The organism is Paraburkholderia sp. BCC1884, from assembly GCF_900996225.1.
GTDB lineage: Bacteria > Pseudomonadota > Gammaproteobacteria > Burkholderiales > Burkholderiaceae > Paraburkholderia.
The window spans coordinates 1-57,671 of the sequence record NZ_CAAJGL010000112.1; the positions used below are offsets into that span (position 1 = coordinate 1).

Annotated in this window: 49 protein-coding genes and 2 tRNA genes (1 of these 51 running past the window's edge); 31 read left to right on the forward strand and 20 right to left on the reverse strand. The window is 62.7% G+C overall.

What is annotated here, in order from left to right:
• Positions 1 to 359: 359 nt before the first annotated feature.
• Positions 360 to 2,711 (forward strand): UvrD-helicase domain-containing protein, encoded by a 2,352-nt coding sequence (locus tag FQ705_RS25610; RefSeq protein WP_144145816.1) that lies wholly within the window; start codon positions 360 to 362, stop codon positions 2,709 to 2,711.
• Entirely contained in the window at positions 2,708 to 3,517 is an 810-nt protein-coding gene (locus FQ705_RS25615) for a 5'-methylthioadenosine/adenosylhomocysteine nucleosidase (protein WP_144145818.1), read from the forward strand. The genes FQ705_RS25610 and FQ705_RS25615 overlap by 4 nt, the downstream gene beginning before the upstream one ends.
• Here FQ705_RS25615 and FQ705_RS25620 read toward each other — a convergent pair.
• Together FQ705_RS25620 and FQ705_RS25625 are read right to left on the reverse strand one after the other, a co-directional pair.
• A complete protein-coding gene (locus FQ705_RS25620) occupies positions 3,514 to 5,493 on the reverse strand; it encodes a propionate--CoA ligase (protein WP_409934736.1) in 1,980 nt (659 codons plus the stop codon). The genes FQ705_RS25615 and FQ705_RS25620 overlap by 4 nt on opposite strands.
• A gap of 153 nt (positions 5,494 to 5,646) precedes the next feature.
• Positions 5,647 to 6,897, reverse strand: a complete 1,251-nt coding sequence (locus FQ705_RS25625; protein ID WP_144145822.1) for an MFS transporter — start codon at positions 6,895 to 6,897, stop codon at positions 5,647 to 5,649.
• Positions 6,898 to 7,327: 430 nt separating this feature from the next.
• Here FQ705_RS25625 and FQ705_RS25630 point away from each other — a divergent pair, with 430 nt between their 5' ends.
• Positions 7,328 to 8,998, forward strand: a complete 1,671-nt coding sequence (locus FQ705_RS25630) for a methyl-accepting chemotaxis protein (RefSeq protein ID WP_144145824.1) — start codon at positions 7,328 to 7,330, stop codon at positions 8,996 to 8,998.
• A gap of 219 nt (positions 8,999 to 9,217) precedes the next feature.
• Here the strand turns inward: FQ705_RS25630 and FQ705_RS25635 are convergent, their stop codons facing one another.
• From FQ705_RS25635 to FQ705_RS25650, 4 genes are read right to left on the reverse strand one after another with little or no spacing between them, the layout of a single operon-like run.
• On the reverse strand, positions 9,218 to 10,078 hold the full coding sequence (locus FQ705_RS25635; RefSeq protein ID WP_144146659.1) for an HlyD family secretion protein: 861 nt from the start codon (positions 10,076 to 10,078) through the stop codon (positions 9,218 to 9,220).
• Between the two features lie 13 nt (positions 10,079 to 10,091).
• Positions 10,092 to 10,292, reverse strand: coding sequence for a DUF1656 domain-containing protein (locus tag FQ705_RS25640; protein ID WP_144145826.1), 201 nt, complete (start codon positions 10,290 to 10,292; stop codon positions 10,092 to 10,094).
• On the reverse strand, positions 10,282 to 12,492 hold the full coding sequence (locus FQ705_RS25645) for an FUSC family protein (RefSeq protein WP_144145828.1): 2,211 nt from the start codon (positions 12,490 to 12,492) through the stop codon (positions 10,282 to 10,284). The genes FQ705_RS25640 and FQ705_RS25645 overlap by 11 nt, the downstream gene beginning before the upstream one ends.
• A gap of 11 nt (positions 12,493 to 12,503) precedes the next feature.
• Positions 12,504 to 14,201: an efflux transporter outer membrane subunit gene (locus FQ705_RS25650; protein ID WP_144145830.1), complete on the reverse strand. Its 1,698-nt coding sequence runs from the start codon at positions 14,199 to 14,201 to the stop codon at positions 12,504 to 12,506.
• A 154-nt stretch (positions 14,202 to 14,355) separates the two neighbouring features.
• Between FQ705_RS25650 and FQ705_RS25655 the strand changes: the two genes are divergently transcribed.
• Positions 14,356 to 15,294 carry a LysR family transcriptional regulator gene (locus FQ705_RS25655; protein ID WP_144145832.1) on the forward strand — a complete coding sequence of 313 codons (939 nt, stop codon included), beginning with the start codon at positions 14,356 to 14,358 and terminating at the stop codon, positions 15,292 to 15,294.
• Positions 15,295 to 15,501: 207 nt separating this feature from the next.
• Positions 15,502 to 15,660, forward strand: a complete 159-nt coding sequence (locus tag FQ705_RS34205) for a hypothetical protein (protein WP_186307997.1) — start codon at positions 15,502 to 15,504, stop codon at positions 15,658 to 15,660.
• A 39-nt stretch (positions 15,661 to 15,699) separates the two neighbouring features.
• Here FQ705_RS34205 and FQ705_RS25660 read toward each other — a convergent pair whose 3' ends face one another.
• From FQ705_RS25660 to wrbA, 5 genes are all read right to left on the reverse strand, one after another.
• Positions 15,700 to 16,428, reverse strand: a complete 729-nt coding sequence (locus FQ705_RS25660; protein WP_144145834.1) for an SOS response-associated peptidase — start codon at positions 16,426 to 16,428, stop codon at positions 15,700 to 15,702.
• 130 nt (positions 16,429 to 16,558) lie between these two features.
• A complete protein-coding gene (locus tag FQ705_RS25665) occupies positions 16,559 to 17,365 on the reverse strand; it encodes a metallophosphoesterase (RefSeq protein ID WP_144145836.1) in 807 nt (268 codons plus the stop codon).
• Positions 17,366 to 17,413: 48 nt separating this feature from the next.
• On the reverse strand, positions 17,414 to 18,832 hold the full coding sequence (locus FQ705_RS25670; RefSeq protein WP_144145838.1) for an FAD-binding oxidoreductase: 1,419 nt from the start codon (positions 18,830 to 18,832) through the stop codon (positions 17,414 to 17,416).
• 85 nt (positions 18,833 to 18,917) lie between these two features.
• Complete coding sequence (locus FQ705_RS25675; protein WP_144145840.1) at positions 18,918 to 19,388, reverse strand: DUF2069 domain-containing protein; 471 nt, start codon at positions 19,386 to 19,388, stop codon at positions 18,918 to 18,920.
• Entirely contained in the window at positions 19,385 to 19,987 is a 603-nt protein-coding gene (wrbA, locus tag FQ705_RS25680; RefSeq protein ID WP_144145842.1) for an NAD(P)H:quinone oxidoreductase, read from the reverse strand. The genes FQ705_RS25675 and wrbA overlap by 4 nt, the downstream gene beginning before the upstream one ends.
• A gap of 154 nt (positions 19,988 to 20,141) precedes the next feature.
• Between wrbA and FQ705_RS25685 the strand changes: the two genes are divergently transcribed.
• Positions 20,142 to 21,455 (forward strand): YihY family inner membrane protein, encoded by a 1,314-nt coding sequence (locus FQ705_RS25685; protein WP_186307999.1) that lies wholly within the window; start codon positions 20,142 to 20,144, stop codon positions 21,453 to 21,455.
• A 60-nt stretch (positions 21,456 to 21,515) separates the two neighbouring features.
• On the opposite strand, the gene FQ705_RS25690 is transcribed toward FQ705_RS25685, so the two are convergent.
• The 3 genes from FQ705_RS25690 to FQ705_RS25700 all read right to left on the reverse strand — a co-directional run bounded on the left by FQ705_RS25690 (position 21,516) and on the right by FQ705_RS25700 (position 24,301).
• On the reverse strand, positions 21,516 to 21,836 hold the full coding sequence (locus FQ705_RS25690; protein WP_144145844.1) for an Mpo1-like protein: 321 nt from the start codon (positions 21,834 to 21,836) through the stop codon (positions 21,516 to 21,518).
• Positions 21,837 to 22,046: 210 nt separating this feature from the next.
• Positions 22,047 to 22,880 carry an alpha/beta fold hydrolase gene (locus FQ705_RS25695; protein WP_144145846.1) on the reverse strand — a complete coding sequence of 278 codons (834 nt, stop codon included), beginning with the start codon at positions 22,878 to 22,880 and terminating at the stop codon, positions 22,047 to 22,049.
• Positions 22,877 to 24,301 (reverse strand): O-acetylhomoserine aminocarboxypropyltransferase, encoded by a 1,425-nt coding sequence (locus FQ705_RS25700; RefSeq protein WP_144145849.1) that lies wholly within the window; start codon positions 24,299 to 24,301, stop codon positions 22,877 to 22,879. The genes FQ705_RS25695 and FQ705_RS25700 overlap by 4 nt, the downstream gene beginning before the upstream one ends.
• A gap of 241 nt (positions 24,302 to 24,542) precedes the next feature.
• On the opposite strand from FQ705_RS25700, the gene FQ705_RS25705 reads away from it, so the two are divergent.
• The 4 genes from FQ705_RS25705 (at position 24,543) to FQ705_RS25720 (ending at position 29,908) form a co-directional block, all read left to right on the forward strand.
• Positions 24,543 to 25,001, forward strand: a complete 459-nt coding sequence (locus FQ705_RS25705) for a CBS domain-containing protein (RefSeq protein ID WP_144145851.1) — start codon at positions 24,543 to 24,545, stop codon at positions 24,999 to 25,001.
• 189 nt (positions 25,002 to 25,190) lie between these two features.
• Positions 25,191 to 27,128, forward strand: a complete 1,938-nt coding sequence (locus FQ705_RS25710; protein WP_144145852.1) for an MFS transporter — start codon at positions 25,191 to 25,193, stop codon at positions 27,126 to 27,128.
• Positions 27,129 to 27,257: 129 nt separating this feature from the next.
• Complete coding sequence (gene aroC, locus FQ705_RS25715) at positions 27,258 to 28,358, forward strand: chorismate synthase (protein ID WP_144145853.1); 1,101 nt, start codon at positions 27,258 to 27,260, stop codon at positions 28,356 to 28,358.
• 53 nt (positions 28,359 to 28,411) lie between these two features.
• The gene (locus FQ705_RS25720) at positions 28,412 to 29,908 is read left to right on the forward strand and encodes a tetratricopeptide repeat protein (RefSeq protein ID WP_144145854.1); all 1,497 of its coding nucleotides are present in this window, start codon (positions 28,412 to 28,414) and stop codon (positions 29,906 to 29,908) included.
• 71 nt (positions 29,909 to 29,979) lie between these two features.
• Here FQ705_RS25720 and FQ705_RS25725 read toward each other — a convergent pair whose 3' ends face one another.
• On the reverse strand, positions 29,980 to 31,653 hold the full coding sequence (locus FQ705_RS25725) for an electron transfer flavoprotein-ubiquinone oxidoreductase (protein WP_144145855.1): 1,674 nt from the start codon (positions 31,651 to 31,653) through the stop codon (positions 29,980 to 29,982).
• 187 nt (positions 31,654 to 31,840) lie between these two features.
• Between FQ705_RS25725 and FQ705_RS25730 the strand changes: the two genes are divergently transcribed.
• Together FQ705_RS25730 and FQ705_RS25735 are read left to right on the forward strand one after the other, a co-directional pair.
• Positions 31,841 to 32,617, forward strand: coding sequence for an SDR family oxidoreductase (locus tag FQ705_RS25730; protein WP_144145856.1), 777 nt, complete (start codon positions 31,841 to 31,843; stop codon positions 32,615 to 32,617).
• A gap of 172 nt (positions 32,618 to 32,789) precedes the next feature.
• The gene (locus FQ705_RS25735) at positions 32,790 to 33,221 is read left to right on the forward strand and encodes an acyl-CoA thioesterase (RefSeq protein WP_144145857.1); all 432 of its coding nucleotides are present in this window, start codon (positions 32,790 to 32,792) and stop codon (positions 33,219 to 33,221) included.
• Between the two features lie 81 nt (positions 33,222 to 33,302).
• Here FQ705_RS25735 and FQ705_RS25740 read toward each other — a convergent pair whose 3' ends face one another.
• Complete coding sequence (locus FQ705_RS25740; protein WP_144145858.1) at positions 33,303 to 33,848, reverse strand: LuxR C-terminal-related transcriptional regulator; 546 nt, start codon at positions 33,846 to 33,848, stop codon at positions 33,303 to 33,305.
• Positions 33,849 to 34,091: 243 nt separating this feature from the next.
• Between FQ705_RS25740 and FQ705_RS25745 the strand changes: the two genes are divergently transcribed.
• The 16 genes from FQ705_RS25745 (at position 34,092) to FQ705_RS25825 (ending at position 48,508) form a co-directional block, all read left to right on the forward strand.
• Positions 34,092 to 34,796: a CoA transferase subunit A gene (locus tag FQ705_RS25745; RefSeq protein WP_144145859.1), complete on the forward strand. Its 705-nt coding sequence runs from the start codon at positions 34,092 to 34,094 to the stop codon at positions 34,794 to 34,796.
• A gap of 2 nt (positions 34,797 to 34,798) precedes the next feature.
• The gene (locus FQ705_RS25750; protein ID WP_144145860.1) at positions 34,799 to 35,440 is read left to right on the forward strand and encodes a CoA transferase subunit B; all 642 of its coding nucleotides are present in this window, start codon (positions 34,799 to 34,801) and stop codon (positions 35,438 to 35,440) included.
• Positions 35,441 to 35,670: 230 nt separating this feature from the next.
• Complete coding sequence (locus tag FQ705_RS25755) at positions 35,671 to 36,579, forward strand: alpha/beta fold hydrolase (RefSeq protein ID WP_144145861.1); 909 nt, start codon at positions 35,671 to 35,673, stop codon at positions 36,577 to 36,579.
• 105 nt (positions 36,580 to 36,684) lie between these two features.
• Entirely contained in the window at positions 36,685 to 37,038 is a 354-nt protein-coding gene (locus FQ705_RS25760; protein WP_144145862.1) for a RidA family protein, read from the forward strand.
• Between the two features lie 63 nt (positions 37,039 to 37,101).
• The gene (locus FQ705_RS25765; protein WP_144145863.1) at positions 37,102 to 39,345 is read left to right on the forward strand and encodes a RelA/SpoT family protein; all 2,244 of its coding nucleotides are present in this window, start codon (positions 37,102 to 37,104) and stop codon (positions 39,343 to 39,345) included.
• A gap of 120 nt (positions 39,346 to 39,465) precedes the next feature.
• Positions 39,466 to 39,542, forward strand: a tRNA-Val gene (locus tag FQ705_RS25770).
• 251 nt (positions 39,543 to 39,793) lie between these two features.
• Positions 39,794 to 41,701 carry a threonine--tRNA ligase gene (gene thrS, locus FQ705_RS25780; protein ID WP_144145864.1) on the forward strand — a complete coding sequence of 636 codons (1,908 nt, stop codon included), beginning with the start codon at positions 39,794 to 39,796 and terminating at the stop codon, positions 41,699 to 41,701.
• Positions 41,702 to 41,750: 49 nt separating this feature from the next.
• A complete protein-coding gene (gene infC, locus FQ705_RS25785; protein ID WP_081935657.1) occupies positions 41,751 to 42,275 on the forward strand; it encodes a translation initiation factor IF-3 in 525 nt (174 codons plus the stop codon).
• A 248-nt stretch (positions 42,276 to 42,523) separates the two neighbouring features.
• Positions 42,524 to 42,721 carry a 50S ribosomal protein L35 gene (gene rpmI, locus FQ705_RS25790; protein ID WP_012433738.1) on the forward strand — a complete coding sequence of 66 codons (198 nt, stop codon included), beginning with the start codon at positions 42,524 to 42,526 and terminating at the stop codon, positions 42,719 to 42,721.
• A 29-nt stretch (positions 42,722 to 42,750) separates the two neighbouring features.
• The gene (gene rplT / locus FQ705_RS25795) at positions 42,751 to 43,110 is read left to right on the forward strand and encodes a 50S ribosomal protein L20 (protein ID WP_006052502.1); all 360 of its coding nucleotides are present in this window, start codon (positions 42,751 to 42,753) and stop codon (positions 43,108 to 43,110) included.
• A 158-nt stretch (positions 43,111 to 43,268) separates the two neighbouring features.
• Positions 43,269 to 44,282, forward strand: coding sequence for a phenylalanine--tRNA ligase subunit alpha (gene pheS / locus FQ705_RS25800; RefSeq protein WP_035546916.1), 1,014 nt, complete (start codon positions 43,269 to 43,271; stop codon positions 44,280 to 44,282).
• Positions 44,283 to 44,424: 142 nt separating this feature from the next.
• Complete coding sequence (pheT, locus tag FQ705_RS25805; RefSeq protein WP_144145865.1) at positions 44,425 to 46,860, forward strand: phenylalanine--tRNA ligase subunit beta; 2,436 nt, start codon at positions 44,425 to 44,427, stop codon at positions 46,858 to 46,860.
• A gap of 71 nt (positions 46,861 to 46,931) precedes the next feature.
• Entirely contained in the window at positions 46,932 to 47,342 is a 411-nt protein-coding gene (locus FQ705_RS25810; protein WP_075301562.1) for an integration host factor subunit alpha, read from the forward strand.
• Between the two features lie 47 nt (positions 47,343 to 47,389).
• The gene (locus FQ705_RS25815) at positions 47,390 to 47,809 is read left to right on the forward strand and encodes a MerR family transcriptional regulator (protein WP_144145866.1); all 420 of its coding nucleotides are present in this window, start codon (positions 47,390 to 47,392) and stop codon (positions 47,807 to 47,809) included.
• 63 nt (positions 47,810 to 47,872) lie between these two features.
• Positions 47,873 to 47,949, forward strand: a tRNA-Pro gene (locus FQ705_RS25820).
• A 307-nt stretch (positions 47,950 to 48,256) separates the two neighbouring features.
• Complete coding sequence (locus FQ705_RS25825) at positions 48,257 to 48,508, forward strand: hypothetical protein (protein ID WP_144145867.1); 252 nt, start codon at positions 48,257 to 48,259, stop codon at positions 48,506 to 48,508.
• A 171-nt stretch (positions 48,509 to 48,679) separates the two neighbouring features.
• On the opposite strand, the gene FQ705_RS25830 is transcribed toward FQ705_RS25825, so the two are convergent.
• A complete protein-coding gene (locus tag FQ705_RS25830; RefSeq protein ID WP_144145868.1) occupies positions 48,680 to 49,267 on the reverse strand; it encodes an acyltransferase family protein in 588 nt (195 codons plus the stop codon).
• A gap of 486 nt (positions 49,268 to 49,753) precedes the next feature.
• On the opposite strand from FQ705_RS25830, the gene katG reads away from it, so the two are divergent.
• Together katG and FQ705_RS25840 are read left to right on the forward strand one after the other, a co-directional pair.
• Positions 49,754 to 52,015 carry a catalase/peroxidase HPI gene (gene katG / locus FQ705_RS25835; protein ID WP_144145869.1) on the forward strand — a complete coding sequence of 754 codons (2,262 nt, stop codon included), beginning with the start codon at positions 49,754 to 49,756 and terminating at the stop codon, positions 52,013 to 52,015.
• A 297-nt stretch (positions 52,016 to 52,312) separates the two neighbouring features.
• On the forward strand, positions 52,313 to 53,008 hold the full coding sequence (locus FQ705_RS25840) for a YoaK family protein (RefSeq protein ID WP_260854616.1): 696 nt from the start codon (positions 52,313 to 52,315) through the stop codon (positions 53,006 to 53,008).
• Here FQ705_RS25840 and FQ705_RS25845 read toward each other — a convergent pair.
• Positions 53,001 to 53,906 (reverse strand): LysR family transcriptional regulator, encoded by a 906-nt coding sequence (locus FQ705_RS25845; protein WP_144145872.1) that lies wholly within the window; start codon positions 53,904 to 53,906, stop codon positions 53,001 to 53,003. The two genes, FQ705_RS25840 and FQ705_RS25845, sit on opposite strands and share 8 nt — an antisense overlap.
• A gap of 155 nt (positions 53,907 to 54,061) precedes the next feature.
• On the opposite strand from FQ705_RS25845, the gene dld reads away from it, so the two are divergent.
• Positions 54,062 to 55,801 carry a D-lactate dehydrogenase gene (gene dld / locus FQ705_RS25850; protein ID WP_144145874.1) on the forward strand — a complete coding sequence of 580 codons (1,740 nt, stop codon included), beginning with the start codon at positions 54,062 to 54,064 and terminating at the stop codon, positions 55,799 to 55,801.
• A gap of 7 nt (positions 55,802 to 55,808) precedes the next feature.
• Here the strand turns inward: dld and FQ705_RS25855 are convergent, their stop codons facing one another.
• A complete protein-coding gene (locus FQ705_RS25855; protein WP_144145876.1) occupies positions 55,809 to 57,389 on the reverse strand; it encodes an aspartate:alanine exchanger family transporter in 1,581 nt (526 codons plus the stop codon).
• A 181-nt stretch (positions 57,390 to 57,570) separates the two neighbouring features.
• Positions 57,571 to 57,671, reverse strand: the 3' end of a protein-coding gene (locus FQ705_RS25860) for an acyl-CoA dehydrogenase family protein (RefSeq protein ID WP_144145878.1). The gene runs 1,030 nt beyond the window's last position; 101 of the gene's 1,131 nt are visible here — the last part of the coding sequence; its start codon lies off the right edge, out of view; the stop codon is at positions 57,571 to 57,573.

The window sequence follows — 57,671 nt, forward strand, 5'->3', positions numbered from 1 at the left end:
ACTGCTACGACCTTTACATCGCCCATCATCACTTCCACACCATCGACATGAACATGACGGAATGACCGGATAAATGTGTTACCCATGTCCCGTTACGGGTGTTACCCATGTCCCGAGTCCATACACGGCGGCAAAGAAAGTGAGTGCCCCCCCGCACAGGGGGAACGCTAATAGACCACCATGACCTCAAGGAAAGGCCAAAAAACGCAAAAACCAAAGGCCAAAAACCGCAAAAACCAAAGACCAACCCCACCCCGCCAGGCAGACAAAAACCCCACCAACCGCCAGTCAGAAACACAAAAAAGCGCCGCCCCCGCCGGGGCATATAATGTCGCACGACCTGCCGCCCCTCCAGACAAATGCCCGACCTGCTAGCCAATCTCAACCCCGAACAACACGCCGCCGTCACGCTCCCCAACGAACCCGCGCTCATCCTCGCCGGCGCGGGTAGCGGCAAAACCCGCGTGCTCATCACACGCATCGCATGGCTCATCCAGCACGGTCTGGCCTCGCCCGCCACCGTGCTCGCCGTGACCTTCACGAATAAGGCCGCCCGCGAAATGATGTCGCGCCTTTCGGCGCTTCTCCCCATCGACACGCGCGGCATGTGGATCGGCACCTTCCACGGCCTCTGCAACCGCATGCTGCGCGCCCATCACCGCGATGCCGGCCTGCCGGCCACCTTCCAGATTCTCGACACCGCCGACCAGCTCTCCGCGATCAAGCGTCTCATGAAGGGCCTCAACGTCGACGACGAAAAGTACCCGGCGAAAAATCTCCAGTACTTCATCAACAACGCGAAGGAACAAGGCCTGCGCCCGAAAGACGTCGACGCCACCGACAACTTCAACCTCAAATTCGTCGAACTCTACGAGGCCTACGACCAGCAATGCCAGCGCGAAGGCGTGGTCGATTTCCCGGAACTGCTGCTGCGCTGCTATGAATTGCTCGCGCACAATCCGCCGCTGCGCGCCCACTATCAGGCGCGCTTCCGCCACATTCTGGTCGACGAGTTCCAGGACACCAACAAGCTGCAGTACGCGTGGCTCAAAATGCTGGCGGGCCAGACCAACTCGATCTTCGCGGTCGGCGACGACGATCAGTCGATCTACGCCTTCCGCGGCGCGAACGTCGGCAACATGCGCGACTTCGAACACGAGTTCAATGTCCGTCACCTGATCAAGCTCGAGCAGAACTATCGCTCGCACGGCCATATTCTCGATGCCGCCAATCAGCTGATCGCCAACAACTCGCGGCGGCTGGGCAAAAACCTGCGTACCGACGCGGGTCACGGCGAACCGGTGCGCGTGTACGAATCCGCCACCGATTCGCAGGAAGCCGGTTGGATCGTCGAGGAAATCAAGGCGCTCATCAGCACGGGCACCTCGCGCAGCGAAATCGCGATCCTGTATCGCAGCAATGCGCAGTCGCGCACGATCGAACACACGCTGGTCAATGCGGGCATCGCGTATCGTGTGTATGGCGGCTTGCGCTTTTTCGAGCGTCAGGAAGTCAAGCACGCGCTCGCCTATCTGCGCCTGATCGACAATCCGAACGACGACACCGCGTTCGCGCGCGTGGTCAATTTCCCAACGCGCGGCATCGGCGCGCGCTCCATCGAGCAACTCGCGGACGCGGCGCGTCTGTACAACTGCTCGATGGCTGCGGCGATTCCCTATGTCGCGGGCAAGGCGGGTTCGAGTCTCGCCGGCTTTGCGAACCTGGTCGGCAAGATGCGCGCGGAAACGCAGCAGATGAGCTTGCCGGAAACCGTCGAATACGTGGTTCGCGCGAGCGGTCTCTCCGAGTTCTACCAGAACGAACGTGAGGGCCAGGACCGGCTGGAGAACTTGCAGGAACTGGTCAACGCGGCCGCCGCATTCGTCAGCGAAGAGGGCTACGGCATGGACACGCCGGCGCGCTCGATTCCGCTGCGCCCGGGCGCGACCTCGGCGCCCGAACTGGCCGTCGAAACCGACGACCCGAACACTGTCGTGCTGGACGCACCGGGCATCGCCGATCCGGCGCAAAACCCCGACACGATGACGCCGCTCGCGGGCTTCCTGTCGCACGCGTCGCTGGAAGCGGGCGACAACCAGGCGCAAGCGGGCCAGGAAGCCGTGCAGCTGATGACGGTGCACGCGGCCAAGGGCCTCGAGTTCACCGCAGTGTTCATCACCGGTCTCGAAGAGGGGTTGTTCCCGCACGAGAACAGCGCGATGGAATCGGACGGGCTGGAAGAGGAGCGTCGTTTGATGTACGTGGCGATCACGCGGGCGAAAGAGCGCTTGTATCTGTCGTTTGCGCAAAGCCGCATGTTGCACGGCCAGACGCGCTACAACATCCGCTCGCGTTTCTTCGACGAATTGCCGCAGGAAACGCTCAAGTGGCTCACGCCGAAGGTCGAGGCGGGCGCGCGTTGGGGCGGCCGCTCGGACAACGCCGGTTATGGGCGCGACTGGTTCTCGCGGCCGGGTTACACGGGCCCCGCCTCGTCGACACCGGCGCAGTTGCCCGCCTTCGCGAACGAGCAGCGGGCTGCCGAGACCGGTTTCCGGGTCGGCCAGCAGGTGTTCCACACGAAGTTCGGCGAAGGCACGATCACCGCGCTCGAAGGCGGTGGCGTCGACGCCAAGGCGCAAGTCAAATTCAAGCGCCATGGCGAGAAGTGGCTGGCGCTCGCGGTAGCCAAATTGCAGGCGGTGGAATGAGCGCACCTGGCGACGATACGGTTCGCAGCGGCGCCCCGGTTTCGCATCGTCCGCTCGGCATTCTCGCGGCCTTGCCGCAGGAACTCGGCGACCTGATCGAAGCGATGCGCGCCGAGTCCGGTCTGCGCACGATCACGCACGGTCAGCGGGACTATCACCTGGGCACCTTCCACGGCGCGCCGTGCGTCGTCACACTGGCGCGCGTCGGCAAGGTCGCGGCGGCGGCCACGGTCAGCGCGTTGATCCATGCGTTCGATGTCGAAGCGGTGGTTTTCACCGGCGTCGCCGGCGGAGTGGGGCAGGAGGTGCGGGTCGGCGATATCGTCGTGGCGAGCGAGTTGCTGCAACACGATCTCGACGCGTCGCCGCTGTTCCCGCGCTTCGAAGTGCCGCTGCTGGGCGTGTCGCGTTTCTCCGCGAACGCATCGCTCGCCAGCCAACTAGCCGCAGCCTGTGAACGCTTTATCGCGGAAGAGGGCGCGGCGACGGCCGCGCGTTTCGGCACCCGCGAGCCGCGCGTGCATCGCGGCCTGATCATTAGCGGCGATCAGTTCGTGGCGAGCGCGGCAGGCGTCCAGGCCTTGCGCGATGCGTTGCCGGATGCGCTCGCGGTCGAGATGGAAGGCGCGGCGATTGCGCAGGTTTGCCACGAATACGGCGTGCCTTGCGCGGTCGTGCGCACCATTTCCGATACCGCCGACGACCACGCGCCAGCTTCGTTCGTGGCCTTTCTCACGGAGATCGCCGGCACGTATTCGAACGCGATTCTCACGCGCTTTCTGGCGGCGCGCGGTTCGGCGGCCTAGCTCTTTTTACTGCCGGTCTCCCCTAGCGCCTCGCGCACCTGCTGCAACGCCGCCGGATCTTCGATCGTCGGCAAATCGCCTGGCTCGCGACCCTCGGCAAGCGCCGCGATCGCGCGCCTCAGCAGCTTGCCGGAGCGCGTCTTCGGCAGCATCGACACCACCACCACGCGCGCCGGCCGGGCAATCGCGCCAAGTTGGCGATCGACCGTCGCCGTGAGTTCGGCTTCGAGCTTCGTGCGCTTCTTTCCGTCCGCGAAGGCTTGCGCGTCGCGCAGTACGACGAAGGCCATCGCCGCCTGACCTTTCAGCGCATCCGTCACGCCGACCACCGCCACCTCGGCGACGGCCGCGTGGCTCGACAACGCCTCCTCGATCTCGCGCGTGCCGAGCCGATGGCCCGCCACGTTGATCACGTCGTCGGTGCGGCCGAGGATCGTCACGTAACCGTCTTCGTCCTGAATGCCCCAGTCGAAGGTCGAATAGACCTGCTGGTTCGGAATGCTCGACCAGTACGTGCTGACGAAGCGCCTGTCGTCGCCCCACACGGTCGACATGCAGCCCGGCGGCAACGGATAGCCCAGCGTGAGCACACCTTTCTCGCCAGGCGTGCAAGGCTCGCCGGTGAGTTCGTTGCGCAAGCTCAGATCGAAGCCCGCCGACGGCACGCCCGGCGAGCCGAGTTTGGTGGGCAGCGCCTCGACGCCGCGCGGGATTGCCAGCATCGGCCAGCCGGTTTCGGTCTGCCAGTAGTTGTCGATCACCGGCTTGCCGAGCGCGTCGGCGATCCATGCGGCGGTCGGCTCGTCGAGCGGTTCGCCCGCCAGAAACAAGCTGCGCAGGCTCGACAGATCGGCTTGTTTAAGCAGTTTGGGGTCCTGTTTTTTCAGCACGCGCAGGGCGGTCGGCGCGGTGAACATCAGATTGATCCTGTGCTGTTCGACGAGCCGCCACCAGATGCCGCCGTCGGGGCGAATCGGCGTGCCTTCGTACATCACGGTCGTCAGGCCCGCGATCAGCGGGGCATAGATGATGTAGCTGTGGCCGACCACCCAGCCCACGTCCGATGCCGTGAACATCGTGTCGCCGGGCTGGCCCTGAAAAATGTGTTCCATCGATGCCGCCAGCGCCACCGCATAGCCGCCGACGTCGCGTTGCACGCCCTTGGGCTTGCCGGTGGTGCCCGACGTGTACAGCACGTAGGAAGGCTCGTTGGACTCCAGCCATTCGCACGGCACGTGGGCGTCGAAGAACTGTTCGCGCAGCGGTTCGTAGCTGACCAGATAGCTGGCGTTCAGACGTTCGGGCGCGAGTTGCCGATCGATCAGCAGCACGTGCGGCGTCTTGTGATTCGCGCGCGCCAACGCTTCGTCTACGAGCGGCGTGTAGTCGATCACCTTGCCGCCGCGCGCGCCGGCGTCGGCGGTGACGATCAGCACGGGTTTCGCGTCGTCGATGCGGGCCGCGAGATTAGGCGCCGCGAAGCCGCCGAACACCACCGAGTGAATCGCGCCGAGGCGCGCGCAGGCGAGCATCGCGAACAGCGCCTCGGGAATCATCGGCAGATAGAGCAGCACGACGTCGCCGCGCTTCACGCCGAGCGAGCGCATCACGGCGGCCATGCGGTTGATTTCCGCGTAGAGCTCGGCGTAGGTGTAGCGTCGCTCGATGCCGGTTTCCGTCGAGACATAGACCAGTGCGTTCTGCTGCGCGCGCGCGGCCAGGTGACGATCGACCGCGTTGTGACACAGGTTGGTGCGTCCGCCGACGAACCAGCGCGCGAACGGCGGATTCGAGCGATCCAGCACCGTGTCGAACGGCGTATGCCAGTGGATGCGCCGCGCCTCGTCGCGCCAGAAATCTTCAGGGTTCTCGATCGAACGGCGGTGGAAGTCGCGATAGCTTGTCATCTGCGGCGATCCTTCGGCTGCGTGAGGAGTCGGATGGCGGGCCGTGCGGCTGCAGGGTGGGCGGCGCACGAGCAGGGTAGGAATCGCACAAGCATAGAGCAGGCGCGGCCTCGCGGACAACGCGGGTTCACCATGAGCGCGGGCATTCGTCGCGTGGGTGTCCCGTCAAAGAAAAAAGGCGCCGTAGCGCCTTTTCTCAGTCGTGCCGAAACGATCCGATCGTCAGGCTTTCGCGCGCTTGCCTTCGACGTCCGGCAAGAACACCGTCAGCACGCCGATCAGCGGCAGGAACGAGCAGACCTTGTACACGTACGTGATGCTGGTCGCGTCGGCCAGTTGCCCGAGCACCGCCGCGCCGATCCCGCCCATGCCGAACGCGAAACCGAAGAAGAGTCCGGCCACCATCCCGACCTTGCCCGGAATCAGCTCCTGGGCGTACACGAGAATCGCCGAGAACGCCGAGGCGAGCACGATGCCGATCAGCACCGTCAGCACGCCGGTCCAGAACAGATTGGCGTACGGCAGCAGCAGCGTGAACGGCGCCACGCCGAGGATCGACACCCAGATCACGTACTTGCGGCCGATCCGGTCGCCGATCGGACCACCGATCACCGTACCCGCCGCCACCGCCGCGAGGAACACGAACAGATGGATCTGAGCGGTCTGCACCGGCAAGTGGAACTTGTCGATCAGGTAGAAGGTGAAGTAGCTGTTGATGCTCGCGAGGTAGAAGTACTTCGAGAACACCAGCAGCATCAGCACGCTCATCGCGAACATCACCTGGTTGCGTGAGAGCGTGGCGTGCGAGGTTTGCGCGCGGGCTTTCTTCACCGACGGATGCTGCTTGTACCAGCGGCCGATCTGCGTCAGCACGACGATCGCGACGAGCGCCGCCACCGAGAACCACGCAATGCTGCGCTGGCCATGCGGAATCACGATCAGTGCCGCGAGCAGCGGTCCGAGCGACGAGCCCGCGTTGCCGCCCACCTGGAACAGCGACTGCGCGAGACCGTGACGGCCGCCCGAGGCCATGCGCGCCACTCGCGACGATTCCGGATGAAACACCGACGAACCGCAGCCGACCAGCGCCGCTGCCACCAGCAGCACGCCGAAGCTCGGCGCGACCGACATCAGCAGCAGGCCGGCGAGCGTGAAGCCCATGCCGACGGGCAGCGAATACGGCTTCGGATGCTTGTCGGTGTAAGTGCCGACCAGCGGTTGCAGCAGCGACGCGGTGATCTGATAGGTCAACGTGATCAGGCCGATCTGCCCGAACGACAACGAGAAGTTGTCTTTCAGCATCGGGTAGATCGCCAGGATCAACGACTGGATCATGTCGTTGAGCAGGTGCGTGAAGCTGATCGCACCGAGCACGGAATACACCGTGCGCTGGACTTTGGCGGCCGGTTGCGCGGCGGCGGGGGTGCCGGCTGGCGCGCCGGCGAGGGCGCTTTTATCGAGGCTCGTTTCCATACGCTAGACAGGAGAGAAGAAAAACTGCGGGTGATGAGTCGAAATCGCCGTCGTGGCCGGACAGGCCCGTTGCTGCGACATTACGTCGCGCTTTTCGGCGTTTGTTAGCTATTTGTCGAAGTTTAAATTGGCTTGAGCGAATTGTAAGGACAAGTTTTGTCGCGAATCGGACACTTTCGGCATCGGTCACGATCGCGGCGCAGGCTTGGTAAGCATTTTCATAAAAGTGAGCCCGGAGATTTTTGGCCATGTATAAAAACCGTCGCGGGCGCGAAGCTTACAAAACGGCGCGTTCGAAGCCGGGTGACGGGCGGCCGGTCATTGAGCGAGAACGTTAAAGATCGCCGATGTTCAGGCCGTAAACACGCACGGATAAGTAGCAATGCCGGAACCGACCTTTCCGGCAGCTCTATAAGTGGGGACGGGGAATATGAAAGCAGTGTCGCTGGGCAAGCAGAAGGGGTTCGTGGCGCAGGCAGAGGCGACGGGCAAGCCGCCCGCGCGTGGCCAGAGTCGCCGCGCCGGGGTGGTGAGGTTCAAGGGTTTGTCGGTGAAGGCGATGTTGCGCCTCGCGTTCGCCGTGCTGCTGATCGGCACGCTGGCGATCGGCGTGTTTTCGCTGACACAGATCAGCCGCCTGAATGCGTCCACCCAATCCATCTACGATCAGGGCCACGTGGCCAGCCGCGCTGCCGAAGAAGCGCGCGGTCACATGCTGCGCGCGAGCCGCGCGCAGAAAATGCTGCTCACCGCGACCACCGCGAAAGAGCGCGACGAGCTCGGCACCGACATCGACACGGACTTGAACGGACTTGCCGTGGAACTCGGCACCTTGCAAAAGTACGTCGACACTTCCGACGCGAAGTCGGTCGGGCAGCAGAAGAAATTTGCCGCCGGCGTGGCGCTCTGGAGCGGCCATCTGCGCGACTTCGTGACGCTCGTCAAGGCGCAGCCGCTCGACCTGTCGCAGATGAACTGGCAGGTTGGCACGCAGGACGTGTCGTTGCTGGTCGAAACCGAAAAGCTCGAAAAGATCGTCGACGAACTCGTAGCGCAGCGCGGCACTGCGGCGAAGGCGACGATCGAGGCATCAGGGTTTATTTACCATTCGTCGTTCGTGATGATGGCGCTGATGACGATCGGTCTGATCGTGCTGGCGTTCGGCATCAGCGAATGGGTGGTGCGGCGGCTGGCGGGCCAGCTTGGCGGCGAACCGGCGTACGCCAAGGAAATTGCCAGCCGGATTGCGGCGGGCGATCTGTCGAATCCGATTGCGCTGGGCCGCAAGGACAGCTCGAGCATGCTGTATGCGCTGCACGACATGCAGAGCGGACTGGCGACGACGGTTGCCGACATTGCATCGAGCGCGGATGCGATTGCGACTGCGTCGGGACAGATTGCGATGGGCAATCTGGACCTGTCGCAGCGTACCGAACAGCAGGCGATGGCGCTCGAGCGGACCGCGAGCAGTATGGAACAGTTGACGTCCACGGTACGGCAGAACGCCGACAACGCGAAGCAGGCGAGCACGTTGGCCAACAACGCGTCGGAAATCGCGGAGAAGGGCGGGTCGGTGGTGGGCCGGGTGGTGGCGACGATGAACGACATCAATGAGAGTGCGCGCAGTATTGGCGACATCATTGGCGTGATCGAGGGGATTGCGTTTCAGACCAATATTCTCGCGTTGAACGCGGCGGTCGAGGCGGCGCGCGCGGGCGAAGAGGGGCGTGGATTCTCGGTGGTCGCGGCGGAGGTGCGCAATCTGGCGCAGCGCAGCGCGGCGGCGGCGAAGGAGATCAAAGGGTTGATCAGCACGTCGGTCGAGCGCGTGGGCAATGGCTCGGCGTTGGCGCAGAACGCCGGGCAGACCATGGATGAAGTCGTCAAAGCGGTGAAGCGGGTGACGGACATCATGGGGGAGATTTCGGCGGCGTCTTCGGAGCAGAGTGCTGGGATCGAGGAAGTGAACCTCGCGGTGACGCAGATGGATTCCGGGACGCAGCAGAATGCGGCGCTTGTGGAGCAGGCTACGGCGGCGGCTAGATCGTTGGATGATCAGGCGAGAGGGTTGAAGGCGATGGTGGGGAAGTTCAGGTTGTAGGGGTGGTTTTTTGCCTGCTCGGCGGCTTGGTTTTGGTTTTTTGGGTTGTTGGGTTGTTGGGTTGTTGGCCTTTCCTTGAGGTCACGGTGGTCTATTAGTGTTCCCCCTGTGCGGGGGGGCACCACCATGACTTCAAGGAAAGGCCAACAACCCAAAAAACCAACCCCCCCCCAATACGCCACCCCCAAAAAAAGCCGCCGCGCAGCCGGCAAAAAAACCTCACCCAGGCGTAACAACAACCGTACAAGTAATCCCCGCCGCCAGAACCACATCCTCCGGCACGGAATCAATCTTCACCCTGACCGGCACCCGCTGCGCCAACCGCACCCAGTTGAAAGTCGGATTCACATCCGCAAGCAACTCGCGACTCTCCGGATTGTCCCGATCGTAAATCCCTCGGGAAATACTCTCGACATGCCCCTGCAAGGTCCCACCGCTCATCAACCGGATCTGCGCCTTATCCCCAACACGCACATGAGGCAGCTTGGTCTCCTCAAAATACCCATACACCCAGAACGAATGGCTATCGACGATCGCCAGCTTGGCTGACCCAGCCGTCGCATAATCGCCGCGAAACACGCTCAGATTCGTCACGTAGCCATCCACCGGCGACACCACCCGCGTCCGCGCCAGATTCAGCTTCGCCGCATCGAGCGCAGCCAGCGCCTGCTGATACGAAGCCTCCGCAGCAGAAGCCGTATGCGTCGCATTCTCGCGACTCTCTTTCGACACCACCAGCGCATCCATATCCGCACGCCGCTGCGCATCGTCGCGCTTCATCTGCAATTCGGCCTTGCGTGCGGCCACCGCGGCTGCCGCCTGCTCGACCGCGATCTCATAGTGCGACGGATCGATCTGCATCAACAGATCGCCCTTCTTCACCAGTTGATTGTCCTTCACCGGCAGATCGACCACGGCGCCCGACACATCCGGCGCGACGTTGACGATCTCGGCGCGCACGCGCCCATCGCGGGTCCACGGTTCATCCATGTAGTGAACCCACAACACGCGACCAATCAGGATCGCGATAACAAAAATAATGGCTGTCGCAACGAAGCCAACGATATTTCGGATGGTCATGATTCGACTCTGATCAACGATAAACGGCGAGACCAAGCACGCCGCACACACACACGAGCAAGCTGGCCCGGAACAAGGACGGATGCCACACCACGCGATACAGGCCCGTATAGGCGATCACGCGGTCCAACAACCAGGTAAGCGCGGCGCCCGCAACGAACAGCAGCACGATGGCCGGCACGTAAGCATCGAAAACGGCGACATCACGTGGCATGACGAACTCCTTCTGACGCGTCGGCCCGTGCGCTCATCAACGGCTCAAGCGGCGATTGCGGATCGAGCAGCGCGGTACGAATGAAATGCAATTGACTCAGGATGCGTTGCAATTGATGACGCTCCTCACGCGGCGGCGTGAAGGCGGCGAGCATCTGTTGAACCGCGGCGATAGCGTCGGTGGTTGCGGCGAGCGCGCGGTCGAAGCGGTCCTCGCGCGGCCGCTCGAACAGCGCGGCCAGCGCGTCGCGCATCGCACGTAACGAGACGCGCCACGGCATCGACTTCGCATAACGTGCGTCGGCGGGCAGCGCGGCCACTTCACGGCGCAGATCGATCACCGCGTTGCCCACTTCGAGCACCGAGAACAGCCAGCGCAAGGTATCGCGCTTGAGTGCCGGCTCGTTCGGGGCGAGCGCGTTGATCTGGAACATCAGATCGCGCGCGCCGCTCTCGAAGCGCGAGCGCACCCGCCGCATGCCGGCGCGGCTCGCCAGCACCACCTGACGGCGCAGATCCACCAGCAGACGATTGCGCAGCCACGGCGTCGACGGCGGCAGCAAGACCGCAAACGCGACCGACGACACCAGCATCGACAGCACCAGTGCAAGCGCGTCGTTGATGGTGCCGCTCGGGTCGTAATGAATCACGTTGTCCGGGCCGGCGAGAAAACAGAAAAAGATGCAGTAGCCGACGCCGTAACCGGCCAGCGCGGGCCGCGTCGTCATGAACACGCCGAGCAGCAGGAACGGCGTAAGCACCGCGCACATCAACGGAAAACCGTCGACGTGCGGAAACACGCCATACACGGCGATCATGCCCATGACGGAGGCGACCAGCGTGCCGCCGGCCATCTGGAACGCGGTGCGCTTCGGATTCGGCGACGACGACGCCAGCGCGCACACGGCGGCCGCGTTCAGCGTCAAGGTCGAGCCGCTCGGCCACGCGGTCGCGATCCAGAACGCGCCGAGCACCATCATCACGACGGCGGCCCGCACGCCCGACACGCCGGCCGCGATCGCGTTGGTCTTGGGCTCGTAGCGCTCGATCCAGCGTTCGCGCTCATGAGTGTCGACCGCAAGCGATGCGTACGTGGCCGCATAGGCATGCAGATCGTCGATGAAGCGGTAGAGCAACTCCGCGCCGGTGTCGAAGTCGAGCAGCGGCGCGTCGGGATGCGCTTCCAGTTCGGCGCGTGTCGCGCGCACCCGCCTGGGCAACGCGCTTTTGTAGGCGTCGAGTTGCGCGGCGGCTTGCGCGGCATCGGCGGCGCTCAGCACGGGCTCGCCCGACTTCGCGAGCAGGGGGGCGATCTCCCTGAAATACGGTTCGAGCGCCTCGACGGCGACGGCCGCGCCGCTCACGCCCGTGTGACGCAACCGGTTCATCAATTGATGCAAGGCGTGAAAGCGCGTCGATGCAGTCATGAACTCACTGTTCAGGCGGGCGAGGCGGCCGCCACGCATGCGCGAATCCGGGCCCTCGAACACGGCCACGCTGCGCGCCGCTTCGAAACCGACGATGTCGGCGACGAAGCGCGCGTTCGTCGCCTCGATCTGCGCGCGGTCGTTATGCCCGGCGAGCGACGCGGACACATACTCGACGAACGCCGAAAAGCGCGCCCGCACGGTGCTGCGCATCTGCAAGCCTGCGAACTGCGGAAACACGAGTCCGCTCACCGCGCCGGCGCAGACGATGCCGACCACCACCTCGGCCACCCGTGTGAGCGCGCTGAGAAACGCGCCGTCGGGATGCTGCGAAGCGGGGATGCCGATCAATGCGGCGGTGTAGCCCGCGAGCACGAAACCGTAGGATTTGAAGTTGCGATTGCGCGCCGCGCCGGCCGTGCAGATGCCGACCCAGATCGCCGTGGTCACGATAAACAGTTCGGGTTGCTGGGAGAACAGGCCGATCAGCGCCAGCATCACGACGAGGCCGACCAGCGTGCCGCAAATCCGGTAGAAGCTTTTCGCGAAGACCATGCCGCTTTGCGGCTGCATGACGATGAACACGGTGGTCATCGCCGTGCGCGGTTGCGGCAAGTCGAGCTTCATCGCGATGCCGAGCGCGAGGAAACAGGCGGCCAGCGCCTTGAACAGGTAGACCCAGGTGAGGCCGTCGGTGCGCGCCCAGTCGGCGGCCGCCGCGTACCACGCGGCTAGCGAAGTGGGGCGCGGGGCAGGAGAGGAGGAGGCTGACATGGGCGGCTTCCTTACTCAGCCGCCGGCGCGTCGGCCGAAGGGCGCGCGGTGGCGGGCGCAGTGGCAGTGGGAGCATTGGCATTGGCGGACACAGCTGTAGTCGCAGTTGCAGCCGCTGTCGCTGTCGCCGTGGCACCCGCGTGGCTACCCATGCTCACCTGACCAGCCGGGTTCACCGTCTTCTCCGTCTCGGCGGGTTTGCCCACTGAGCCGCCCTTACCCTTGCCATGCGCCGGCAACGTTTCGTTCGCCTGTGGGCCGTTGGCCGGGTCGTCGAGACCGCCGCCGAGCGCGATGACCAACGACGCGTGCGCGCCGAGCCGTTCGGCCTGAATCTTCGCCACGCCTTCCTGCGCGCGCAGCAACTGGTTTTGCGCGACCAACACGTTCAGATAGTCGGTCAGCCCGCGCCGATAACCTTCGCGCGACAAATCGTAGTTCTTGCGAGCAGCGGCGACCGAACGGTCCGCATCGTCCGCCTGGGTGGCGAGCGAGCGAATGCGGATCACCTGATCGGAGATGTCCTTGAGCGCGCCGACGATCGACTGGTTGTAGCTCTCGACCGCCACGTCATAACCGGCCGATGCCGCGCCGAGTTGCGAGCGCAGACGTCCGCCGTCCAGGATCGGCAGCGACAGCGCCGGCCCGGCGCTCCAGCTATGCGACGGATTCTTCAGGAACTGGAACAGCGGCCCCATCGCCGCATAGCCGCCGATCGACGCCAGCAGGTTGATGTCCGGATAAAAGTCGGCCTTGGCGACGTCGATGCCGCGCGCCTGGGCAGCGACCGTCCAGCGCGCCGCGACCACGTCCGGCCGATGGCCGATCAGATCCGCCGGCAACGCGCCCGGCAGGCTGGCGGGTCCGGTATCGAGCGACAAACCCGGGCGCTGGATCGCATCGCCCGCGCCCGGACCCTTACCGGCCAGTGCGGCCAGCTGGTTGCGGCCCAACGCGATCTTTTCTTCGATTTCGTCGATCTGGCGTTCGTATTCCGGCATCGGCGTTTCGGCCTGGCTCACTTCGAGTTGCGTGCCGATGCCGCCTTTCAGACGCCGGTTGGCGAGATCGACGATCTGCTGTTGCTGCTGCAGGGTCGCCTTGGCGATGTCGAGCAGCGCGTAGTTCAGCGACATCTCGATGTACGTGCGCACCACGTTGCCCTGCAATTCGAGCTGGGCGGCGCGCGCATCGGCGGCGCTCGCGTGGGCGGCGTCGAGTGCGCGCTCGGCGGCGTTCCTGTCCTTGCCCCAGATATCGAGGTGATACGACAGGCCGAGCGTGCCGGTGTTGTTCCAGGACTGCTCGCCCGCAAGCGGTCCGGGCCCGTAGTAAACGTTATCGGCCCATTTCTGACGCTGGATCGACATGCTGCCGTTGACCTGCGGCGCGAGCGCCGAGCGTGCCACGCCTGCCATCGACATGGCTTCGCGCACGCGCGCCTGCGCGGCGGCGAGATTCGGATTGCCGGCCTGGGCGTCGTCGATCCACTGGTTGAGCTGCGGATCGTTATAGGCGCGCCACCAGTCGGCGACCGGCCATTGGGCGTCTGAATCGGCAGCGCGAATGGCGTTGCCCACGTCGAGCGTGGAGGGGGTGGTCTGGCGCGTCTGCGGCGCGACTCCACCGGTACTTGCACAGCCGGCGATTGTTAATAGGATCGTAAAAACCGCCCCTGCGGCGACCCCTCTTTGTACCGGAGACTGCACGATTCCTCCAAAATTGATCATAGAAGCATGGGCGTCATTATATTTTTTGATCGATTGGGGAATAACTGGTAAAGATGCAAGGCATTTTTACGCGATATGAGACAATCGCCTTTGCGAATCGTGTAACAATCGCTACCGATCACCAAGGGATGTCATGGATACGCTTCAAAACATGCGTGTATTCGTCCGCGTCGTCGAAGCGGGCAGTTTTACGGGTGCCGCGCAGCATCTGAATACGACTACGGCGTACGCGTCGCGTGCGGTGTCGGATCTGGAAGCGCATCTGCGCACGCGTCTTTTGAACCGCACGACGCGGCGCATTGCGCTGACCGAGGCGGGCGAGCGCTATCTGCAGCGTTGCGAGCAGATCCTCGCCTACGTGGATCAGGCGGAAGCCGAGGCGAGCGACGCCCACGCGCGCCCGTCCGGCAAGCTCAAGGTTCATGCGATGACGAGCTTCGGCCAGCACTATGTGGTGCCGGCCGTCGGCCGTTACCAGGAGCGCTATCCGGACGTGAATATCGAGCTGACGCTGGCGCAGCGCATGCCGGATCTGCTCGACGAAGGGTTCGACGTTTCACTCACGCTGGCCACCGGGCTGTCGGATTCGGCGCTGGTGTCGCAGCGGTTGGGCAGCGCGTTCAGCATTGCCTGCGCTTCGCCGGCTTATCTGGAGCGTCGCGGCGTGCCGCAAACCCCGGGCGACCTTGCGCAGCACACCTGTCTGCAAATGGTGACGCCGGTTTTTCCCATCGACAAATGGATCTTCGACGGCCCGAACGGCGAGGAAACGATCGCACTCGGCCCGACCACCTTCCAGGTGAATGTGGCCGAAGCGATGGCGGTGGCGGTGTCGAGCGGCATGGGCGTCGGGCTGATTCCGCTCTATTCGGCGATCAGCGGACTACGCAGTGGGAAACTGGTGTGGCTGTTGCCCGAATACACCTCGCAGGAGATGAATCTGTACGCGCTGTACCCCTCGCGGCAATATCTGGACGCCAAAATCCGCACGTGGGTCGAGTTTCTGCGCGACGAACTCCCTGCCACGCTTGCCCGCGATCACGAAGAGTTGCGTCAGTTCGCGCGAACCTGAGCGTTGCGTCGCCGTGTTTCACGGTTGATTGACGTTCGAGCGCAGGCCGGCGTGACAGGCTGTTACACAACTGCCGCGTCGCAACATTTCCTTACTTCTCGGCCGCAGTCGATTTGCTAACGTGTCGATCAGGCGCTGCGGGATGAACCGGACGCGCTGAGTTCGCCGCTGTTCGGCAAACCGCAATCACTGAAGGACGAGAGACTCATGGATACGCATCTGATGATCGGCGTGGCCGTCATGTTTGGACTGATCGGAATCGCCGCATCGCGCGACTTGCTGCGCCGCTTGCGCGAACAGCAGCCGCAACTGGTGCCGGTCAAGGTCGAACACCCGGATAGCCGGGCAGCACGGCAAGATCGCTGAGATTCGAGGTCTTTTCCTCTGCTGTAAAGGCGCTCGCCGTCAGTGCAGCGCTTCGATCAAACCCGGTTCATCGTTGAGCGTGCGGTCTACCTCCTGACTCACCCGGTGCCAGCGAAAGCGGCCGGCGGGCAGGCAGGCGCGCCGCGCCAGCTGTTCGAGTTCGTCGAGCGGCAGGGCCGGGTCCAGCCAGCGTCGTGCCGCCTCGGGTGCGAAGACCAGCGGGCGACGGTCGTGCACGTCGATCAGGCCCGCGTCCGCGGTGGCCGTCACGATCACCAATCCCATGCCTTCCGTTTGCGGCTCGCTGCCGCGCACGCTCGATAACGCCGCGAGGTACATCGGCGCGTCGCTCTTCAGGCGGACGAAGTAGGGCTGCCGCGGCGCTGTGTCTTTTGGCGCGCTATCCGTCGCACCGTTCGCCGGCTCGCCGGCCGACGCGCCGACCGCCCGCCACTCGAACCAGCCGTCCGCCGGCACCAGCACCCGTCCCGTTTCCCAAAGATCCTTGAAATAGCGCCCGCTCGGCGCGGCTTCGGCGCGCGCGTTGATGGTCTGCGGCAGGTGCTGCTCGCGGGCCCAGTCCGGGCAATAACCCCAGTGGATCGCATGCAGGGTCTGGTCGGGGTAGATCGCGAGCGGATGAGTGCCGGGCGCGAGGTTGTAACCCGGACGACGGTCGGCGGCGTCGAACAGCATGAGCGGGTCGGTGAGACCGAGGTGCTGGGCGTAGAGATGCGGATCACGGTACTGGCTGATTCGACCACACATGAGCGAACTCCGGAGACAGCCGGCGCGGGCGGCGGCGACCTCAACAGCGTAGTGCCTCCCGGTGCGCCTCGCCACCCCGATCGGCACCAGGTTGCGCGTCAGATCGACGAAACCAGATTTTTCGACGGCCTTAGATTTCGACGACCTTGTCCCACGCAAAAAGCGGATTTTCCAGCTGGCCGGTGCGCCGGTCGAGATAGCCGCGCGGATTGCAGACCACGCGCGTGCCGTTCACCGTGTAGTCGAAGGGCGTATGCGTGTGGCCATGAATCCACAATGCCACGGGCGCCCGCACCAGCTCGGGCAGATGATTGACGAAGCCCGCCGACACGCGATCTTCCGCATAACGCTGCGCCAGACTCAGCCGATGCGGCGCGTGATGCGTGACGACGATCGTTTTGCCGTCGAACGGTTTGGCGAGTTCCTGTTCGAGCCACGCGCGTGCGTGCCGATGCAGCGCGAGCGAATCGTCCGGCGTGAAATCGCGGCTGGCGTCGTGGGTGTCGTGCGGCCAGTTCATCTGGATCAAGCCGCGAAAGTCGAGCATGGCGCGGCGCGACGCGCCAATCGATTCGGCCAGCGTGTCCGGGTCGGCGCCGAATAAGGCGAAGTCGGTCCACAAGGTTGTGCCGAGCACGCGCCAGCGGCCCTCGGGGTCCACCAGCGTGGTGTTGTTCAGCAGGTGCACATTGTCGACCTGGGCCGCCGCGTCGTGCATGGCGGACTCGAGCGCGCCGAATTCGCCGTCGTAGTACTCGTGATTGCCTGGCACGTAGACTATCGGCACCGCGTCGTCGAAGGTCTGCGCGGCCCAGCGCGGTCCGGCCGCGTGATTGTGGATGTCGCCGGCCAGCACGATCAGATCGGCCTGCGCATGCGGGATCAACTCCGGCTCGTCATTCTCCAGATGCAGATCGGACAACACTCGAATCTTCACGGACACGACTCCTGCAAAGGGCCCCGCGCGGGGCGCAAACTTCAGACGCTAGCGTAGCACCTTGCCCGGATTCATCAGGCCCAGCGGGTCGAGCGCACGTTTGACGGCGCGCATCATCTGCACTTCGACGTCCTGCTTGTAGTGCATGGCTTCGTCGATCTTCAATTGCCCCAGGCCATGTTCCGCGCTGATGCTGCCGCGATGGCGATGCACGCTGTCGTACACGATCTGGTTGATCGGACTCTGGTACTGCTTGAGGAACGCCTTCGCATCGATACCTTCCGGCGCCTGCACGTTGTAGTGCAGATTGCCGTCGCCGAGATGGCCGAACGTCACCATGCGAACGCCCGGCACGGCCTGGGCGATCGCGGCGTCGGTTTCCTCGATGAAGTGGCCGATGCGCGAGATCGGCACCGCGATATCGTGCTTGATGTTCAGACCTTCCTCGGCCTGGGCGAGCGGAATATGCTCGCGCAGATTCCAGAACGCGCGCGATTGTGCGAGGTTTTCGGCCACCACGGCGTCCTGCACGAGGCCTTCTGCAAGCGCGGTTTCCATCAGACGCTCGAACAATCCGCGCGCGTGCTCCTCGCTTTCGCTGTCGGACAATTCCAGCAGTACGACTTGCGCGTGCGACCCGGCGAACGGATAGCGCATCTGTTCGAAATGCCGGCCGACCAGCCGCAGACAAAAGTCCGACATCAGTTCGAAGCCGGTTAGCAGCGGCCCGGCGACGCGTTGCGTCAGCGACAGGAAATCGAGCGCCGCATGCGGCGAGGCGAGCGCAGCCAGCGCCGTGACGCGCGCGGCCGGTTGCGGATGCAGCTTCAGCACGGCAGCGGTGATGATGCCGAGCGTACCTTCCGCGCCGATGAACAGATCGCGCAGATCGTAGCCGGTGTTGTCCTTGCGCAGTCCGCGCAGGCCGTCCCATAGCTCGCCTTGCGGCGTGACCACCTCCAGGCCGAGACACAGCTCGCGCGTGTTGCCATAGCGCAGCACGCCGGTGCCGCCGGCATTGGTGGCGAGATTGCCGCCGATCGTGCAACTGCCCTCAGCCGCGAGACTCAGGGGAAACAGGCGGTCGGCCTCGACGGCATGGCGCTGCACGTCGGCGAGGAGAACGCCGGCTTCGACCGTGATCGTGTTGTTGTGCGGATCGATGTCACGCACCCGATTCAGACGCCGCAAGCTGATGACCGCCTGCGCGCCGCTCGCGTCCGGCGTGGCGCCGCCGGCGAGTCCCGTGTTGCCGCCTTGCGGCACGAGAGCGATGCGATGTTCCGCCGCGAGTTTGACGAGCGCCGCGACTTCAGAGGAGGTGGCGGGGCAGAGCACTGCACAAGCCGCGCCGGTGTAGCGGCGCCGCCAGTCGGTGAGATACGGGGCGGTGTCGTGCGGATCGGTCAGCACGTGCGCCGTGCCGATGGCGTCGCGGCAGGCGCTGAGGAAGGCGGTTTGGGTCATGGTGGTCGGTCAGCTTGGTTCGGTCGGCTTGTTCGGGACGGACAGGGATGTCGAGGCTAAGGCCGGAGAGCTTGCGCGCATCGGCCTATGTTTCAGGCTGGTGCCGAGCCTGTTTGGCGGCGCGTTTCGCCGCGCGCTTGAACGGTGCGACATAGGCCAGCGTGCAGACGAAAAACACCAGGGCGAGCGCGGTTTCCAGCCAGCCCAGACGTGCGCTCAAACCGCGATCGCTCCAGCCGCGCACGATGCCTTCGGCAAAATACAGCAGGATCAGCATCGACGCCCACTGCAGCGTGTACAGCCGGTGCCGCCACACGCCGGGCAGGGCGAGCAGCAGCGGTACGGCTTTGAGCACGAGCGCCGAGCCGCCTGGGCGCAGCGGCGCGAGCCACCATTCCCACGCGACGCACAGAACGATCAGCGCGATCAGGGTTGCCGTGGCCCCGAGCGCGGCACCGGTTTTCCGCGGCACCGGGATAGCGCTTGTCGACGTGGATGGGACCGTTGCGTGGCCTACCTTCGAGCCGGCCGCCGGTTCACGCTGAGGCTCGTTCACGGCCTTTCGCTCAGGGACGCCGCCGTGCGCGCGACGCGTGCGCCTAGCGCGATGGCAAGCGTTTTTTCGTCGACGGAGATGCCCTGGTCGGCGCTGCCGGCGCGCGCGAAATGCGATGCGCCATAGGGCGTGCCGCCGGTTTGCGTGGTGCTCAATGCACTCTCCGTGTACGGAATGCCGACGATCAGCATGCCGTGATGCAGAAGCGGCAGCATCATGGAGAGCAACGTGGATTCCTGGCCACCATGCAGACTGCCGGTGGAGGTGAATACACAGGCGGGCTTGCCGGAGAGCGCGCCGGCCAGCCACTGCGGCGTGGTGCCGTCGAGAAAATATTTGAGCGAGGCAGCCATGTTGCCGAAGCGGGTGGGCGAACCGAGCGCGAGGCCCGCGCATTCTTCGAGATCGCGCAGTTCGACATAGGGCGGACCTTCTGCCGGAATATCCGGCTGGGTCGCTTCGCAGACGCTGGAAACCGGCGGCACGGTGCGCACGCGCGCCTGCATGCCGGGGACGCTGTCGACGCCGTGCGCGATCGCCAGCGCAAGCTCGCGCGTGGCGCCGTGACGGCTGTAATAGAGCACGAGAATGTCTTTCATAGGCCTCATCGGTGAACGGGTATTATAGGGGCTCGGTCCGCTGGAGAGGCCACTCATAGCCGTTCGGCCAGGTGTCGCCAAGGTGCCGGCCGAGGTCTCGGCACGCACGGGCGCACGGACCCGAAACAGAGGTACACGAAGCAAGGAGGCAGGTTTGTTGTCCAGGGTGCGTTTCGATCTCGACACGCTCAAACGGCTCGCGCAGTTCGCCGCACAGCGCAGCAGCGAAGAGCGCATTCCGCAGGTGGCCGGCAGTCTCACGTTCACCACCATGCTTGCGCTCGTGCCACTTGCCACGGTGGCTTTCGCTTTGTTTACCGCGTTCCCGATCTTCAGTTCATTCCAGGAGTCGCTGCAGTTTTTCCTCGCCGACCACCTGATGCCCGCGCAACTGAATAGCCAGATTTTCAAGTATCTGAATCAGTTCGCCTCGAAGGCCAAGGGGCTCACCACGATCGGCATGATCCTGCTGTTCGTCACGGCAGTGATGACGATGATGACCGTGGAGTCTGCCTTCAACGTGATCTGGCGAGTGCGCAAGGCGCGGCCGATCGCGCAGCGCATTCTGGTCTACTGGGCGATCATCACGCTCGGCCCGATTCTGATCGGCGTGAGTCTGTCGATATCGTCGTACCTGTTCACGCAATCCATGACCTTTACGGCGGCCCAGCGCATGACGCCGGTTATCGAGTGGGCGCTCACGGGCGCCGCACTGCCGCTGACGGCGCTCGCCTTTACGATTCTCTATGTGTATCTGCCGAACTGCCGTGTGGAATGGCGCGACGCGGTAATCGGCGGTGTGACCGCAGCGGTCGCCTTCGAATTGTCCAAGCGTGGTTTCGGCTATTACGTGCGCCGTATTCCGACCTATACCGCGGTGTATGGCGCCTTCGCCGCCGTGCCTTTGTTCCTCTTGTGGATGTACCTCTGCTGGTTCATCACGCTCGCGGGCGCGATGATCGCCTCCGCGTTGCCGGCGATCCGCATCGGGCAGTTTCACCGGCCCACCTTTGAAGGCAGCGATCTGTTCGACTCGCTCGAACTGCTCGCGCGGCTCTCGGAAGCGCGCGACGCGGGCACGCGCGGCTACACGGTGGCCGAGCTCTCGCGCATGCTCCGCCGCGACATGGACACCACGATCAGGCTGTTGCAAAGGCTCGAAGAGATCGAATGGATCACGAGCCTGCAGGAGGACGGCATGCGTCCGCACTTTCTGCTGCTGGCCAACCCCGCGCAGATTACGGTGGAACGTCTGTTCGACCTGTTCGTGATCGATCGTGCGGAGCTCGACTATCAGCTCGAACTCGACTCCACGCGCGTGGATGGCCAGATGCTGCTGGCGGCGCTGGAGAACGACAAGCTGAAAGTGACGCTCGCCGCATTGCTCACGGCCCGTGCGGCCGCGCGGGCGGCGCAGTCGGGTCAGGGCGAAGAGGGCACGCCGTCAATGCCGCAACAGGCCGCCTGAACCGGAGCTGAGCCTGAACCTGGGCATTGCGGCGCCTGCGCGGCGCTGCGACGGGCATGACTACAACGAAATCTTGCCGACGCAGATGTCCTTGAACATCACCCAGTCGCCCATCAGGCTATAAAGCGGATGCCGGAAGGTAGCCGGCCGGTTCTTCTCGAAGAAGAAATGCCCGACCCAGGCAAAGCCATACCCGCAGATCACGGCCGCCGGCAACCAGAGCCAGTCGCCGGTGGCGAGCGCCATGGCTAGGCAGCCGATCACGCCGAGCGAGCCCACGAAGTGCAGCCGCCGCGACACCGCGTTGCGATGCTCGCTCAGGTAATACGGATAGAACTCCGCGAAACTCGCGAAGTGATCGGTGTGCGCGGTTTGAGCCATCGCGGCCTCCGGATTTCTACGCTGCTCGATTCTGTGCCTGTCGCTCCCAGTCGTTTCGCCACGTGCCAGGATGCTCGACACGCGCTCGAAACCGGACAGGCGTGACCCATTGTGCGGCTATCGGACCCTCTGCGCAACCTGGCCGTTTGGCCGATGGCGCGGCGCGTTCGCCACGGTTATCGTGAGCGTTCGCATGGGCGTTGCAGCGATTTAACGAGTCGTGCGATGCGCTTTGGATGCGAAGCTGAAGAGGGCGTCCAGGGTAGCGTCGGGTTGCTCGGCCATCAATGCGTGACCGGCTTCCAGTATCACCGTGTCGACCGGCGTGCCCGCATGACTCAGGACATCGGCGAGTGCTTTGGCCGCTCGTGGCGGCGTCATCGCATCGCGTCGGCCGACGATCAGACGCGTCGCGCAGCGCACCTTGGCGGCGCGGGCCGGTCCTTCGGTGTAGGTATTGCAGGCGGTGAAATCGGTGTGGAACAGCTGTGGTTCGCCGCGTGCCGAAACGCGTTCCATCAGCCGCTGGTTCATGCCGTGCAACCAGAAGCCCGGGCCGGGACTGGACGGTTTGGCCGCAAGCGTCGAATGCGACCACTGGTTGACCATGCCGATCGCTTCGGGCTCGCGATGCAGGGCGGCGTCGAGCAAGGTTTCGGAGACGGCCATGGGCATCGCCGTGGCGAGTAGGGCGAGGTGAGTCGCCCGGTCCGGATAGCGACCGGCGAAGTCGAGCGCGATCAGCGAGCCCATGCTGTGGCCCGCCACGAACGCGCGTTGCACGCCGGCGGCATCGAGCAGCGCGGCGAGCCAGTCGGCCATCGCGCCTATCGTGGTGAGCGCCGGCCCGGCGCTGCGGCAGTGGCCGGGCAAGTCTACCGCCAGCACGCTGAAACCGTGATGCGCGAAGTAGCGCGTTTGCAGCGCCCAGACGCTGTGGTCGTGCTCGGCGCCATGAATGAATACGGCCGTCGGCAGGCTGGTGTCGAACGCTTTGCCGCCGGTGTATGCGTAGGCGGGTTTGCCTTGAACAGTGAGGATCATGCGGACTCCGGGCGCGGTTGGGTGGCGGCGTTCGCCGTACCGGAAGAGTCAGTGTCGACCGCTGCGGCGGATCGAGTGGAGTGAGACGATTGTGCGGATTGGGCAGACGAACCACTCGCCGCCGTGCCGGAACCACCAGCTTTCTGCGCGGCTTTCAGCGCGCGCTTGAGGTCGTCGATCAGATCGTCGGCGTCTTCGAGTCCGATCGACAAACGGATCGTGCCTTCGGCAATCCCGGCCGCGGCGAGTGCGGCGGCGTCCATGCGAAAGTGCGTGGTCGAGGCGGGATGGATCACGAGCGAACGCGCGTCGCCGACGTTCGCAAGGTGCGAGAACAGCGACAGCGCTTCGATAAAGCTGCGGCCGGCGGCGCGGTCGCCGCGCAGGTTGAAGCTGAACACGGCGCCTGCCCCGCGCGGCAGCAGGCGCTTTGCGAGCGCGTGGTCCGGGTGCGTCGGCAATTCGGGGTAGGCGACGCTTTCCACCGTGGGATGAGCGGCGAGAAACTCGACCACGCGGCGCGTATTGGCGACGTGCCGCTCCATGCGCAGCGGCAGGGTCTCGATGCCTTGCAGCAGTTGCCAGGCAGCCTGCGGATGCAGGCAGGCGCCGAAGTCGCGCAGACCCTCGCGCCGCGCGCGCAGCAGGAATGGCGCGACGGTGCTTTCCTCGGTAAACACCATGCCGTGAAAGCCGGCGTAAGGCTCGGTGAATTCCGGGAAGCGCCCGGAAGCTTCGAAGTCGAAGGTGCCGCCGTCCACCAGCACACCGCCGATCGTCGTGCCGTGTCCGCCGAGGAATTTGGTCGCCGAGTGATACACGAAGTCGGCGCCGTGCTCGAAAGGCTTGAGCAGATAGGGCGTGGTGAAAGTCGAGTCGACCAGCAGCGGCACGCGGTGCTCGTGCGCGATCTGCGCGACCGCGGCAATGTCCAGCACGTCGAGGCCCGGATTGCCGAGCGTTTCGCCGAACAGCAGGCGGGTGTTCGGGCGCAGCGCGGCGCGCCACGCGTCGAGGTCGCCCGGCTTGACGAAGGTCGTCTCGATGCCGAAGCGCCGCAACGTGTAGTGCAGCAGGTTATGCGAGCCGCCATACAGCGCACTGGAAGCGACGATATGCGAGCCCGCGCCCATCAGCGTGACGATGGCCAGATGCAGCGCGGCCTGGCCGCTGGCCGTGCCGATCGCCCCCGCGCCGTTTTCCAGCGCGGCGACGCGCTCTTCGAAGACGGCCACCGTCGGATTCGAAATGCGCGAATAGACGTGACCGGCGCGCTCCATGTTGAAGAGCGCAGCGGCGTGGTCGGCATCGCGGAACGAAAACGAAGTGGTCTGGTAAATCGGCGTGGCGCGCGCGCCGGTGGTGGGGTCGGGGGCGGCGCCGGCGTGCAGCGCAAGCGTGTCGAAACGGTTGGCGGACATCCTGGGCGGCGAGGCCACGAACGGCCTCGCGAAAGGTGAAAGTGGCGGCCATCCTATCATCGGGGTAAATCGCTTCAAGCGCGGTTTTCCCGATGCGGGTACGCTCGCTCATAAGGGTTCGAGCTTGCCAAGGCCCCGCTGCGCCTTGGTGGGCGGGCCGCTTTCCTTTTATGGGCCTTTCCGCTAGGATCGAAAATCATTCATGCATTACCAGCTCAGCGGGCATTTCGGGAGACAGATCATGCGAGTCAGCGACATTCTTAAAGTCAAAGGCAACACCCTTTTCACGGTCACACCGGATACCACGCTGCATGAAGCGGTCAATGCCATGGCCGAACACGACATCGGCTCGCTGGTGGTGATGGAATACGGCGACCTGGTCGGCATGCTGACTTTCCGCGAAATCATCCTGACCTTGAGCGAGAACGGCGGTAGCGTGGGCACCTCCACGATCCGCAAGGTAATGGACGATCATCCGCTCACCTGCACGCCCGAAACCGATGTCAACGAAGTGCGCCGCATGATGCTCGAACACCATGTCCGTTATCTGCCGGTGCTGGAAAGCCGCACGCTGATGGGCGTGATCTCGTTCTACGACGTCGCGAAGGCGGTGGTGGAAGAGCAAGGTTTCGAAAACCGCATGCTCAAGGCCTATATCCGCGACTGGCCGGAAGAGCAGGAGCCGCAGCAGGCGCGTTGATGCGCGGTAAGTCCGGGGTGTCGATGGCGGCGCCACGACCGGGCGCGCCACTCGAGGCGCTGCTGTGAACGCGGAGATGCGGTTAGAAAAGGCGCGCGCGAAAGCGTGCGCTTTTTTTGTGTCCGCGTGCGTGTCACCGCACTTCACACTACCTTCCCTGATGCTCTTTTGCCTCGTTCTCCCCACTTCATGAGCGATCGTCCGTTACCTGCTGCCCGCCGTCCCGCCCGCCAGCGCGAGGCGCACGAATCCCAGTTCCGCCTGCTTGGCCAGCGTCGTTTTGCGCCTTTTTTCTGGACCCAGTTCCTCGGTGCGATGAACGACAACGTCTTCAAGATCGGCTTTACGTCGCTCGTGACGTATCAGGCGGCGCGTTTTTCCGGCGTCGATCCGAATACCGCGGCATTTCTGATCGCGGCGATCTTTATCCTGCCGTTCGTGTTGCTGTCGGCCACCTCGGGCCAGATCGCCGACAAGTACGACAAGGCCATGCTCACACGCTTCGTGAAAAGCTTCGAGATTGCCGTGATGCTGGTCGGCGGCGCGGGATTCTGGCTGCATAGCGCGCCGCTGCTATATCTGTGTACGTTTCTGATGGGCGTCCATTCCACGGTGTTCGGGCCGGTCAAGTATTCGTACCTGCCGCAGCATCTGTCGACGTCGGAGCTGGTCGGTGGCAACGGCATGGTGGAAATGGGTACGTTCGTGGCGATTCTGGTGGGGACGATCATCGGCGGCGTGGGTGCGGGGTTCGTCGAACATGGCGCGGTGCTGCTGGCTTGCGCCTGCATCGCAATCGCGCTGATGGGGCGCGTCGTGTCGAGCTTCGTGCCGGATACCGCGGCGCCTCAGCCCGATTTACGCATCAACTGGAATCCCTTCAGCGAGACGTGGCGCAACCTGAAGCTGGCGCACGAAAACCGCACGGTGTTTCTGAGTCTGCTCGGCATCTCCTGGCTCTGGTTCGTCGGCGCAATCTTTCTGTCGTCGTTTTTCAGCTTCGCCAAGAACGTGCTATCCGCCGATCCGGACGTGGTGACCGTGCTGCTCGGCACCTTCTCGATCGGCATTGGACTCGGTTCGTTGATGTGCGAAAAGCTCTCGAAACGGCGCATCGAAATCGGTCTGGTGCCGCTCGGTTCGATCGGCATGAGCGTGTTCGCAATCGATCTGTTCTTTGCGAGCCACACGTTGCCGCATGCGGGACATCTGCTGAGCGTCGGCGAATTCCTGATGCGTGCCGCGCACTGGCGCGTGCTGGCCGATCTGTTCCTGCTCGCCATGTTCGGCGGTTTTTACAGCGTGCCGCTCTATGCCTTGATCCAGAGCCGCAGCCAGCCGAGTCACCGGGCGCGCATCATTGCCGCAAACAATATTCTGAATTCGCTGTTCATGATCGTTTCGTCGTTGATGGCGATGGCCCTGAGCGCGGCCGGCTTCGGCATTCCGGCGATTTTCCTCGTGACCGCGCTGCTCAACATCGTGGTGGCGACCTACATCTATTCGCTAGTACCGGAATTTTTGCTGCGGTTTGTGGCATGGGTGCTCGCCCACACGTTCTACCGGATTCGCCTCGTGCATGCCGAACGGATCCCGGAAGAAGGCGGCGCCTTGCTGGTGTGCAATCACGTGAGCTTCGTGGATGCGATCGTCATCATGGCTGAAAGCCCGCGCCCGATCCGCTTTGTGATGGATCATCAGATCTTCAGATCGCCGTTCGCCGGCTGGGTGTTCCGTCACGCGAAGGCGATTCCGATCGCGCCGGCGCATCAGGACGCCCAGTTGCTCGCGCAGGCCTACGAGCGCTGCGCACAGGCGCTGGCGGAGGGCGAACTGGTCTGTATCTTTCCGGAAGGCAAGCTTACGAAAACGGGCGAAATCAGTCCGTTCCGTCACGGCGTGACCGAGATCGTCAAACGTACGCCGGCACCGGTCATTCCGATGGCGCTGCGCGGGTTGTGGGGCAGTGTGTTTTCGCGCGCCGGGCAAACACATTGGCCTCGGCCGATCCGCAAAGGCGTGATGAGCCGGCTGACGCTCGCGGTGGGGGAGCCGATCGAGCCGGCGCTCGCCACGCCCGAGTTGCTGCAGCAACTCGTCACGGAGTTGCGTGGGGCGCGCAAGTAACCGCATCGCGGCATTGCCGCGCCGCACCGTCGTGGGCTTGTCCAGAAGTCATAGGCGAGGGTGCGGCACGCGTGTGGCGCGTTCGGGCTGGCATAATAGTGCTTCCCCGCATTTCTTTGGACGACGCTCATGTCCGGCAACACCCTCGGTACGCTTTTCACTGTCACGACCTTCGGCGAATCGCATGGCCCCGCTATCGGCTGCGTGATCGACGGCTGCCCGCCGGGCATGGCGCTCAGCGAGGCCGACATCCAGTTCGAACTCGACCGCCGCAAGCCGGGCACGTCGCGCCACGTCACGCAGCGTCAGGAAGAAGACAAGGTCGAGATTCTCTCGGGCGTGTTCGAAGGCCAGACCACCGGCGCACCGATCGCGCTGCTGATCCGCAACACGGACCAGCGCAGCAAGGACTACGGCAATATCGTCGACACCTTCCGCCCGGGTCACGCCGACTACACCTACTGGCAGAAATACGGGATTCGCGACTATCGCGGCGGCGGCCGTTCCTCGGCTCGTCTGACGGCGCCCACGGTGGCGGCGGGTGCGGTCGCGAAGAAGTGGCTGCGCGAGAAATTCGGCACCGAGATTCGCGGGTACATGGCCGCGCTGGGTGAAATCGACGTGCCCTTCGTCGACTGGGCGCAAGTGCGCGAAAACCCGTTCTTCGTGCCGAACGCCGAGATCGTGCCGCGCCTGGAAGACTACATGGACGCGCTGCGTAAAGAAGGCGACTCGATTGGCGCGCGCATCAACGTGGTGGCCTCGGGCGTGCCGGTTGGGCTGGGCGAGCCGCTGTTCGACCGGCTCGACGCCGATATCGCGCATGCCATGATGGGCATCAACGCGGTGAAGGGCGTCGAGATCGGCGCGGGCTTCGCCAGCGTCGCGCAACGTGGGTCCGTGCACGGTGACGAACTGACGCCGGAAGGTTTCGTCGGCAATCACGCGGGCGGCGTGCTCGGCGGTATTTCAACTGGCCAGGATATCACGGTGTCGATCGCGATCAAGCCGACATCGAGCATTCGCACGCCGCGTCGGTCGATCGATAAAGCGGGGCAACCGGCTGTCGTCGAAACGTTTGGACGCCACGACCCGTGCGTCGGCATTCGCGCTACGCCGATCGCCGAATCGATGCTCGCGCTGGTGCTGATCGACCACGCCTTGCGCAACCGCGCGCAATGCGGCGACGTCGCGGTCAGCACGCCGAAGATTGCGGCGAGCGCGCCTTAAGGGCGTGCGTCGGCGGTGGGTATCATCGCAATGCGCGCGGCGTGTCGCCACCTATGACTGATCTGAATGTCGAGGCTGCGGTCAGCCATCTCGCGAGCCTGCGCGCTCGCTCCATGGCGCCGGACGCATCGGCGGCCGACAGTCTCGCGTTGGGCCATGCGCTGCTGCAAAGCGGTCGCGACAAACATCGACAACGGGAGGCCCTGCACGCTCTCGTTCGCGCCTATCAGATCGATGCGTCCTGCGACCCCAGGTTGCTTCACACGATTGCGCAGACGGCGTTCATCCTGCGTGATTGGGCGCTGGTGGATTCCGCCACTTCTCTCTTGCTCTCGCAAAACCCTGAAGACGCCAACGCGTTGATCTGGCGTGCGGCCGCCATTCAGCAGCGCGACGACTTCGATGCCGCGGAACGCTTGTTGCGCGAAGCCGTGCGTGTGGTGCCGGGTAATCCCGTTGCGCTTCACAAGCTGGCTTTATGTATCAAGGAGCAGGCGCGCTTTACAGAGGCAGAAGCGTTGCTTCGTCAGGCGTTGGCGTTGGCGCCCGATAACGCGCATGCCGAGTTCGATCTGTCGGAGCTCGAAATCCGCTCGGGGCGTTTCGCCGAAGGCTGGGCCCACTATGAATCGCGCGTGATATTCGCCGACGACCTGAACAACGCCCAGCACGCGCTCGCGTCGATCAGTGCGCATTGGCAAGGCGAATCGCTGGCGGGCAAAACGCTGGTTGTGTATGGCGAACAGGGCAACGGCGACTGTCTGTGGGCGGTGCGCTTTCTGCCGCTCCTCGCCGAGCGGGCACGGCGTGAGGGCGGCCGCGTGATATTCGGCCACGACGGTCCGTTGCGGCATTTGTTCGAACGCATGCTGCCAGCTGATCTGCCGCTCGAAACCAGCCTTGAAACGCGTCCCGACTTTCACTGCGGCTTGATGAGTTTGCCGCTGCGACTCGGTATCGTCGACGCTGCCAGCTGGGGCTCGCCGTACTTGAACGCTGACCCCGCTCGTGTGAGGGCGTGGAGCGAACGCGTCACGGCGCACGCGATGGCCAAACGCAACGGCGACGGCACGACTGAGCGCGGCCGACGCAAAGTCGGCCTCGTATGGAACGGCAACCCCGAGCACATCCGCGACATGCGGCGTTCAGTGCCCACCGAACAGCTGGAACCGCTGTTGACCGTGCCCGGCGTGAGCTATTTCGCGTTGTCGCCGGGGCGCGCGGAGACGGTCGCCCAGTGGCGCGCCAAAGGGCTCGACGTGATCGATCTGACCCACCACTTCAAATCGGGATTCGACGACGTCGCCGCGTTACTGGCGAATCTGGATCTGGTGGTCACGATCGACAGCGGTCCCGCGCATCTGGCGGGCGCGCTCGGCGTGCCGACCTGTCTGATGATCGATCACGTATCCGCGTGGTTCTGGGGAGATGAGTCGCCGGTGACGCCCTGGTACGACTCGATCGAACTGATTCGGCAGCCGCGCGTCGGCGACTGGGCTCCGGTCGTGGCGAAAGTGCGGAGGAGGATTGAAGCAGTGGGACGTAATTGAGTTGCAGGCCTTCGCAACAACGCGATCCTCGAGAACAGGAACGCGCGCTGCGAAGGCCTTTCAAGACGAGCTTACATATTCGGATAGTTCGGGCCGCCGCCACCTTCGGGCGTCACCCACACGATGTTCTGCGTCGGGTCTTTGATATCGCACGTCTTGCAATGCACGCAGTTCTGCGCGTTGATTACGAGGCGTTCGCTGCCGTCGTCGTTCTTCACGAACTCGTACACCGCCGCGGGGCAGTAGCGCGCTTCCGGACCGGCATAGGTCTGCCAGTTCACGTTCACCGGCACTGACGGGTCTTTCAGCGTCAGGTGAGCCGGCTGGTTCTCTTCGTGATTCGTGTTCGAGATGAACACCGACGAGAGGCGGTCGAACGTCAGCTTGCCATCGGGCTTCGGATACGTAATCGGCTTGCACTGCGACGCCGGTTTGAGCATCTCGTGATCCGAATGCTGGTGATGCAGCGTCCACGGCACATTGCCGCCCAGCAGCTTCTGCTCGATACCGACCATCAGCGTGCCGAGGTACAGGCCCTTGCTCATCCACTGCTTGAAATTGCGCGCGCGATGCAGTTCGGTGTGCAGCCACGAGGTCTTGAACGACTCCGGATACGCGGTAAGTTCATCGCTGGTGCGGCCAGCCTGCACGGCTTCGAATGCCGCATCGGCGGCCAGCATGCCGGTCTTGATCGCCGCATGCGAGCCCTTGATCCGCGATGCGTTCAGGAAGCCCGCGTCGTCGCCGACCAGCGCGCCGCCCGGGAACACCAGCTTCGGCAGCGACATCAGGCCACCGGCGGTAATCGCGCGGGCGCCATACGACACGCGCTTGCCGCCTTCGAGCACCGCGCGGATCGCAGGATGGGTCTTGTAGCGCTGGAATTCCTCGAACGGCGACAGGTACGGGTTCGTATAGCCGAGGCCGACCACGAAACCCACCACCACCTGGTTGTTGTCCATGTGATAGAGGAACGAGCCGCCGTAGGTATCGTTCTCCAGCGGCCAGCCGGCGGTGTGCATCACCAGGCCCGGCTTGTGTTTCGACGGATCGATTTCCCACAGTTCCTTGATGCCGATACCGTAGACCTGCGGATCGGCGCCTTCGCGCAGCTTGAACCTGTCGTTGAGTTGGCGACCGAGATGCCCGCGTGCGCCTTCGCAGAACAGCGTGTATTTCGCGTGCAGTTCCATGCCGAGCTGGAAGTTCTCGGTCGGCGCGCCATCCTTGCCGATGCCGAGATTGCCGGTCGCGACGCCTTTGACCGAGCCGTCGTCGTTGTAGAGGATTTCAGCGGCCGGAAAGCCTGGGAAAATCTCGACGCCCAGCGCTTCGGCCTGCTGACCCAGCCAGCGCGTGACGTTGGCCAGCGAAATCACGTAATTGCCGTGGTTCTTGAAGTTATCCGGCAGCGCCCACGTCGGCACGCTTTTCGAGCCGGTTTCGGTCAGGAACAGGAATTTGTCTTCGGTCACCGCGACGTCGAGCGGCGCGCCTTCTTCCTTCCAGTCGGGAATCAGTTCGGTGATCGCGCGCGGATCCATCACCGCGCCCGAGAGGATATGCGCCCCGATCTCCGAGCCTTTTTCCAGCACGCACACGCCCAGCTCGACGCCTTTTCCGGCGGCCAGCTGCTTCAGGCGGATCGCTGCCGACAAGCCAGCCGGGCCGCCGCCGACGATCACGACGTCGTATTCCATCGACTCGCGCGGGCCGTACTGCTCAATGAGACTTGCGGGGGTCATTGATGCTCCTCTTACCGTTAGAATGCTTTTTTCGGGATCGTATTGTGGGCGAACGATTCCCGCACTGCAACCAAATGAACAGAGATTAGCACGATCGTTCTATTTCTGTGATACGGTATCGACCCTCGGCGACGGTCTTACCGCACCTGTCAACGCATCAGTAACAACAACCGAACAAGGAACGACAATGGGCCGTTCGATCAATCTGGAAGGCAAGGTCGCGCTGATCACCGGCGCCTCGAGCGGGTTGGGAAAGCGCTTTGCGCAAGTATTGTCGCAGGCGGGTGCCAAGGTCGTGCTGGCCAGCCGCCGCACTGAGCGACTGAAGGAGTTGCGCGCCGAGATCGAGGCATCCGGCGGCGCGGCGCACGTGGTCTCGCTCGACGTCACCGACTACCAGAGCATCAAGTCGGCCGTCGCCCATGCGGAAACGGAGGCCGGCACGATCGACATCCTCGTGAACAACTCCGGCGTGTCGACCACGCAGAAACTCTCGGAAGTCACGCCGGCCGATTTCGAATACGTGTTCGACACCAACACGCGCGGCGCTTTCTTTGTCGCGCAGGAAGTCGCCAAGCGCATGATCATGCGCGGCAACAACGCGCAGAAGCCGTCGTACCGCATCATCAATATCGCGTCGATGGCGGGTTTGCGTGTGCTGCCGCAGATCGGCCTGTATTCGATGAGCAAGGCCGCCGTCGTCCACATGACCAAGGCGATGGCGCTGGAGTGGGGCAAGCACGGCATCAACGTGAACGCGATCTGTCCGGGTTATATCGATACCGAGATCAATCACCATCACTGGTCGACCGAGCAGGGGCAGAAGCTGGTGTCGATGATGCCGCGTCATCGTGTGGGCAAGCCGGAAGATCTGGACGGTCTGCTGCTGTTGCTGGCGGCGGACGAGTCGCAATTCATCAACGGCTCGGTGATCGCCGCCGACGACGGCTTCGGCCTCGCCTGATCGAGCCGCCGCGCGTGCCCGATTAGCGCACCGAAGAAGAATCTGTTTTACGCGCCGGCGCCTTCTGTCAAAAGAACGCCGGCGTTATCTTGTCGGCAGTCTTTCGAGCCGGTCCAGGCGCCGGTTCGTAACCGATTCAACCCAGTCAGAAAGCCAGTAGAGCGGAAGTAAGATGAGCGATTTTCACGCAGTTTTCGAGATGTCCATGCCGATCCGTTGGGGTGACATGGACGCGTTCGGCCATGTGAACAACACGGTCTATTTCCGCTACATGGAACAGGTGCGGATTTCCTGGTTCGAAGAACTGGGACTGGCCGGCAGCAATGCCGATGGACAAGGGCCGGTGATCGTCAACGCGTCGATGGAATTTCTCAAGCAACTGCACTATCCCGGCGACGTGATCGGCCGGATGACGGTGGCCACGCCTGGCCGTAGCAGTTTCGACACCGGTTTCGAACTCGTGCGCGCCGACGACCCCGACACCGTCTACGCCCGCGGCGCGGCGCGCTGCGTGTGGATCGACTACGCGGCCGGCAAGTCGGTGCCGGTGCCGGATTTGCTGCGTGAGACGATCGAGCGCGCTGCCCTGGTTAAAGCGGCTTAACGTCGATCCTGCCTCGCAGCCTCGCAGCCTCGCAGCCTCAGCATTCGGCTCGCGGCTCGCGGCACCCGGTTCGTGCCGTCTTCAATGCCCGAGCAGCCGCTGCAATAACTCGGTCGCATTCCCCGTATCGTATTTACGCATCAGCCGCGCCCGGTAGACATCGACCGTGCGTGGGCTGATATCCAGCACGCGTCCAATCTGCTTGCTGGTTTTACCCGTCACCAGCTGCGCGGCGATTTCCCGCTCGCGTGGCGTCAATTCGACTGCTACACGGCGCGTCGCGCTCAGATCCTCGAACGTCCAGACGCCCGCTGCATGCGGGTCGGCGCGTTGCTGCGCACGGCCCGTGACGTGGCACCAGAATAATTCCCCGTTAGCCCGCTTCATGATCCGGTCGTCGGCGTAACTGCCTTGCGCGGTCATGATCGGAGGAATCCGCGCGCCGATCCGCTCGAATTCCTCCGTCGACGGATACAGCACCTGAAACGACTGCCCGAGTAGCGCCTCGCGCGAGCAGCCGAAGATCGATGCAAGCTCGTCATTGCAATCTTCGATGATCCGCTCGCGTGACAGCACGAGCCCGATCGGAGCGAGGTGAAAGGCGGTTTGGTAATCCAGTGCGGGCATGGGTTGGAGGCAAGTACTTATGTATTTTTGCGTATTGTGCCGTATGCCGTGCGCAGCGTACTCTTTCGGGCACATGAGAACGCGGCGAAGCGGTCCGCGGCGGGTGTCGGCACGGCGCGCAGGTAAAGCCGGGCGCACGGCCCGCCGGGGATGACTAGAATGGCGTGTCGGGCTCGCGCCCGCAGAACGCCATACAGCTGCAACGATCCGGATCCGGATTTCCATAAAGGAAGGGACATACTGATGAACAAGGTCTATCCAGGCGCCGCCGAGGCGCTGAAAGACATCGTCAAGGACGGGCAGACGTTTGCCGTCGGCGGCTTCGGGCTGTGCGGCATTCCCGAGGCGCTGATCGCGGCGCTGCGCGATTCGAAGGTGCAGGGCATCACCTGCATCAGCAACAACGCGGGTGTCGACGGTTTCGGCCTCGGTCTGCTGCTGGAAACGCGCCAGGTCAAGAAGATGATCTCGTCGTACGTGGGCGAGAACAAGGAGTTCGAGCGCCAGTATCTGGCCGGCGAACTCGAACTCGAATTCACGCCGCAAGGCACGCTGGCTGAAAAGCTGCGCGCGGGCGGCTCGGGCATTCCGGCTTTTTTCACGAACACGGGCTACGGCACGCTGATCGCCGAGGGCAAGGAAACCCGTCAATTCGGCGAAAACCATTACGTGCTCGAACATTCCCTCACGGCCGACGTCGCGCTCGTCAAGGCATGGAAGGCCGACAAGTCGGGCAACCTGATCTACCGCCGCACGGCGCGCAACTTCAACCCGATGTGCGCGATGGCCGGCAAGATCACCGTCGTGGAAGTCGAAGAAATCGTCGAAGTGGGTGAACTCGACCCGGATGCGATCCACACGCCTGGTATTTTCGTGCAGCGCATCGTGCTGAATGCGAATCCGGAAAAACGCATTGAACAACGCATCGTCCGCGCGAAAGGAGATTGATCATGGCATGGACTCGTGACGAAATGGCCGCGCGCGCGGCGAAGGAATTGCAGGACGGTTTCTACGTGAACCTCGGTATCGGCCTGCCGACGCTGGTGGCCAATCACGTGCCGGCGGGCGTCGAAGTGTGGCTGCAGTCGGAAAACGGCCTGCTCGGCATCGGCCCGTCGCCGACCGAAGAGGAAGTGGATGCCGACCTCATCAATGCCGGCAAGCAGACGGTGACCACGTTGCCGGGTTCGTCGATTTTCTCGTCGGCGGACTCGTTTGCGATGATTCGCGGCGGCCACATCAACCTGGCGATTCTGGGCGCGATGCAGATCAGCAAGAAGGGCGATCTGGCCAACTGGATGATCCCGGGCAAGATGATCAAGGGCATGGGCGGCGCGATGGATCTGGTCGCGGGCGTCAAGCGCGTGGTCGTGCTGATGGAGCACGTCGCGAAGGGCGATCAGCACAAGATTCTCGAAGAATGCACGTTGCCGCTCACGGGCGTGGGCGTCGTCGATCAGATCATCACCGATCTCGGCGTGATCGAAGTGACGGCAGACGGCCTGAAGCTGACTGAGCTGGCGCCGGGCGTTTCCGTCGAGGAAATCAAGGCGAAGACGGGCGCGCCGCTCGATGTGAGCGCGGTGAGCTGAGTTCGATCTGCAGCAAGGCAGGTTCCCGAACGGGCGAGGCGTGAGTCTCGCCCGTTTTCTTTTACCAGACGCTTCTGTTGCGTGCGTTCTCAAACCGCCTTAGACCGTCCTAGGCCATCTGGCCGACTCTTGCCGTGCGGCAAAGCGGTTTACAATCGTTTGAAGATTGGACGCCTCTCTATCCCTGCCGTGCCCAGGCCGAACCCGCAGCGCTTTTGCAAGGAACCCAGATGACCGCAACCACGTCCACCGCCGGGCTGCCCGCGCCACGTCAACGTTACGTGCAGTGCGCGAGCCCCGCGGGTCTGCACCGCGTCGCTTACACCGAGTGGGGCGATCCGGCCAATCCGCGCGTGCTGCTCTGCGTACATGGCCTGACGCGTTCCGGGCGTGACTTCGGCCGGCTCGCGGCGGAATTTGCCGGTACTTATCGCGTCGTCTGTCCGGATGTAGTGGGGCGGGGCTTGTCTTCGTGGCTTGCCAACCCCAACTTCTATGGCGTGCCGCAATACGTCGCCGACATGGTCACGCTGATCGCGCGTCTGAACGTCGAAACGGTCGACTGGTTCGGTACGTCCATGGGCGGCCTGATCGGGCTCGCATTCGCCGGTTTGCCCGGCACGCCGATCCGCAAGCTGCTGCTCAACGACGTCGGCCCGCATCTGGAGCCGGCGGCGGTACAGCGCATCGGCGATTATCTCGGCAAGCCGGCCGAGTTCGATACCTTGCGTGAAGGGATCAACTACGCGGCCATGCTGGCTCGAACGTTCGGCCCGCTCACCACGGACGAATGGCGCGAAATCAATACGCCCTTGCTTCACGAACAGAACGGCAAGTGGGTGTTCCGGTACGACCCGCGTATCGCGCAGCCGTTTGCCGCGACCACCGAGGAAGCCACGAAACTCGGCGAAGCCACGCTGTGGCATTCGCTGGCCACGTTTCAGGGGCCGGTGCTGGTGGTGCGCGGCGAACAGTCCGATCTGCTTTCGCGCGAGACCGTCGCGAAGATGATGGAGGCAGGGCAGGCCGTGTCGAGTGCGGAAATTGCCGGTGTGGGACATGCGCCGGCGTTCCTGTCGGCGGATCAGATCGAGTTGGCGCGGCAGTTCTTTATCAGGCCGGCCGCCGACGCGTCATAATATGCAGTTCCGCGCGGCAGGCCTCGGGTATTCCCAGAATATCGCTGACAGAGCGCCACGCGGAACGCATCTCGAATCAATTTTCAACTCATCTCAGGATTTTCCATGGCAGTCATTCGTCATCACGTCGGCAAGCGTCTCTCGGAAACCGCTGTGCACAATGGCACGGTGTACCTCGCGGGGCAGATCGCGGAAGACGCGGATCAGGACATCGCGGGTCAAACGCGCGAAGTGCTCGGCCACATCGACCGTCTGCTGGCTGAAGTGAACAGCGACAAGGCGCACTTGCTGTCCGTGCAGATCTACATCTCGGACATGGTGCATTTCGCCGGCATGAACGCGGTTTGGGACGAGTGGGTGGCGCAGGGCGACACACCGCCGCGCGCGACCGTCGAGGCCAAGCTGGCGAACCCGAAGTGCCTGGTCGAAATCGTCGTGGTCGCGGCACAGCGCAGCTGAGTCGCCAACCGCATTGGTCGTTGAACTTCCCTTGATTCGTCTGGCCCGGTGGGCCGTCGCACCATGAATACCGAAATCGTTACGAGCACGCCGAGCCCCATCCCTTCCTTCGACGAAGCGATGGCGTTCGTGCGCAAGCATGCGGGCGAGGTGCGGCTGTCATCGGGTGAGTTGCTGGCGGATCACGCGTTGGGCACGGCGTCGATCATGCTCACGCTCAATGTCGATCCTCCGGCGGTGCTGGCGGCGGCACTGTTTGCGCTGACGCCGCATCTGCAGGACCCGGAGCGCGTGATCGCCGACAACTTCGGGGAAGAAGTCGCGCAACTCGTGGGCGACGTGCGCAAGCTGCTGCGCCTCGGCACGGTGAGCTTGCGCGCCGCGCAGAATGCAATACCCGAAGCTGGACGTGACGCACAGGCCGCGCGTCGCGCGCAGGTCGAAGCGCTGCGCAAGATGCTGCTCGCGTTCGCGCAGGATATTCGCGTAGTGTTGATCCGGCTCGCGTCGCGACTGCAATCCATGCGGTATTACGCGGCGCAGAAGATCACGCCGTCGCCGGATGTGGCGCGCGAGACGCTCGATATTTACGCGCCGCTCGCCAACCGCCTGGGCATCTGGCAATTGAAGTGGGAACTCGAAGATCTCGCGTTGCGCTTTGAAGAGCCGGTCACCTACAAGCGCATTGCCAGGCTGCTCGACGAGAAACGTGTCGAACGCGAAAGCTATGTCGCGCAGGCGATCGAACGTCTGCAACGGGAGCTGGCCGCAGCGAATATTCGCGCTGAGGTGAGCGGCCGGCCGAAACACATCTACAGCATCTGGCGCAAGATGCAGGGCAAGGAGCTGGACTTTGCCGAGTTGTACGACGTGCGGGCGTTTCGCGTGATCGTGCCGGACATCAAGGATTGCTACACCGTGCTTGGGATCGTGCACAACCTGTGGCAACCGGTGCCCCGGGAGTTCGACGATTACATTTCGCGGCCCAAGCCGAATGGCTACAAGTCGCTGCACACCGTCGTGATCGGCGACGACGGCCGCGCTTTCGAAGTACAGATCCGTACGCAGGAGATGCATCAGTTCGCCGAATACGGCGTGGCCGCGCACTGGCGTTATAAGGAAGCGGGTGCGCGCGGTTACGGTGGCCAGTTCGCCGCGAACGAGAAGTACGACGAGAAGATCGCGTGGCTGCGTCAGTTGCTCGCGTGGAAAGACGAAGTCACCGAAGGCGAGCACGGCGAAAAGCGTGCGGCCCAGCCGTGGGAGCAATTGCGTCAGGCCACGCTCGACGACGACCACATCTACGTGCTGACGCCGCAGGCGCGCGTGATTCCGTTGCCGCACGGCGCCACGCCCGTCGATTTCGCGTATCACCTGCATAGCGAGTTGGGCCACCGCTGCCGCGGTGCGCGTGTGGATGGCGCGATGGTGCCGCTCAACACGCAGTTGCAAAACGGGCAGACGGTCGAGATCGTCGCGGTGAAGGAGGGCGGTCCGTCGCGCGACTGGCTCAATCCGCAGTTGGGTTATTTGCAGAGTCCGCGTGCGCGGCAGAAAGTGCGCGCATGGTTCAACGCCGTGGAAGTGCAGGAGCACATTGCCAACGGCCGTGCGATGGTCGAAAAGACCTTGCAGCGTGAGGGCAAGACCTCGGTCAATCTGGATCAGCTTGCCGCGAAGCTGGGCTTCAGGACGACCGACGATCTGTTCTCGGTAGTGGGCAAGGAAGAGTTCAGCTTGCGGCTCGTCGAACAGGCTTTGCACGATGCGCCGCCGCCGGAGCCCGTGGTCGAAGCGCCGGAGCAGTTCGAAAAGCGCAGTAGCGGCGCGAGCGTGGCGCGCGGCGCGTCGACGGGTGTGCTGGTGGTGGGCGTCGACGCATTGCTCACGCAGCTCGCGCGCTGCTGCCGGCCGGCGCCGCCTGACGATATCAGCGGGTTCGTCACGCGCGGCAAAGGCATGTCGATTCACCGCAGCGATTGCCCGACGTTCGTGCGCATGGCCGAGCGCGCGCCGGAGCGCGTGTTGCAAACGGCGTGGTCGGCGGATGTGATGAGCGGTCGCGGTCAATCGGTTTATCCGGTCGACCTGAGTATCGAAGCAACCGACCGGCAAGGTCTGCTGCGCGATATCTCCGAAGTTTTTGCGCGCGAGAAAATGAACGTGATCGGCGTGAAGACGCAGTCGCGTCGCAACACCGCGTTCATGCAATTTACCGTCGAGGTGTCGAGCGCGGCGCAGATTCAGCGTGCGTGTACGGTGCTCGGTGAGGTGGTGGGTGTGGTGCGCGCTTCGCGCAAGAGTTGAGGCGCGGGTGGTGTCGTGTTTGTTGTCGCGGGTGTTGCCGCGTACGTCGGTAGAAATTTAAAGCCGGTGCATAAAAGTACTTGCCAAGCAGTGTGGCGCTCCATATAATCTCGTTTCTTCAGGCTCGTAGCTCAGCTGGTTAGAGCACCACCTTGACATGGTGGGGGTCGTTGGTTCGAGTCCAATCGAGCCTACCAACGAAAGAGAAATTCCGGTTCTGCCGGGGTTTCGCAAACTGCAGTAAGCGCCTTTGGCGCAAAAGGCGAATACGGTTATGACACCGCGAACGTTGACCGAGATTACTTCGGAGCGACGCTAGTCGAGGACCACTTTCGCCAATGTAGTTTGCAGGAAATGTGAATGCGGCCCCTCGAAAGCGGGGCCGCATTTTTTTTGGCTTGTTTGATGGTTGTATGTGCCGCCGCCGGTCGGCACCACGGAGAACGCAATGGTTTCGATACGTCTGCCCGATGGATCTGTTCGACAGTACGAGCATCCGGTGACCGTCGCCGAAGTGGCCGCCTCGATCGGCCCCGGTCTCGCGAAGGCCGCGCTCGGCGGCAAGATCGACGGCGAGCTCGTCGATACGTCTGCGCTGATCGACCATGACGTGGCGCTTGCCATCGTCACGGAGAAAGACGCGGACGGCCTCGATATCATCCGTCACTCCACGGCGCATTTGCTCGCGTACGCGGTGAAGGATCTGTTCCCGGAAGCGCAGGTCACGATCGGTCCGGTGATCGACAACGGCTTCTACTACGACTTCGCGTACAGCCGTCCTTTCACGCCGGAAGATCTGGAAAAGATCGAAAAGCGCATGCAGGAAATCGCGAAGAAAGACGAACCGGTTTCACGCCGCGTCGTGTCGCGCGAAGAGGCGGTGGATTACTTCAGGAGCATCGGCGAAAAGTACAAGGCCGAGATCATCGAATCGATTCCGTCAAGCGACGATATCAAGCTGTACTCGCATGGTGGTTTCACCGATCTGTGCCGCGGCCCGCACGTGCCGTCCACGGGCAAGCTGAAAGTCTTCAAGCTGATGAAGGTGGCTGGCGCCTACTGGCGTGGCGATTCGAAGAACGAACAGTTGCAGCGCATTTACGGTACGGCCTGGATCAAGAAAGAGGACCAGGAAGCGTATCTGCACATGCTCGAAGAAGCGGAGAAGCGTGATCACCGCAAGCTCGGCAAGCAACTCGACCTGTTCCACATGCAGGACGAATCGCCGGGCATGGTGTTCTGGCATCCGCGCGGCTGGACGCTATGGCAGCAGGTCGAGCAGTACATGCGCCGTCGCGTGAACGACGCCGGTTACCTCGAAATCAAGACGCCGATGATCATGGACCGTTCGCTGTGGGAAGCGTCGGGCCACTGGCAGAACTATCGTGAAAACATGTTCACGACGGAATCGGAAAAGCGCGACTACGCGATCAAGCCGATGAACTGCCCGGGTCATGTGCAGGTGTTCAATCACGGTCTGCGTTCGTATCGCGATCTGCCGTTGCGTTACGCCGAATTCGGCTCGTGCCACCGCAATGAATCGTCGGGTGCGTTGCATGGTCTGATGCGCGTGCGTGGTTTCGTGCAGGACGACGCGCACATTTTCTGTACCGAAGACCAGTTCATCAGCGAATCGATCGCGTTCAACACGCTGGCGATGAGCGTCTACAAGGACTTCGGTTTCGACAACGTCGAGATCAAGCTGTCGCTGCGCCCGGATGCGCGCGCCGGCACGGACGAAACGTGGGATCGCGCCGAGCAAGGTCTGCGTGAAGCGCTGACGGCGTGCGGCGTAACGTGGGAAGAGCTGCCGGGCGAGGGCGCTTTCTATGGTCCGAAGGTCGAATATCACATCAAGGACGCGCTCGGCCGCTCGTGGCAGTGCGGCACGTTGCAACTCGATATGGTGCTTCCGGAGCGCCTTGGCGCCGAGTATGTCGCCGAGGATAACAGCCGTCGCCGGCCGATCATGTTGCACCGGGCAATCGTCGGATCAATGGAGCGATTCCTCGGTATTCTGATCGAGCACCATGCTGGTGCAATGCCGTCCTGGCTCGCTCCGATGCAGGTTGTCGTGATGAATATCGCGGAAAGTCAGACCGAATATGCGCGGTCCCTAGCCCAATCGTTGCAAAAACAAGGGGTTAGAGTAGAAGCCGATTTGCGCAACGAGAAGATTAGCTATAAAATACGTGAGCACACGCTGGAAAAGGTGCCGTACCTGCTTGTTGTCGGCGACAAAGAGCGTGAAGCCCAAACGGTAGCCGTGCGTGCCCGTGGCGGTGTCGATCTAGGCGTGATGCCTCTCGATACCTTCATTGAGCGTCTGCGCCATGATGTGCAGTCGTTCAACTGAGCCACTTGGCAGCCCGGCTCGTTTTTTTAAATTTTAGAGGAAACGTAACATCGCTACTGATAAGTCTGCGCACCGCATCAACGGTGAAATTACAGCACCCGAGGTGCGTCTGGTCGGCGTCGAAAACGAACCGCTCGGCATTGTGAAACTCGCTGATGCGTTCCGCATGTCGGAACAGCAGGACGTGGATCTGGTCGAAATCGCTCCGCAAGCGGTTCCGCCGGTTTGCCGCTTGATGGACTACGGCAAGTTCAAGTACTCGGAAGCGAAGAAGCAACACGAGGCCAAGCTCAAGCAGAAAATCGTCCAGGTCAAGGAAGTCAAATTCCGACCGGGTACTGATGACGGCGACTACAACGTCAAGCTGCGCAATCTCATTCGCTTTCTCGACGACGGCGACAAGACGAAAATCACGTTACGTTTCCGTGGCCGCGAAATGGCTCACCAGGAAATCGGTATGCGCGTGCTTGAGCGCCTGCGCACGGACCTTGACGAAGTCGGTCAGGTCGAGCAGATGCCCAAAATGGAAGGGCGCCAGATGATCATGGTGATCGCTCCGAAGAAAAAGAAGTAAGAAACTGGAGCAGCGGCGTGCCGTGTGGCGCGCGCTCTGGTGGTGAAGGTTTGAAACGATGCTGGGCCGGGTGTCCGGTGCGGCATCGGCAGGTTTCGGAACGGCGCGCATGCAAATGCGCGTCGATTCCTGAAAAGCGACCGCCGGCACGTTGGGCGGTCTGCATACCAAGTGGAATGGGTTTCGAAGGGCGGGTAATGGCCATCTGGCCGACCGCACACCCATATCCATCTAATAATGGAGTTGTCATGCCGAAGATGAAGACCAAGAAGAGTGCTGCAAAGCGCTTCGTGGTGCGTCCGGGCGGTACCGTCAAGCGCGGTCAAGCCTTCAAGCGCCACATTCTTACCAAGAAAACCACCAAGAACAAACGCCATTTGCGCGGTTCGACGGCAGTTCATGATGCAGATATGAACTCCGTGCGCGCAATGTTGCCGTTCGCTTAACCCTTAACCGAAACTCATAGGAGCAAGACATGCCTCGAGTAAAACGTGGGGTTACCGCACGGGCCCGTCACAAGAAGATCATCAAGCTGGCCAAGGGTTACCGCGGCCGTCGCAATAACGTCTATCGCATCGCCAAGCAGGCGGTCATGCGCGCAGGCCAATACGCCTATCGCGATCGCCGCAACAAGAAGCGTGTGTTCCGTGCATTGTGGATCACGCGTATCAACGCGGCGGTGCGTCAGCACGACATGACGTACAGCGTGTTCATCAACGGCCTGAAGAAGGCTTCGATCGAACTCGACCGCAAGGTGCTGGCCGACATGGCTGTGTTCGACAAGGCTGCTTTTGCTGCGATCGTTCAGCAGGTGAAAGCCGCCGTTGCAGCCTGATTGCGCTTCTGGCAATTAACACTGCGTGGTTCGTTGTAGCGAACATCCGGTAGTCGCGGTGACGCTGCAGCAAAAACGGGGCTCCTCACCGAGCCCCGTTTTTGTTGGTAGAACCAGTTTTGCTTCGATTGAACACTGACGTTGAAATGATGGGATCAATGGATCTGGACCAGATTGTCGCCGACGCGCAAAAAGCCTTCGCAGAAGCCTCCGACGTCACCACCCTCGAGAACGAGAAAGCCCGCTTTCTTGGTAAATCGGGTGCGCTGACCGAGCTGTTGAAGGGCCTTGGCAAACTCGATCCCGAAACGCGCAAGACCGAAGGCGCACGGATCAACCTCGTCAAGCAACAAGTGGAAGCCGCGTTGACGGCGCGCCGTCAGGCATTGGCCGACGCGTTGCTGAATCAGCGCCTCGCCGCTGAAGCCATCGACGTCACGTTGCCCGGTCGCGGCACCGGCGCCGGCAGCCTGCACCCGGTGATGCGTACGTGGGAGCGCGTCGAACAGATTTTCCGGTCGATTGGATTCGACGTGGCCGACGGCCCCGAAATCGAAACCGACTGGTACAACTTCACCTCGCTGAACAGCCCGGAAAACCATCCGGCGCGTTCCATGCAGGACACCTTCTACGTCGACGGCAAAGATGCCGACGGCCGCCAACTGCTGCTGCGCACCCACACCAGCCCGATGCAGGTGCGCTACGCGCGTACCAACACGCCGCCTATCAAGGTAATCGTGCCGGGCCGCACGTACCGCGTGGACAGCGACGCGACGCATTCGCCGATGTTCAACCAGGTCGAAGGCCTGTGGATCGACGAGAACATCAGCTTCGCGGACCTGAAGGGCGTCTACACCGACTTCCTCAAGAAATTCTTCGAGCGCGACGACATTCTCGTGCGCTTCCGTCCGTCGTATTTTCCGTTCACCGAACCGTCGGCTGAGATCGACATGCTGTTCGAAACGGGCAAGAACGCCGGCAAGTGGCTCGAAATTTCTGGCTCCGGCCAGGTTCACCCCACGGTGATCCGCAACATGGGCCTCGACCCCGAGCGTTACATCGGCTTCGCCTTCGGCAGCGGCCTCGAGCGGCTCACGATGTTGCGTTACGGCGTGCAAGACCTGCGTCTGTTCTTCGAAAACGACCTGCGTTTCCTGCGTCAATTCGCCTGAACCGGCGCGGTCGAACGCGACAAGCCTCAAGTGCGGCACTGCGTGCAGTGCCGCCTGCAGCGTCCCCGGTAGTGCGCACAGTTGCATCGAACGCAAGCACCGCCGGACGTGGACCTAACCTGATCAGAACGTACACAGAACCATGCAATTCCCGGAATCCTGGCTGAGAACCTTTGTCGATCCGCAACTGACGACCGATCAACTGTCGCACGCGTTGACGATGGCGGGTCTCGAAGTCGAAGACCTGCGGCCGGTCGCGCCGCCGACCTCGAAGATCGTCGTCGGCCAGGTGCTGGAAGTCGTCAAGCACCCGGACGCGGACAAGCTCAACGTGTGTCAGGTCGACGCCGGCACGGGCACGACGCTGAACATCGTGTGCGGTGCGCCCAACGTGGCGCCGGGCATCAAGGTGCCCGTCGCGCTGGTGGGCGCGGAACTGCCGCCGGCTGAAGAGGGCGGCACGCCGTTCGCGATCAGGCTCTCGAAGCTACGTGGCGTGGAAAGCCAGGGCATGTTGTGCTCGGCACGCGAACTCAAGCTCTCGGAAGATCATAGCGGCCTGATGATCCTGCCGGAAGATACGCCGATCGGCCAGGACATTCGCGAGACGTTGAATCTCGACGACACCGTTTTCGAAATCAAGCTGACGCCGAACAAGGCTGACTGCCTCTCGGTGTTCGGGGTGGCGCGCGAGACGTCGGCGATCACGGGCGCGCCGCTGCGTCCGCTCGAGATCAAGCCGGTCGAAGTGAAGCTCACTGAAACGTTGCCCGTGAAAATTTCGGCGCCTGATCTGTGCGGCCGTTTCTCGGGCCGCGTGATTCGCGGCGTGAACGCACGCGCGAAGTCGCCGCAATGGATGGTTGAGCGTCTGGAGCGCTCGGGTCAGCGCAGCATCTCGGCACTGGTCGATATCTCGAACTATGTGATGCTCGAACTCGGCCGGCCGTCGCACGTGTTCGATCTGGACAAGATCCACGGCGGCATGGACGTGCGCTGGGGCCGCAAGGGCGAAACGCTCAAGCTGCTGAACGGCAACACCGTCGAGCTCGATGAAACCGTTGGCGTGATCGCGGACGAGCAGCACATCGAAAGCCTCGCGGGCATCATGGGCGGCGACAGCACCGCCGTCACGCTCGACACCACCAACATCTATCTGGAAGCCGCGTTCTGGTGGCCGGATAGCATTCGTGGCCGCTCGCGCAAGTACAACTTCTCGACCGATGCCGGCCATCGCTTTGAACGTGGCGTCGACTACGCGACGACCGTCGATCACATCGAACGCATCACACGGCTGATTCTCGACATCTGCGGCGGCGAAGCTGGCCCGGTCGACGATCAGATCGTCAACGTGCCCAGGCGCGAGCCGGTGACCATGCGCGTGTCGCGAGCGAACCGCATCATCGGTGTGAAGATCAGTGCTGATGAAATCGCGCAGATCTTCACGCGTCTCGGTCTCACGTTCGAACGTGGCGAAGACACGTTCTCGGTGACGCCGCCGTCGTACCGTTTCGACATCGAAATCGAAGAAGACCTGATCGAAGAAGTCGCGCGCATCTACGGCTTCGAAAAGATCCCGGCACGCCCGCCGGTCGCCACGAGCGAGATGCTGGCGACCAACGAAACGCAGCGTTCGATTCACGTGATTCGCCACGCGCTCGCCGCGCGCGATTACGCGGAGACGGTCAACTTCAGTTTCGTCGACGCGGCGTGGGAGCAGGATTTCGCCGGCAACGACAAGCCGGTACGTCTGCTGAATCCGATCGCAAGCCAGTTGTCGGTCATGCGCACTACGCTGTTCGGCAGCCTGATCGAAGTGCTGCGCACGAACCTGAATCGCCGCGCAGCGGATCGTGTGCGCGTGTTCGAAGCGGGTCGCGTGTTCCTGCATGATCCGTCGATCAAGGCCGGCGAATTGACGGTCGAAGGTTTCGCGCAGCCGAAGATGCTGGGTGGCCTCGCTTACGGTCCGGTACAGGACGAGCAGTGGGGCGCTTCCACCCGCGCGGTCGATTATTTCGACGTGAAAGGCGATCTCGAAGCGGTGCTCGCGCCGGCCGTGGCACGTTTCGTGAAAGCGGAGCATCCGGCGTTGCATCCGGGACGCAGCGCGCGCATCGAACTGAATGGCCGTGCAGTGGGCTGGATTGGCGAATTGCATCCGCGCTGGATGCAGAAATATGATTTGCCGCATGCGCCGATTCTGTTTGAAATCGAAGCAGAAGCATTAATGCAGCGTGTATTGCCGATTCCGTCGGAAGTATCTAAATTCCCGCCGGTACGGCGCGATATTGCGCTTGTCGTCGATCAGAAAATCGAGGTTCAGGCACTGCTGGACGAGCTGCAGAAGGCCCAGTCCGAGCCGGCTTGCAAGACCGTTCAGAAGGTTGCGCTTTTCGACGAATTCCGTCCAAAATCAAACACTTCCGGTGGCCTGGCCACTCACGAGAAAAGCCTTGCGTTCCGTGTGACCTTGCAAGATACTGGCGGGACCCTTCAGGATGAAACGGTCGATCTGGCCATTCAAACTCTGGTGGAACGTCTGGCTCGAGTATATGGCGCACGGTTGCGCGGATAACCCGCATTTAACAATTGCACGGCTGTTTCCGCATCCTTTGTTTTTTGCTTGGCGCGCCATTTGATAGATATATGAATGAAATGAACTCGAGTGATTTCGAAGCCCTTCTTACGGCGCAACGCAGCGCCATGATTCGCGATATTCCGACATCACCCGCCGTCGTTTCCACTGAAACGCCGACGCTCACCAAAGCGGAACTTGCCGAGTTGCTGTTCGACAATGTCGGGCTCAACAAGCGGGAAGCGAAAGACATGGTCGAAGCGTTTTTCGAGGTGATCCGCGACGCGTTGGAGAGCGGCGACAGCGTGAAGTTGTCGGGGTTCGGCAACTTCCAGTTGCGCGACAAACCCCAGCGTCCCGGCAGAAACCCGAAAACCGGCGAGGCGATTCCGATCGCCGCGCGCCGCGTGGTGACGTTCCATGCAAGTCAAAAGCTGAAGGCGCTCGTTGAGAACGGCGCTGAAGCGAGCTTCGCGCGCTGATTGACTGGCGCGTTCCTGCGCAACCCAACAAGACGGCCTAACTGACGATGACAGCGACGATCGAAAAAGTCGTCTTGCCTCCGATTCCGGCGAAGCGCTACTTCACGATTGGTGAGGTCAGCGAACTATGCGGTGTGAAGCCGCATGTGCTGCGCTATTGGGAACAGGAATTCACGCAGTTGAGGCCGGTCAAGCGGCGCGGCAATCGTCGCTACTACCAGCACCACGAGGTGCTGCTGATCCGGCGGATTCGGGAGTTGCTGTACGAGCAGGGCTTCACGATCAACGGCGCACGCAATCGGCTCGATTCGCACGGTGGCGGCGCGCATGGAGCGTCGGGCGAGCCGGTTGAAGAAGGCGAGGGCACTGCAGCACTCACATCGGCGGAGACGGCAAACACCGCGTCGGTAGACGTCGAACAATTGCGCACGGAATTGCTGAACGTGATCGATTTGTTGGGCCACTAGACTGTTTTGTTCGCGCAGAGCGGTTCTAATCGAATGAAGTGTCTGTTATAATTTTGCACTGTTCGGGGCGTAGCGCAGCCTGGTAGCGCACACGCCTGGGGGGCGTGTGGTCGGAGGTTCAAATCCTCTCGCCCCGACCAAAGAAATCAAGGCCTTACAAGCAATGCTTGTAAGGCCTTTTTCGTTTTCTCCTGCCGTCCATTGTTCCCAACCGTTTCGTTTCGCTCACCCCGCCGTTCCGGATTACCAACGCTGCAGTCTCACAGCGGGGCCTCGACTCGTCCAGACACTTCCGTCTGCATATGGACGAGCACCAGGGTTAGTACGGAATTCAACAACATTCTTTTGTCCCGGCAGCGCTTCATTTCGAGTCGCCTTCGCCATAGACTGGCTTCACTGAAACGCAAACAGGTGTTTGCGAAACAACACAGTCTGGAGGTAGTCACCATGAAACTCGTTCAATCGTTCATCGTCGCAGCGGCTCTCGCAATCCCGGCTGTCTCGTCTTTCGCTCAATCGAATCCGTCGGTGAACCCGGCTACGGATTTCGGCGGTGTGGTCGATGGCACGTCGGCGTCCGGCGCCCATCAGCGGCTGCATGCATTTGACTCCAGCGTCTTGCGGGTAGGCCACAAAATTCAAGGTTCGATCCGTCCGGATGCAAACCATGGGATGAAGCCGCTGTACTTCGGCTCGTAATCAGCGGGACCGAGGTTGCAACAGGCTAGGGCTGGCCGGATAAAAGACTGGCGCCAACGCGATCTGTCGAGGCAACACCCAAAAAAACGCGCAGACTTGTCTGCGCGTTTTTGCTTCGTCCAGATTTGCGTGTTGAAAATCTCAACCGTCCATGCAATCTCATCCTGCCGGTTAGGCAACTGTTCTCGGGTCGGCCGTCCACTGATTGGACCGGCGAGTCAACCACCGACCCGCTGCGCGACTCAGCGGTCGCTCAAGCAAACGGTGACAGGCGAGGCCCACGAAAATCGAGGCAAGCACCACCGCCAGATAGACGATATCGCCAGGCAATCCATGCTGCCGGTCGGCCATCTGGATCAGCTTCAGACCGAACGGAAGCGTGAGAACGTGCGTCAGATAAATGGAATACGACGCATCGCCCAACATGCTGAGAAATCTGCTCCAGCGAATTTTCGTTTCCAGTGCGAGAGCGACAACGACGATCGCCAGCGCCGGCAGTCCGACCACAATGGGCCGATTGGCCACCGTCAGCGTGGGTGCATATAGCGTTCTGAACGCAATGACGCTAAACAGCACGACGAGTGCAGTCGATAGCGAAATCTGCTTTCCTCTCGCGTAGTAAGTGCCCACGCAGCACCCCGCGACGAACTCGAGAACAATCGGGTTCGTGTAGAAGAGAAATGGAACACTTGAGCCGTGCGCGAACTGCAGGATCGAAGTGAAGCCAAGAAATACCGCGACGGGAAAGGTTTCAGCAATTAAGCATTTTTAATTGCGCCACAAGGTATTAATGGCCTTGATTCGCTATCGTCTGAATAGCCGAAGAAGCAACCTGAATTCAACTTCCGCAACAGGCGAGCCCCCGCTGGACGAGGTGGACATGCAAAGCGTTTCGGGCATCCCGCGCCGGTGGCGCGCTGCCTGCAGGTGCTGGCTTTTACGGCGCGCGGTGCCACGCTTCTGCCGCACACTTTCGGTGAGATCTTTATCGCCTTCGTCGAACGGTCCTGTCGGTTTCTGCTGGAAATCCAGGCGGGCGATACACTTTATCCTCCGTTGGAGATCGTAGAGCTCACAGCCATGAGTAATAGCGGAGCGGTCAGAACCCGCGTCACGGTTCACAATCAGCGCGGAGAACGGGTGCTTTCCGGAAGCCATAAGTATCTTTTGAAGACCTCACAGGCGTGATGCGCGGGTAGGCCGGCATGAGGTAACGGCGCTCAAGTCATTTCAAGGAGACAGTCCATGTCTAACGAAGCAAAATGCCCTTTCAGGCACACCGCTGGCGGTGGCACGACCAATCGCGACTGGTGGCCGAAGCAACTGCGACTCGACCTGCTGAGCCAGCATTCCGGCAAGTCCAACCCGCTCGACAATGGTTTCAACTACGCCGAAGCTTTCAGGAGCCTCGACCTGGCTGCGGTAAAGAAGGATCTCGCGGCGCTCATGACCGACTCGCAAGACTGGTGGCCGGCAGACTTCGGCCACTATGGCCCGCTATTCATTCGCATGGCCTGGCATAGTGCGGGCACTTACCGTATCGGCGATGGCCGAGGCGGTGCAGGGCGCGGCCAGCAACGTTTCGCGCCGCTCAACAGCTGGCCCGATAACGTGAGCCTCGACAAGGCACGCCGCCTGTTGTGGCCGATCAAGCAGAAGTACGGCCAGAAGATTTCCTGGGCCGATCTGCTGATTCTCACCGGCAATGTTGCACTCGAGACCATGGGCTTCAAGACCTTTGGTTTCGCGGGCGGTCGCGAGGATACGTGGGAGCCGGATCAGGACATCTACTGGGGCAATGAACAGACCTGGCTGGGCGGGGACGTCCGTTACGGCAAAGGCGCCGCGGGTGACGACGGCGACGGCGGCACGATCGTCGCCGACGAGGAAAAGCACGGCGAAGAAGTCAGTCGCGACGACAACGGACGGCATCTGGAAAACCCGCTCGCTGCGGTGCAGATGGGTCTGATCTATGTGAATCCCGAAGGCCCCGACGGTAATCCGGACCCGATCGCGGCAGCCCACGACATTCGCGAAACCTTCGCCCGTATGGCGATGAACGACGAAGAAACGGTCGCCCTGATTGCCGGCGGCCACACCTTCGGCAAGACACACGGCGCGGGACCTGCCGAGAACGTCGGCCCCGAGCCGGAAGGTTCTGGTCTGGAGAATCAGGGGCTCGGCTGGAAGAACAGCTTCGGCACGGGCCGGGGTAGCGATGCGATTACGAGTGGACTCGAAGTCACCTGGACCACCACACCGACCACGTGGGGCAACGGCTTCTTCGAGAACCTGTTCGGCTACGAATGGGAATTGACGAAGAGTCCCGCCGGCGCCAATCAGTGGGTCGCGAAGGGGGCGGCGGCAACGATTCCGCATGCACACGATCCGTCGAAGAAGATCCTGCCGACAATGCTCACGACCGACCTGTCATTGCGCCTCGATCCGGCATACGAGAAAATTTCGCGCCGCTTCTTCGAGAATCCCGACCAGTTGGCCGATGCATTCGCGCGTGCATGGTTCAAGCTGACTCACCGCGATATGGGACCTCGCGCCCGTTATCTCGGACCGGAAGTCCCCGCTGAAGAACTGCTCTGGCAAGACCCGATTCCGGCACTCGATCACCCGGTGGTCGATGAGCAGGATATCGCTTCCCTCAAGCAGAAGATTCAGGCGTCGGGATTGTCGGTTGCGGAGTTGGTGTCGACCGCGTGGGCCTCCGCCTCGACTTTTCGCGGTTCTGACAAGCGCGGCGGCGCGAATGGTGCGCGTATCCGCCTCGCGCCGCAGAAGGACTGGGCAGTCAACCAGCCTGAGCAGTTGGCAAAGGTGTTGCAGGTGCTGGAAGGTATTCAGCGCGAGTTCAACGGGGCACAGTCAGGCGGCAAGCAGGTATCGCTGGCGGATCTGATCGTGCTGGGCGGCAGCGTCGGCATCGAGACGGCAGCGAAAAATGCCGGGCGTGAGGTCACGGTGCCTTTCGCCGCGGGTCGTATGGACGCCTCGCAGGAACAGACCGATGTGGAAGCCAACTCGGCACTCGAACCGCCCGCGGATGGTTTTCGCAACTACCTCAAGGGCCGCTTCAGTGTGCCAGCCGAAGCGTTGCTGATCGACAAGGCGCAACTGCTGAGCTTGAGCGCGCCGGAGATGACCGTGCTGATTGGCGGTTTGCGCGTGCTGGACGTCCATGCGGGAAATGACTCGCACGGTGTTTTCACGCAGCGTAAAGGAACGCTGAGCAACGACTTCTTCCGCAACCTGCTCGATATGAACACGGAGTGGAGGCCGGCGTCGCCGGCTCAGGAAACGTTCGAAGGGCGTGACCGCAAAACCGGTGAACTGCAATGGACAGGCAGCCGCGTCGATCTGGTGTTTGGTTCGAATGCCCAATTGCGGGCTTTGGGCGAGGTTTACGCCAGTGAAGATGGGCAGGACAAATTTGTTCGTGACTTCATTGCCGCCTGGGTCAAGGTGATGAATCTCGACCGTTTCGATCTTGCCTGATTGAGTCGGCAAAACAGCGTCGGGGCGGTCGCCCTGACGCTGCTCGAAGGGATATTCGTAACACGTCTATAGCGCATGAGGCTTCACCGGTAGCGCACGAGGTTCTCAGTAGCGAGTGGAAGCCTTCAGGAGAATTAACAAGGTTTCAGCGGCATGGCGCGACATTCCTGCCTAAGATGACGTGACACGTAAAACGTGTAGCCCATCGCCAGCAAGGCGATACCGCATGGCTTACACGAATCGAATTTCTCTACGGGCCGCCACAGGTGCGTGCCGATCGCGCATCGGGAGCAGCGGGTGAACAGGCATCAGGATACGATCCTCGCGTTGATTGCGGGCTACGTCGATACAGTCGGCTTCGTGGCGCTGTTCGGATTGTTCACGGCGCACGTCACGGGCAACTTCGTGCTGATCGGCGCGGAAGCCGCCGGCGTCGGTCAGGGCGTGTTGCTGAAGTTGCTCGCGTTTCCATCGTTCATCGTGGGCATTGCGCTGAGTAGTGTGATGGTCAAGTTTCTCGAGCGGAATCATTCGGACCGCACCGAGGCCGCGCTGTATCTGCTCCAGGCGTCGTTGCTCGTGCTGTTTCTCATCACCGGCACGCTGGCGACGCCAGTCGTCGACCCAGCCGTGCCGATGGTGCTGCTGTGCGGTGTGCTCGGCACCATGGCGATGGGCGTGCAGAACGCGCACAGCAAGCTTCGACAAATGACGGGACTGCCGAATACGGTCATGACCGGCAATGTCACGCAGGTCGTGCTCGACCTCGTCGAGCTGATTCATCGCGGCTCGGCAAGCGGCCACGGCCAGCAGGTCCGGGAGCGACTCAAGGCGACGCTGGCCGCGATGGCCGGCTTTGCCGGGGGAGCGATTGCCGGAGCGTTCGCCTATGTCACGTTTTCATTTGCTTCGATCGCCTTGCCCGTGGCTGTCCTGCTTGGACTGGCCTGGATCAGGCGCTCGGGTGCGGCGAGTCGTCAGAGCGTCATTTAGTTCGAGGGGCCGCAACCCGCCGTTGCGCCCGCAGAATCTTCACGAAATTCAGCACCGTAACCGACTTCTCGCGCGCTCGATGAATCAGCGCGATACCCGAGGAAAGCGGGCTGCCTTGCAGTGCGTGATACGACACGCTCTCGACCTGAATCTGCCGCATCGACGCGGGCACGATCGCCACGCCGAAGCCCGCCGCCACGAGATTCGCCGCCGAAGAGATTTGCGGCGACTCCATGCCGATCGAAGGCGCGAAGCCGGCTTCGCGGCACGCGCCGATGATCGAGTCATAGAGATTCGGGCCGATCGCGCGCGGAAAGAAAATGAATGGGTCGTTCGCGAGATCCGCCAGCGCAATGCGTCGTCGCCGGTTCAAACGATGATCGGCCGGCAGCACCGCCAGCATGTCTTCGTCGACCAGCGGCTCGACAACCAGATCCCGGCAATTCAACGGCATGCGCACCAGCGCGGCGTCGAGCTGGCGCTCGGCGACCTTGTCCAGCAGCAGAGAACTATTGCTTTCCTCGCAGCTGATCGAGACCCGGGCGTAGTCATGCCGGAAGCGCTGCATGGTCGCCGCGACCATTGGGTGAAACACCGTCGACCCGGCGAAACCGAGCGACAGCCGTCCCGTCTCGCCACGGCCTGCGTTCTGCACTTCGACTAAAGCCTGCTGCGCGTCGTCGACGATGCGTTGCGCGCGTTCGCGAAACAGCCGTCCCGCTTCAGTCAGCTCGACCCGACGCGGATGCCGGATGAACAGTGGTGTGCCGATTTCCCGTTCGAGCTTCAGGATCTGCTGGCTCAAGGGCGGCTGGGCGATGCCCAGCCGCGCCGCGGCATCGGTGAAATGCAGATGTTCGGCCACGGCGAGAAAGTAACGGAGTTGGCGAAATTCCATATGATTTTCGTCTGCAAATAGCAACTTCAAGATATTGGACTAATGACCGCGGTGATTCTAACCTTCGTGTCAATCTGGTGTGCTGAAACGTCGCAGCCGACATGGCGGGTCGAAGTAAACGCGCATCACGCCCAACGTCTCACAAGGAGAGTTCGATGTCAGTCGCCCATGCACCATCGTCGGCCGGCGAGGCCAGAACGGGTCACGCGTTGCTCGGGACGTTTCGCGCCATCGTCGGCGCACAGCACACCCTGACGGACGACAACGCCACCCGGCGCTTTCGCACCGGTTTTCGTTTCGGCGCGGGCAAAGCGCTCGCGGTGGTGCGGCCCGGCACGATCGCCGAACAATGGAAAGTGCTGCAGGCCTGCGTGGCGGCGAAGGTGATCGTCATCACGCAGGCGTCGAACACCGGGCTCACGGGCGGCTCGACGCCCGACGGCGACAACTACGACCGTGACATCGTGATCGTAAGCACGAGCCGCATGAAGAAGGTATATGTGATCGACGGCGGCAAGCAGGTCGTCTGCCTGCCTGGGGCGACACTCGACCAGCTCGAGCAAACGCTGAAGCCGCTCGGGCGCGAGCCGCATTCGGTGATCGGGTCGAGTTGCATCGGCGCGTCGGTTTTTGGCGGCGTCTGCAATAACTCCGGCGGGGCGCTGGTGCAGCGCGGCCCGGCGTATACGGAAATGGCGGCCTTTGCCCAGGTGGACGCCGCTGGCGAGTTGCAATTCGTCAACCATCTGGGGATTGCGCTCGGCGACACGCCCGACGAAATCCTCAACCGGCTCGAACACGGGCAGTTCACGGATGCCGACGTGCGGCACGACGCGGGCGCCGGATCGGACCACGGCTATGCGAGCCACGTACGCGAGATCGACGCCGATACGCCGGCACGCTTTAACGCCGACCCGCAACGTCTGCACGAAGCATCGGGTTCGGCGGGCAAGCTGATGGTCTTCGCAGTGAGGCTCGATACTTTTCCGATCGAACAGAACGCCCAGGTGTTCTACATCGGCACGAACAATCCCGACGAATTGACGGAGATCCGTCGTCACGCGCTGCACGACTTCGAGGCGCTGCCGATCTCGGGCGAATATCTGCATCGCGATGCCTTCGACATCGCGGAAGAGTACGGCAAGGATATGTTTCTTGCGATCAACTATCTCGGCACCGCGAGAATTCCTGCCCTGTTCAGTTGGAAGAGCCGCTTCGATGCACTATTCGAACGTCTGGGCTGTTTCCCTTCGCACTTCACCGACCGCGTGATGCAGGCCGCCAGCCGGCTGTTCCCGAGCCATCTGCCGCCGCGCATGAAACAGTACCGCGACCAGTACGAACATCATCTGATGCTGAAGGTCGCGGCCGGCAGCGTCGACGAAACGCGTGCCTATCTGGCGAGCTACTTCGCGAACGCCAGCGGCGGCTATTTCGAATGCACCGCCGAGGAAGGGCGCAAGGCGTTCCTCCATCGCTTCGCCGCCGCCGGCGCGGCCGTGCGTTATCGCGCCGTGCACACGCGTGAGGTGGAAGACATCGTCGCGCTCGATATCGCCTTGCGCCGCAACGATCACGATTGGGTGGAGAGCTTGCCGCCCGAGATCGAGCAAACGATTTCCATCAAGCTGTATTACGGGCACTTCTTCTGCCACGTCTTCCATCAGGATTACATCGTGAAGAAGGGCAACGACTGCGTCGAGGTGGAGCACAAGATGTGGACGCTGCTGGATCGCCGTGGCGCGGAATATCCGGCGGAACACAACGTCGGTCACCTGTATCGCGCGAAGCCGCAGCTTGCGGCGTTCTATCGGCAACTCGATCCCTGCAACTGCTTCAACCCGGGGATCGGGCAATCCTCCAGGTTCGCGAAATACCGGGAGGCGACGGTCTAGTCGGCGCTCACCACAGCTTCGGCACGATATCCACGAACAGTATTTTCACGATCGTCATGGCGGGGAAAATCATCGCGTAGCCGATGTCGGGTTTATCGGTCGGCGTGAGCTTGTTGGCGAAGGCGAGGATCGCCGGATTGCCGCACGCGCCCGCCACGATGCCCGCGACTTCGTCGTAGGGCAGCCGGTACACCAGCAGACCCAGCAGCAGGATCGGCACGGCCAGCGCGAGCAGGACGAGTGCGCCGAGGCCGAGCATCAGCAGGCCGGTTTGCGACACCGTCGCGGCGAATTTTGGTCCCGACGCCATGCCCACCTGCGCGAGAAAGATCGTCAGGCCGAGATTGCGCATCACGAGGTTTGCGGGCAGCGGCATGCTCCAGGTGATGCTGCCGGTGCGGCGCAGTTTGCCGAGTACGAGGGCGACGATCAGCACGCCGCACAAACCGAGCGCGAGCTTGCCGAAGCCGGGCAGCGGCAGCTGGATGGCGCCCGCCAGAAAGCCGAGCGCCATCCCGAGCCCGACGGAGATGTAGCTGAACTCCGCGGTGCCCTTGATGGAATCGCCGAAGAAGTTACGCAGCGCCGGAAAGGTCTGGCGTTTCGTCAGCAGGCCGACGCGGTCGCCGTATTCGAGCATCAGATCGGGGCGCGGCATGACGTCGGCATCGCCGCGCCGCACATGCGCGACGATCGAGCCGTCCGGCAGATCGAGCTCGCCGAGCGGGCGGCCGACCACGCTGGCGCGCGAGGCGAACACGCGTAGATAGTCGAGGTCGCCGCGATCGCGCAGTACGCGTCCGGGTGCCGCTTCGCCAAGACTCTTGCGGGTTTCGGCGAGCGCCTCCTGAGTCGGGCTGACCGCCAGCACGACGTCGTTCTCCGCGAGCACCAGTTCGGGTGAGGCCGGCGCGTTGTGATGCGCGCTGCGCACGGCGACGATCTGTACATCGGCGGGCAGCGCGGTAAGCGCTTCAGCAAGCGTCTTGCCGCAGAACGCGGGATTGCGCAGCGCGATTTCGAGAATTTCGAGGCCCGCGTTGGTAGCGGTCTTGATCTTCGGCGACAGGATCATGAAGGCGAGATAAAGCAGCACGATCGGACCGGCCACGCCGAACGGATAGGAAACCGAATAACCGACGGCGGCATCGTCATTGCCCAGTGCGGCAATCGCGGCCTGGAGCGCGGCAGTGCTGGTGCCGGAGCCGGAGAAGAGGCCCAGCGCATAGCCCGTGTTCAGTTGCATGGCTTTCTGGATCAGCATGCTCACCGCGCCCGCGCACAGTACGCCGACCAGCGCGAGCAGGTTGGCGCGCCGGCCGGCGGCGCTCGTGAGGCCGAGGAAGAACTGCTTACCGTATTGAACACCGACGGTGTAGAGGAACAGCGAGAGCCCGAGCGTGCCGATCATCGGTGCCGGGGCGGATTTCGGTGCGAACCAGCCGGCCGCAAGCGCGACGAACAGGACCGCCCCCACGCCGAGCGAGAATCCTTTGATGTTGATTTCGCCCACGAAGTAGCCCACCGCGATAGTCAGAAACAGCGTCATCAACGGCTGCTGCTCGAAAAGCGTCTTCAGGAAATCCATGTTTCCTCCGCGTCGGGTGCTCGGGCTACGGCGTGTGCAGGTTTCCTCGGCTCGTGCCGGTTATGCGAAATACGTGAAACATCGGGCCTGCGGGGCCGTGTGTTCGCCAGTATCCATCAGATCGGGAGTGACGGCGCGGTTCGTCTGATTTCCCATCGCGCCGCCTGACAGGGCAGTGTGTTCAGGCGCGCCCCAGCGCAATGAAGCGTTCGAGGTGATGGTCTTCGTCGCCGAGTTGATGGTCGATCATCACGAGGCGCTTGGCGTAGTGAGCAAGCGGCA

Bases quoted from the DNA above. Each gene is read 5' to 3' on its own strand.
- FQ705_RS25625 (WP_144145822.1), bottom strand. From the start codon at position 6,897: ATGGAAACGAGCCTCGATAAAAGCGCCCTCGCCGGCGCGCCAGCCGGC.
- FQ705_RS25730 (WP_144145856.1), top strand. From the start codon at position 31,841: ATGGGCCGTTCGATCAATCTGGAAGGCAAGGTCGCGCTGATCACCGGC.
- FQ705_RS25645 (WP_144145828.1), bottom strand. From the start codon at position 12,492: ATGTCAGCCTCCTCCTCTCCTGCCCCGCGCCCCACTTCGCTAGCCGCG.
- FQ705_RS25735 (WP_144145857.1), top strand. From the start codon at position 32,790: ATGAGCGATTTTCACGCAGTTTTCGAGATGTCCATGCCGATCCGTTGG.
- FQ705_RS25655 (WP_144145832.1), top strand. From the start codon at position 14,356: ATGGATACGCTTCAAAACATGCGTGTATTCGTCCGCGTCGTCGAAGCG.
- rplT (WP_006052502.1), top strand. From the start codon at position 42,751: ATGCCTCGAGTAAAACGTGGGGTTACCGCACGGGCCCGTCACAAGAAG.
- pheS (WP_035546916.1), top strand. From the start codon at position 43,269: ATGGATCTGGACCAGATTGTCGCCGACGCGCAAAAAGCCTTCGCAGAA.
- katG (WP_144145869.1), top strand. From the start codon at position 49,754: ATGTCTAACGAAGCAAAATGCCCTTTCAGGCACACCGCTGGCGGTGGC.
- FQ705_RS25700 (WP_144145849.1), bottom strand. From the start codon at position 24,301: ATGTCCGCCAACCGTTTCGACACGCTTGCGCTGCACGCCGGCGCCGCC.
- FQ705_RS25610 (WP_144145816.1), top strand. From the start codon at position 360: ATGCCCGACCTGCTAGCCAATCTCAACCCCGAACAACACGCCGCCGTC.
- FQ705_RS25670 (WP_144145838.1), bottom strand. From the start codon at position 18,832: ATGACCCAAACCGCCTTCCTCAGCGCCTGCCGCGACGCCATCGGCACG.
- FQ705_RS25765 (WP_144145863.1), top strand. From the start codon at position 37,102: ATGAATACCGAAATCGTTACGAGCACGCCGAGCCCCATCCCTTCCTTC.
- FQ705_RS25845 (WP_144145872.1), bottom strand. From the start codon at position 53,906: ATGGAATTTCGCCAACTCCGTTACTTTCTCGCCGTGGCCGAACATCTG.
- FQ705_RS25815 (WP_144145866.1), top strand. From the start codon at position 47,390: ATGACAGCGACGATCGAAAAAGTCGTCTTGCCTCCGATTCCGGCGAAG.
- FQ705_RS25755 (WP_144145861.1), top strand. From the start codon at position 35,671: ATGACCGCAACCACGTCCACCGCCGGGCTGCCCGCGCCACGTCAACGT.
- FQ705_RS25635 (WP_144146659.1), bottom strand. From the start codon at position 10,078: ATGACCATCCGAAATATCGTTGGCTTCGTTGCGACAGCCATTATTTTT.
- FQ705_RS25720 (WP_144145854.1), top strand. From the start codon at position 28,412: ATGACTGATCTGAATGTCGAGGCTGCGGTCAGCCATCTCGCGAGCCTG.
- thrS (WP_144145864.1), top strand. From the start codon at position 39,794: ATGGTTTCGATACGTCTGCCCGATGGATCTGTTCGACAGTACGAGCAT.
- FQ705_RS25810 (WP_075301562.1), top strand. From the start codon at position 46,932: ATGAATGAAATGAACTCGAGTGATTTCGAAGCCCTTCTTACGGCGCAA.
- FQ705_RS25725 (WP_144145855.1), bottom strand. From the start codon at position 31,653: ATGACCCCCGCAAGTCTCATTGAGCAGTACGGCCCGCGCGAGTCGATG.
- FQ705_RS25695 (WP_144145846.1), bottom strand. From the start codon at position 22,880: ATGATCCTCACTGTTCAAGGCAAACCCGCCTACGCATACACCGGCGGC.
- wrbA (WP_144145842.1), bottom strand. From the start codon at position 19,987: ATGAAAGACATTCTCGTGCTCTATTACAGCCGTCACGGCGCCACGCGC.
- rpmI (WP_012433738.1), top strand. From the start codon at position 42,524: ATGCCGAAGATGAAGACCAAGAAGAGTGCTGCAAAGCGCTTCGTGGTG.
- dld (WP_144145874.1), top strand. From the start codon at position 54,062: ATGTCAGTCGCCCATGCACCATCGTCGGCCGGCGAGGCCAGAACGGGT.
- FQ705_RS25760 (WP_144145862.1), top strand. From the start codon at position 36,685: ATGGCAGTCATTCGTCATCACGTCGGCAAGCGTCTCTCGGAAACCGCT.
- FQ705_RS25630 (WP_144145824.1), top strand. From the start codon at position 7,328: ATGAAAGCAGTGTCGCTGGGCAAGCAGAAGGGGTTCGTGGCGCAGGCA.
- FQ705_RS25640 (WP_144145826.1), bottom strand. From the start codon at position 10,292: ATGCCACGTGATGTCGCCGTTTTCGATGCTTACGTGCCGGCCATCGTG.
- FQ705_RS25615 (WP_144145818.1), top strand. From the start codon at position 2,708: ATGAGCGCACCTGGCGACGATACGGTTCGCAGCGGCGCCCCGGTTTCG.
- FQ705_RS25745 (WP_144145859.1), top strand. From the start codon at position 34,092: ATGAACAAGGTCTATCCAGGCGCCGCCGAGGCGCTGAAAGACATCGTC.
- FQ705_RS25710 (WP_144145852.1), top strand. From the start codon at position 25,191: ATGAGCGATCGTCCGTTACCTGCTGCCCGCCGTCCCGCCCGCCAGCGC.
- FQ705_RS25825 (WP_144145867.1), top strand. From the start codon at position 48,257: ATGAAACTCGTTCAATCGTTCATCGTCGCAGCGGCTCTCGCAATCCCG.
- FQ705_RS25660 (WP_144145834.1), bottom strand. From the start codon at position 16,428: ATGTGTGGTCGAATCAGCCAGTACCGTGATCCGCATCTCTACGCCCAG.
- FQ705_RS25740 (WP_144145858.1), bottom strand. From the start codon at position 33,848: ATGCCCGCACTGGATTACCAAACCGCCTTTCACCTCGCTCCGATCGGG.
- FQ705_RS25690 (WP_144145844.1), bottom strand. From the start codon at position 21,836: ATGGCTCAAACCGCGCACACCGATCACTTCGCGAGTTTCGCGGAGTTC.
- FQ705_RS25855 (WP_144145876.1), bottom strand. From the start codon at position 57,389: ATGGATTTCCTGAAGACGCTTTTCGAGCAGCAGCCGTTGATGACGCTG.
- aroC (WP_144145853.1), top strand. From the start codon at position 27,258: ATGTCCGGCAACACCCTCGGTACGCTTTTCACTGTCACGACCTTCGGC.
- pheT (WP_144145865.1), top strand. From the start codon at position 44,425: ATGCAATTCCCGGAATCCTGGCTGAGAACCTTTGTCGATCCGCAACTG.
- FQ705_RS34205 (WP_186307997.1), top strand. From the start codon at position 15,502: ATGGATACGCATCTGATGATCGGCGTGGCCGTCATGTTTGGACTGATC.
- FQ705_RS25705 (WP_144145851.1), top strand. From the start codon at position 24,543: ATGCGAGTCAGCGACATTCTTAAAGTCAAAGGCAACACCCTTTTCACG.
- FQ705_RS25750 (WP_144145860.1), top strand. From the start codon at position 34,799: ATGGCATGGACTCGTGACGAAATGGCCGCGCGCGCGGCGAAGGAATTG.